This window comes from Variovorax flavidus (genome assembly GCF_030317145.1).
GTDB classification, from domain to species: Bacteria; Pseudomonadota; Gammaproteobacteria; order Burkholderiales; family Burkholderiaceae_C; genus Variovorax; species Variovorax flavidus.
This window is the reverse complement of sequence record NZ_JASZYE010000001.1, coordinates 1,450,753-1,504,980: the sequence shown is the minus strand read 5'-3', so window position 1 is coordinate 1,504,980 and position 54,228 is coordinate 1,450,753. Positions and strand designations below refer to the sequence as shown.

Annotated in this window: 60 protein-coding genes and 2 tRNA genes (2 of these 62 cut by a window edge); 36 read left to right on the top strand and 26 right to left on the bottom strand. The window is 64.2% G+C overall.

Features of this window, described 5'->3' with window-relative positions; all coding sequences use genetic code 11:
• The 4 genes in view from QTH90_RS07320 to QTH90_RS07305 are tightly spaced (at most 40 nt apart) and all read left to right on the top strand, a layout consistent with a single transcriptional unit that may run on beyond the window.
• Positions 1-26: the 3' end of an OsmC family protein gene (locus QTH90_RS07320; RefSeq protein ID WP_286663812.1), read on the top strand. Its footprint begins 457 nt before the window's first position; only the last 26 of its 483 coding nucleotides appear in the window; its start codon lies beyond the left edge, outside the window; it ends in the stop codon at positions 24-26.
• Positions 27-31: 5 nt separating this feature from the next.
• A complete protein-coding gene (gene uvrC / locus QTH90_RS07315) occupies positions 32-1,993 on the top strand; it encodes an excinuclease ABC subunit UvrC (RefSeq protein WP_286663811.1) in 1,962 nt (653 codons plus the stop codon).
• Positions 1,994-2,033: 40 nt separating this feature from the next.
• Entirely contained in the window at positions 2,034-2,600 is a 567-nt protein-coding gene (pgsA, locus tag QTH90_RS07310) for a CDP-diacylglycerol--glycerol-3-phosphate 3-phosphatidyltransferase (protein ID WP_286663810.1), read from the top strand.
• Complete coding sequence (locus QTH90_RS07305; RefSeq protein ID WP_286663809.1) at positions 2,597-3,478, top strand: DMT family transporter; 882 nt, start codon at positions 2,597-2,599, stop codon at positions 3,476-3,478. Before pgsA ends, QTH90_RS07305 begins: the two co-directional genes overlap by 4 nt.
• Positions 3,479-3,482: 4 nt before the next feature.
• Here the strand turns inward: QTH90_RS07305 and QTH90_RS07300 are convergent, their stop codons facing one another.
• Positions 3,483-4,427 carry a LysR substrate-binding domain-containing protein gene (locus QTH90_RS07300; RefSeq protein ID WP_286664489.1) on the bottom strand — a complete coding sequence of 315 codons (945 nt, stop codon included), beginning with the start codon at positions 4,425-4,427 and terminating at the stop codon, positions 3,483-3,485.
• A 75-nt stretch (positions 4,428-4,502) separates the two neighbouring features.
• Here QTH90_RS07300 and QTH90_RS07295 point away from each other — a divergent pair, with 75 nt between their 5' ends.
• From QTH90_RS07295 to QTH90_RS07265, 7 genes are all read left to right on the top strand, one after another.
• Positions 4,503-5,393 (top strand): alpha/beta fold hydrolase, encoded by an 891-nt coding sequence (locus tag QTH90_RS07295; RefSeq protein WP_286664488.1) that lies wholly within the window; start codon positions 4,503-4,505, stop codon positions 5,391-5,393.
• A 3-nt stretch (positions 5,394-5,396) separates the two neighbouring features.
• Positions 5,397-6,482 carry a tartrate dehydrogenase gene (locus QTH90_RS07290; protein ID WP_286663808.1) on the top strand — a complete coding sequence of 362 codons (1,086 nt, stop codon included), beginning with the start codon at positions 5,397-5,399 and terminating at the stop codon, positions 6,480-6,482.
• Positions 6,483-6,705: 223 nt separating this feature from the next.
• The gene (locus tag QTH90_RS07285; RefSeq protein ID WP_007830705.1) at positions 6,706-6,978 is read left to right on the top strand and encodes an HU family DNA-binding protein; all 273 of its coding nucleotides are present in this window, start codon (positions 6,706-6,708) and stop codon (positions 6,976-6,978) included.
• 17 nt (positions 6,979-6,995) lie between these two features.
• Positions 6,996-7,071, top strand: a tRNA-Val gene (locus tag QTH90_RS07280).
• Positions 7,072-7,145: 74 nt separating this feature from the next.
• Positions 7,146-9,059 carry a SurA N-terminal domain-containing protein gene (locus QTH90_RS07275; protein WP_286663807.1) on the top strand — a complete coding sequence of 638 codons (1,914 nt, stop codon included), beginning with the start codon at positions 7,146-7,148 and terminating at the stop codon, positions 9,057-9,059.
• Positions 9,060-9,087: 28 nt separating this feature from the next.
• A tRNA-His gene (locus tag QTH90_RS07270) sits at positions 9,088-9,163 on the top strand.
• 118 nt (positions 9,164-9,281) lie between these two features.
• Complete coding sequence (locus QTH90_RS07265) at positions 9,282-9,620, top strand: H-NS histone family protein (protein ID WP_286663806.1); 339 nt, start codon at positions 9,282-9,284, stop codon at positions 9,618-9,620.
• A gap of 64 nt (positions 9,621-9,684) precedes the next feature.
• Here the strand turns inward: QTH90_RS07265 and QTH90_RS07260 are convergent, their stop codons facing one another.
• Positions 9,685-10,671: an NADPH:quinone oxidoreductase family protein gene (locus tag QTH90_RS07260; protein ID WP_286664487.1), complete on the bottom strand. Its 987-nt coding sequence runs from the start codon at positions 10,669-10,671 to the stop codon at positions 9,685-9,687.
• 125 nt (positions 10,672-10,796) lie between these two features.
• On the opposite strand from QTH90_RS07260, the gene surE reads away from it, so the two are divergent.
• Genes surE through rlmD form a run of 5 tightly spaced genes read left to right on the top strand, consistent with a single transcriptional unit; the run spans position 10,797 to position 15,846 of the window.
• Entirely contained in the window at positions 10,797-11,561 is a 765-nt protein-coding gene (gene surE, locus QTH90_RS07255) for a 5'/3'-nucleotidase SurE (RefSeq protein WP_286663805.1), read from the top strand.
• 1 nt (position 11,562) lies between these two features.
• Positions 11,563-12,342 (top strand): protein-L-isoaspartate(D-aspartate) O-methyltransferase, encoded by a 780-nt coding sequence (locus QTH90_RS07250; RefSeq protein WP_286663804.1) that lies wholly within the window; start codon positions 11,563-11,565, stop codon positions 12,340-12,342.
• A gap of 11 nt (positions 12,343-12,353) precedes the next feature.
• The gene (locus QTH90_RS07245; protein ID WP_286663803.1) at positions 12,354-13,322 is read left to right on the top strand and encodes a peptidoglycan DD-metalloendopeptidase family protein; all 969 of its coding nucleotides are present in this window, start codon (positions 12,354-12,356) and stop codon (positions 13,320-13,322) included.
• A gap of 4 nt (positions 13,323-13,326) precedes the next feature.
• Entirely contained in the window at positions 13,327-14,367 is a 1,041-nt protein-coding gene (locus tag QTH90_RS07240; protein ID WP_286663802.1) for a sigma-70 family RNA polymerase sigma factor, read from the top strand.
• Between the two features lie 42 nt (positions 14,368-14,409).
• Entirely contained in the window at positions 14,410-15,846 is a 1,437-nt protein-coding gene (gene rlmD, locus QTH90_RS07235) for a 23S rRNA (uracil(1939)-C(5))-methyltransferase RlmD (RefSeq protein ID WP_286663801.1), read from the top strand.
• A 44-nt stretch (positions 15,847-15,890) separates the two neighbouring features.
• Here rlmD and QTH90_RS07230 read toward each other — a convergent pair whose 3' ends face one another.
• On the bottom strand, positions 15,891-16,592 hold the full coding sequence (locus QTH90_RS07230) for a Bax inhibitor-1/YccA family protein (RefSeq protein WP_286663800.1): 702 nt from the start codon (positions 16,590-16,592) through the stop codon (positions 15,891-15,893).
• A gap of 167 nt (positions 16,593-16,759) precedes the next feature.
• Here QTH90_RS07230 and QTH90_RS07225 point away from each other — a divergent pair, with 167 nt between their 5' ends.
• Positions 16,760-17,167: a GlcG/HbpS family heme-binding protein gene (locus tag QTH90_RS07225; RefSeq protein WP_286663799.1), complete on the top strand. Its 408-nt coding sequence runs from the start codon at positions 16,760-16,762 to the stop codon at positions 17,165-17,167.
• A gap of 177 nt (positions 17,168-17,344) precedes the next feature.
• Here the strand turns inward: QTH90_RS07225 and hemP are convergent, their stop codons facing one another.
• From hemP to bfr, 12 genes are all read right to left on the bottom strand, one after another.
• The gene (hemP, locus tag QTH90_RS07220) at positions 17,345-17,557 is read right to left on the bottom strand and encodes a hemin uptake protein HemP (RefSeq protein WP_286663798.1); all 213 of its coding nucleotides are present in this window, start codon (positions 17,555-17,557) and stop codon (positions 17,345-17,347) included.
• 94 nt (positions 17,558-17,651) lie between these two features.
• Positions 17,652-18,065: an ExbD/TolR family protein gene (locus QTH90_RS07215; RefSeq protein WP_286614340.1), complete on the bottom strand. Its 414-nt coding sequence runs from the start codon at positions 18,063-18,065 to the stop codon at positions 17,652-17,654.
• 5 nt (positions 18,066-18,070) lie between these two features.
• Positions 18,071-18,787: a MotA/TolQ/ExbB proton channel family protein gene (locus QTH90_RS07210; RefSeq protein WP_286663797.1), complete on the bottom strand. Its 717-nt coding sequence runs from the start codon at positions 18,785-18,787 to the stop codon at positions 18,071-18,073.
• Between the two features lie 20 nt (positions 18,788-18,807).
• Positions 18,808-19,503, bottom strand: coding sequence for an energy transducer TonB (locus QTH90_RS07205; RefSeq protein ID WP_444814710.1), 696 nt, complete (start codon positions 19,501-19,503; stop codon positions 18,808-18,810).
• 104 nt (positions 19,504-19,607) lie between these two features.
• Entirely contained in the window at positions 19,608-19,880 is a 273-nt protein-coding gene (locus QTH90_RS07200; protein ID WP_286663796.1) for a (2Fe-2S)-binding protein, read from the bottom strand.
• Between the two features lie 115 nt (positions 19,881-19,995).
• Entirely contained in the window at positions 19,996-20,676 is a 681-nt protein-coding gene (locus tag QTH90_RS07195; protein ID WP_286663795.1) for a Fe2+-dependent dioxygenase, read from the bottom strand.
• Positions 20,677-20,752: 76 nt separating this feature from the next.
• A complete protein-coding gene (locus tag QTH90_RS07190; protein WP_286663794.1) occupies positions 20,753-22,117 on the bottom strand; it encodes a sulfite reductase subunit alpha in 1,365 nt (454 codons plus the stop codon).
• Positions 22,114-23,028, bottom strand: a complete 915-nt coding sequence (locus QTH90_RS07185; RefSeq protein WP_286663793.1) for an FAD:protein FMN transferase — start codon at positions 23,026-23,028, stop codon at positions 22,114-22,116. Before QTH90_RS07185 ends, QTH90_RS07190 begins: the two co-directional genes overlap by 4 nt.
• Positions 23,029-23,153: 125 nt before the next feature.
• Complete coding sequence (locus QTH90_RS07180; RefSeq protein WP_286663792.1) at positions 23,154-23,957, bottom strand: DUF4198 domain-containing protein; 804 nt, start codon at positions 23,955-23,957, stop codon at positions 23,154-23,156.
• A 34-nt stretch (positions 23,958-23,991) separates the two neighbouring features.
• Positions 23,992-24,516, bottom strand: a complete 525-nt coding sequence (locus tag QTH90_RS07175) for a DUF2271 domain-containing protein (protein WP_286663791.1) — start codon at positions 24,514-24,516, stop codon at positions 23,992-23,994.
• 18 nt (positions 24,517-24,534) lie between these two features.
• Positions 24,535-25,179: a PepSY-associated TM helix domain-containing protein gene (locus QTH90_RS07170; protein WP_286663790.1), complete on the bottom strand. Its 645-nt coding sequence runs from the start codon at positions 25,177-25,179 to the stop codon at positions 24,535-24,537.
• Between the two features lie 198 nt (positions 25,180-25,377).
• Positions 25,378-25,854 (bottom strand): bacterioferritin, encoded by a 477-nt coding sequence (gene bfr / locus QTH90_RS07165; RefSeq protein ID WP_286568590.1) that lies wholly within the window; start codon positions 25,852-25,854, stop codon positions 25,378-25,380.
• A gap of 217 nt (positions 25,855-26,071) precedes the next feature.
• On the opposite strand from bfr, the gene ahpC reads away from it, so the two are divergent.
• Both ahpC and ahpF read left to right on the top strand, forming a co-directional pair.
• The gene (ahpC, locus tag QTH90_RS07160) at positions 26,072-26,644 is read left to right on the top strand and encodes an alkyl hydroperoxide reductase subunit C (RefSeq protein WP_286568589.1); all 573 of its coding nucleotides are present in this window, start codon (positions 26,072-26,074) and stop codon (positions 26,642-26,644) included.
• A gap of 82 nt (positions 26,645-26,726) precedes the next feature.
• The gene (gene ahpF, locus QTH90_RS07155) at positions 26,727-28,298 is read left to right on the top strand and encodes an alkyl hydroperoxide reductase subunit F (RefSeq protein ID WP_286663789.1); all 1,572 of its coding nucleotides are present in this window, start codon (positions 26,727-26,729) and stop codon (positions 28,296-28,298) included.
• Between the two features lie 232 nt (positions 28,299-28,530).
• Here the strand turns inward: ahpF and ppsR are convergent, their stop codons facing one another.
• A complete protein-coding gene (gene ppsR, locus QTH90_RS07150; RefSeq protein WP_286663788.1) occupies positions 28,531-29,352 on the bottom strand; it encodes a posphoenolpyruvate synthetase regulatory kinase/phosphorylase PpsR in 822 nt (273 codons plus the stop codon).
• A gap of 190 nt (positions 29,353-29,542) precedes the next feature.
• Here ppsR and ppsA point away from each other — a divergent pair, with 190 nt between their 5' ends.
• The 7 genes from ppsA to dnaB all read left to right on the top strand — a co-directional run bounded on the left by ppsA (position 29,543) and on the right by dnaB (position 35,801).
• Positions 29,543-31,936 (top strand): phosphoenolpyruvate synthase, encoded by a 2,394-nt coding sequence (ppsA, locus tag QTH90_RS07145; RefSeq protein WP_286663787.1) that lies wholly within the window; start codon positions 29,543-29,545, stop codon positions 31,934-31,936.
• Between the two features lie 208 nt (positions 31,937-32,144).
• The gene (locus QTH90_RS07140) at positions 32,145-32,657 is read left to right on the top strand and encodes a hypothetical protein (protein ID WP_286663786.1); all 513 of its coding nucleotides are present in this window, start codon (positions 32,145-32,147) and stop codon (positions 32,655-32,657) included.
• Between the two features lie 118 nt (positions 32,658-32,775).
• Positions 32,776-33,150 carry a 30S ribosomal protein S6 gene (rpsF, locus tag QTH90_RS07135; RefSeq protein ID WP_093109828.1) on the top strand — a complete coding sequence of 125 codons (375 nt, stop codon included), beginning with the start codon at positions 32,776-32,778 and terminating at the stop codon, positions 33,148-33,150.
• 4 nt (positions 33,151-33,154) lie between these two features.
• Entirely contained in the window at positions 33,155-33,457 is a 303-nt protein-coding gene (gene priB, locus QTH90_RS07130) for a primosomal replication protein N (RefSeq protein ID WP_286663785.1), read from the top strand.
• Between the two features lie 21 nt (positions 33,458-33,478).
• A complete protein-coding gene (gene rpsR / locus QTH90_RS07125) occupies positions 33,479-33,760 on the top strand; it encodes a 30S ribosomal protein S18 (protein ID WP_007830781.1) in 282 nt (93 codons plus the stop codon).
• Positions 33,761-33,773: 13 nt separating this feature from the next.
• Positions 33,774-34,226: a 50S ribosomal protein L9 gene (gene rplI, locus QTH90_RS07120; protein WP_286568584.1), complete on the top strand. Its 453-nt coding sequence runs from the start codon at positions 33,774-33,776 to the stop codon at positions 34,224-34,226.
• A 171-nt stretch (positions 34,227-34,397) separates the two neighbouring features.
• The gene (gene dnaB, locus QTH90_RS07115; protein WP_286663784.1) at positions 34,398-35,801 is read left to right on the top strand and encodes a replicative DNA helicase; all 1,404 of its coding nucleotides are present in this window, start codon (positions 34,398-34,400) and stop codon (positions 35,799-35,801) included.
• Between the two features lies 1 nt (position 35,802).
• Here dnaB and QTH90_RS07110 read toward each other — a convergent pair whose 3' ends face one another.
• From QTH90_RS07110 to QTH90_RS07080, 7 genes are all read right to left on the bottom strand, one after another.
• On the bottom strand, positions 35,803-36,513 hold the full coding sequence (locus QTH90_RS07110; protein WP_286663783.1) for a helix-turn-helix transcriptional regulator: 711 nt from the start codon (positions 36,511-36,513) through the stop codon (positions 35,803-35,805).
• A 9-nt stretch (positions 36,514-36,522) separates the two neighbouring features.
• Positions 36,523-37,008, bottom strand: a complete 486-nt coding sequence (locus QTH90_RS07105; RefSeq protein ID WP_286663782.1) for an MGMT family protein — start codon at positions 37,006-37,008, stop codon at positions 36,523-36,525.
• Position 37,009: 1 nt separating this feature from the next.
• Positions 37,010-37,477 (bottom strand): GyrI-like domain-containing protein, encoded by a 468-nt coding sequence (locus QTH90_RS07100; protein WP_286663781.1) that lies wholly within the window; start codon positions 37,475-37,477, stop codon positions 37,010-37,012.
• 47 nt (positions 37,478-37,524) lie between these two features.
• Positions 37,525-37,944: an EVE domain-containing protein gene (locus QTH90_RS07095; protein WP_286663780.1), complete on the bottom strand. Its 420-nt coding sequence runs from the start codon at positions 37,942-37,944 to the stop codon at positions 37,525-37,527.
• 186 nt (positions 37,945-38,130) lie between these two features.
• On the bottom strand, positions 38,131-39,873 hold the full coding sequence (locus QTH90_RS07090; protein ID WP_286663779.1) for a PhoH family protein: 1,743 nt from the start codon (positions 39,871-39,873) through the stop codon (positions 38,131-38,133).
• A 191-nt stretch (positions 39,874-40,064) separates the two neighbouring features.
• Positions 40,065-40,541, bottom strand: coding sequence for a peroxiredoxin (locus tag QTH90_RS07085; protein ID WP_021006537.1), 477 nt, complete (start codon positions 40,539-40,541; stop codon positions 40,065-40,067).
• A gap of 120 nt (positions 40,542-40,661) precedes the next feature.
• Positions 40,662-41,048: an Mth938-like domain-containing protein gene (locus tag QTH90_RS07080; RefSeq protein ID WP_286663778.1), complete on the bottom strand. Its 387-nt coding sequence runs from the start codon at positions 41,046-41,048 to the stop codon at positions 40,662-40,664.
• Between the two features lie 66 nt (positions 41,049-41,114).
• On the opposite strand from QTH90_RS07080, the gene QTH90_RS07075 reads away from it, so the two are divergent.
• From QTH90_RS07075 to QTH90_RS07050, 6 genes are read left to right on the top strand one after another with little or no spacing between them, the layout of a single operon-like run.
• Positions 41,115-42,338, top strand: a complete 1,224-nt coding sequence (locus tag QTH90_RS07075) for a pyridoxal phosphate-dependent aminotransferase (protein WP_286663777.1) — start codon at positions 41,115-41,117, stop codon at positions 42,336-42,338.
• 45 nt (positions 42,339-42,383) lie between these two features.
• A complete protein-coding gene (locus QTH90_RS07070) occupies positions 42,384-43,706 on the top strand; it encodes a homoserine dehydrogenase (RefSeq protein ID WP_286663776.1) in 1,323 nt (440 codons plus the stop codon).
• Positions 43,706-45,121: a threonine synthase gene (gene thrC, locus QTH90_RS07065; protein ID WP_286663775.1), complete on the top strand. Its 1,416-nt coding sequence runs from the start codon at positions 43,706-43,708 to the stop codon at positions 45,119-45,121. The genes QTH90_RS07070 and thrC overlap by 1 nt, the downstream gene beginning before the upstream one ends.
• Before the next feature lie 15 nt (positions 45,122-45,136).
• Positions 45,137-45,682, top strand: a complete 546-nt coding sequence (gene mobB / locus QTH90_RS07060) for a molybdopterin-guanine dinucleotide biosynthesis protein B (protein ID WP_286663774.1) — start codon at positions 45,137-45,139, stop codon at positions 45,680-45,682.
• Positions 45,675-46,922: a molybdopterin molybdotransferase MoeA gene (locus tag QTH90_RS07055; RefSeq protein WP_286663773.1), complete on the top strand. Its 1,248-nt coding sequence runs from the start codon at positions 45,675-45,677 to the stop codon at positions 46,920-46,922. Before mobB ends, QTH90_RS07055 begins: the two co-directional genes overlap by 8 nt.
• Positions 46,923-46,924: 2 nt before the next feature.
• On the top strand, positions 46,925-47,176 hold the full coding sequence (locus QTH90_RS07050; RefSeq protein ID WP_286663772.1) for a MoaD/ThiS family protein: 252 nt from the start codon (positions 46,925-46,927) through the stop codon (positions 47,174-47,176).
• On the opposite strand, the gene dapA is transcribed toward QTH90_RS07050, so the two are convergent.
• Entirely contained in the window at positions 47,163-48,059 is an 897-nt protein-coding gene (gene dapA / locus QTH90_RS07045) for a 4-hydroxy-tetrahydrodipicolinate synthase (RefSeq protein ID WP_444814709.1), read from the bottom strand. The two genes, QTH90_RS07050 and dapA, sit on opposite strands and share 14 nt — an antisense overlap.
• A gap of 243 nt (positions 48,060-48,302) precedes the next feature.
• Here dapA and QTH90_RS07040 point away from each other — a divergent pair, with 243 nt between their 5' ends.
• Entirely contained in the window at positions 48,303-48,779 is a 477-nt protein-coding gene (locus tag QTH90_RS07040; RefSeq protein ID WP_286663770.1) for a molybdenum cofactor biosynthesis protein MoaE, read from the top strand.
• Between the two features lie 7 nt (positions 48,780-48,786).
• On the opposite strand, the gene QTH90_RS07035 is transcribed toward QTH90_RS07040, so the two are convergent.
• Positions 48,787-49,779, bottom strand: a complete 993-nt coding sequence (locus tag QTH90_RS07035) for a Bug family tripartite tricarboxylate transporter substrate binding protein (protein ID WP_444814684.1) — start codon at positions 49,777-49,779, stop codon at positions 48,787-48,789.
• A 91-nt stretch (positions 49,780-49,870) separates the two neighbouring features.
• On the opposite strand from QTH90_RS07035, the gene clpB reads away from it, so the two are divergent.
• The 3 genes from clpB to arfB are packed head-to-tail and all read left to right on the top strand — an operon-like array spanning position 49,871 to position 53,293.
• Complete coding sequence (gene clpB / locus QTH90_RS07030) at positions 49,871-52,492, top strand: ATP-dependent chaperone ClpB (RefSeq protein ID WP_286663769.1); 2,622 nt, start codon at positions 49,871-49,873, stop codon at positions 52,490-52,492.
• Between the two features lie 5 nt (positions 52,493-52,497).
• On the top strand, positions 52,498-52,830 hold the full coding sequence (locus QTH90_RS07025; RefSeq protein ID WP_286663768.1) for a hypothetical protein: 333 nt from the start codon (positions 52,498-52,500) through the stop codon (positions 52,828-52,830).
• A gap of 49 nt (positions 52,831-52,879) precedes the next feature.
• Positions 52,880-53,293, top strand: coding sequence for an alternative ribosome rescue aminoacyl-tRNA hydrolase ArfB (arfB, locus tag QTH90_RS07020; protein WP_286663767.1), 414 nt, complete (start codon positions 52,880-52,882; stop codon positions 53,291-53,293).
• On the opposite strand, the gene QTH90_RS07015 is transcribed toward arfB, so the two are convergent.
• Positions 53,262-54,228 carry the 3' portion of a SulP family inorganic anion transporter gene (locus QTH90_RS07015; protein ID WP_286663766.1) on the bottom strand. It continues 755 nt past the right edge of the window, so only the last 967 of its 1,722 coding nucleotides appear in the window; its start codon lies off the right edge, out of view; the stop codon is at positions 53,262-53,264. The genes arfB and QTH90_RS07015 overlap by 32 nt on opposite strands.

Here is a 54,228-nt window from a genome sequence, read left to right as displayed (position 1 = left end):
TGCTGGAAGACGGGACCCCACAGTAAAGACGATGGCTGAAACGCATTCCGATCAATTGCTCAGCGAAGTGGCGGCATTGCCGCAGTTGCCTGGCGTCTATCGCTATTTCGACGCAGCGGGTGCCGTGCTGTACGTCGGCAAGGCGCGCAATCTCAAGAGGCGCGTGGCGAACTATTTCCAGAAGAACCATGGCGGCACCCGCATCGGCCACATGATCTCGAAGATCGCCCGCATGGAGACCACGGTGGTGCGCTCCGAGGCCGAGGCGCTGCTGCTCGAGAACAACCTGATCAAGACGCTCAAGCCGCGCTACAACATCCTGTTTCGCGACGACAAGAGCTATCCGTATCTCAAGATCGCCTCGCATACCTTCCCCCGGTTGGCGTACTACCGTGGATCGGTCGATCGCAAGCACCGCTATTTCGGGCCGTATCCGAGTGCCTGGGCGGTCAAGGAGTCGATCCAGCTGCTGCAGAAAGTGTTCAAGCTGCGCACTTGCGAGGACACGGTCTACAGCAATCGCACGCGGCCCTGCCTGCTCTACCAGATCAAGCGCTGCAGCGGCCCCTGCGTGGGCTACATCACGCCGGAGGAGTACGCACAGGACGTGGCCAACGCGGAGGCCTTCCTCATGGGCGAGACGCAGGCCGTCCTGACGCAACTCGAGGCGCGGATGATGTCCCACGCCGAGAAGCTGGAGTTCGAGCAGGCGGCCGAGTTGCGCAACCAGATGTCGGCGCTGTCGCGTGTGCTGCACCAGCAGTCGGTGGAGATCGCATCCGACAAGGACGTGGACATCCTCGCCGTCAAGGTGCAGGGCGGCAAGGCCTGCGTCAACCTGGCTATGGTGCGCGGCGGCCGGCACCTGGGCGACCGCGCCTACTTTCCCGTGCATGTGGAAGACGCCACGCAGATCCAGCATGGTGAACGGGATACCGACGGCGACGACGAGCCGCCGATGTCCGACGCGGTCGAGGTGCAGGTGCTGGAGGCCTTCATCGCACAGCACTACATCGACGTGCCCGTGCCGGCCACGCTGGTCCTGAGCGAACTGGTGAGCCGCGAACTGATCGAGGCCGTTTCCCAGCAAGCGGGGACGCGCGTGACCGCCGTGTTCCAGCCGCGGGAGCAGCGTCGGCACTGGCTGGAAATGGCGTGCAAGAACGCCGCGCTCCAGCTCGCGCGCCTGCTCGCGGAGGAGGGCTCCCAGCAGGCACGCACGCGCGCGCTAGTCGATGCCCTCGAACTCGCACCGGATGACCTCGACAATTTCCGCGTCGAGTGCTTCGACATCTCGCACACAGCGGGCGAAGCGACACAGGCTTCGTGCGTCGTGTTCGAGCATCACGCCATGCAGAACCGCGAATACCGGCGCTACAACATCGAGGGCATCACGCCGGGCGACGACTACGCTGCGATGCGGCAGGTGCTGCATCGCCGCTACGGCAAGCTGGCCGAGGCGATGGCGCAGGAGACCGATGCACCGCCCGCCGGCGATGCCGCGGGCGCGGGAACGGACGCAAGGCCCGGCACACGCGGTGCGCGCATGCCGGAGCTGGTGCTGGTCGACGGCGGCAAGGGCCAGGTGTCGATGGCGCGCGAAGTGTTCAGTGAGCTGGGTCTGCCGCTGTCGCTGATCGTGGGCGTTGAAAAAGGCGAAGGCCGCAAGGTCGGGCTCGAGGAACTCGTGTTCGCCGATGGCCGCGAGAAGGTCTATCTCGGCCGCGATTCGGCCGCGCTGATGCTGGTTGCGCAGATTCGCGACGAGGCGCACCGGTTCGCGATCACCGGCATGCGCGCCAAGCGGGCGAAGATCCGGGTGGGCGGCAGTCAGCTCGAAGACATTCCGGGCATCGGCCCCAAGCGCCGTGCGCGCCTGTTGCAGCGCTTCGGCGGAATCCGGGGTGTGGCGGCAGCCAGTGTCGAAGACATCGCCTCGGTCGAGGGAATCGCATTCGATCTTGCTGAAGAGATCTACAGGGCATTGCACTGAGCGCCTCGGCTCCCTTCGGACGGGCCATATACTCGTTCCAATGTTCTGGACCCTGCCAACGATCATGACCTGGACGCGCATCGTCGCGATCCCGTTGATCGTGGGTGTGTTCTACCTGCCGCTGTCGGAGCCGATGCGCAACCTGATCGCGACGGTGATGTTCATCGTATTCGCGGCCACCGACTGGCTCGATGGCTTTCTGGCGCGCCGGCTCAACCAGACCTCGGCGTTCGGCGCCTTCCTCGATCCGGTCGCCGACAAGTTCCTGGTGTGCGCCTCACTTCTCGTGCTGGTCCACCTGAATCGTGCGGACGTGTTCGTGGCGCTCATCATCATCGGCCGCGAGATCGCGATCTCCGCGCTGCGCGAATGGATGGCGCAGATCGGGGCGGGCAAGAGCGTCGCGGTCCACATGGTCGGCAAGGTGAAGACCGTGGTGCAGATGGTGGCGATTCCGTTCCTGCTCTTCGACGGCATGCTTTTCGGCGTGATCGACACCGGTGCCTGGGGGCAATGGCTGATCTGGATTTCCGCCGTGCTCACCGTCTGGTCGATGGTCTACTACCTCCAAAAGGCCATACCCGAAATCCGGGCCCGGGCGAAATGACGGGCGCGGCCCGCTCGGCGGGCTGGCTGCGCGTCATGCCGGCAGTCTTCGTACTGATCTGGAGCACCGGCTTCATCGTGGCGCGTTATGGCATGCCCTACGCGCCGCCGCTCAAGTTCCTCTCGGTGCGCTATGCGCTCTCGGTGGTCTGCTTCCTCGTCTGGGTGCGGCTGGCTCGCGTCGCGTGGCCACGGGACCGGGTGCAGTGGGGCCATCTCGCCGTGACCGGCGTGCTGATGCAAGCGGGCTACCTGGGCGGCGTCTGGGCCGCTGTCAGGGTGGGCATGGGCTCCGGGCTCATTGCGTTGCTGGTCGGAATTCAGCCGGTGCTGACCGCGGTGTGGATGTCGATGAACGGCGGCACGATCACGCGTCGTCAGTGGGCGGGGCTGTTCCTCGGGTTCCTGGGCCTGGTGCTGGTCGTTTCACGCAAGCTGGGGCAGGGCGGGGAAGTCAGCGTGCTGACCATGGGGTTGGCGTTGATGGCGCTGCTGTCGATCACAGCCGGCACGCTGTATCAGAAGCGCTTCGTCGCGCCCTGCGACGTGCGCAGCGCGAACGCGATCCAGCTTGCCGCGGCGTTGCTGGTCACCTTGCCCTTCGCTTTGCTGGAGGCCGACAGCATCCAATGGAACCTGGCTTCGGGTGGCGCGATGGCATGGTCCGTCCTGGCCCTGTCGCTGGGCGGCAGCTCGCTGCTCTACATCCTGATCCAGCGTGGCACCGCGACCGCCGTCACGAGCCTGCTCTACCTCGTGCCGCCGTGCACTGCCGTGATGGCGTGGCTTCTGTTTGCGGAGCCGATCACCGTGGTGACGCTGGCGGGCATCGCGACGACGGCCGTCGGCGTGAGCCTGGTGGTCCGCGGCGAGCGCTGAGAGCTCAGCGCGACGGCGGGCGGTCGACCTTCCACGGCTCGCCGCGAAAGCGCTCGACCAGGAAGTCGATGAGCACCCGCACGCGCCGGGGCGTCTTGGGTCGCCACGGCGCAACCCATTGAATGTCGGCGTCCGGCATCGCGAGCTGCGGGAGCACGCGCACGAGTTCGCCCGAGGCGAGATGGGGTGCGATATCCCAGAGACTGCGCAGCATGATCCCGCGCCCCGCCAGGCACCAGTCGCGCACCATCTCGCCCGAGTTGCTCGACAGCGGGCCTCGCACGTGGACCCGAACGGTGGTGCTGTCCTTGATGTGGCGGAGTGTCCACAGCGCGAATTCGCGTTCGCTGCCTTCGCTGTTCTCGCGCGCCACGAGGCAGTCGTGCAACGCGAGCGCGGCTGCGTCGGCTGGAACGCCACGGCGTTCAAGATAGGCCGGCGCAGCCGCCAGCACGCGCTGATTGCGCGCGATGCGGCGCGTGACCCAGTCGCCCGCGCGGCGATGTTGCGGCTGCCACAACCACACCGCGCCATCGTGCCCTTCGGCGCCGAGGTCGGGCAGCTTCTCCCCCAGGGTGAGCTGGATCTGCAGACCGGGATGCTGTTCGTTGAACACCCCGAGCGCCGGTCCGAGCCAGCGCCTGCCGAACCCGAAGGTGGCGACGAGCCGGATCGTGCCGCTCAGCTCGCTCTGCCGTTCGCCAAGTTCGTTCTCCAGCGCTGCGAAGCCATCGAGGAGGCCCTTGGCATGCAGGCACACCGCTTCGCCTTCCGCCGTGGCACTGAGCCTGCGCGTGGTGCGGTCGAACAATCGCTGGCCCAGTCGCGCCTCCAGCGCGCCGAGGCGCTTGGTCACCACCGAAGGAACGACGTTCAACGCGAGCGCGGCGCCGGCGAGGCTCCCGCGCCCGCGGATCGCCATCACGAGCTCCAGGTCACTGCGTTCCATTGCTGCCATTTGGGAAAGTATCAATTGGCTGATTGTTGCTTGATGAAGAGAGACGTGCAACGCACAATTCGTCGCATGCTCGCTTCGTTCTCCACCTTCGATGTCTTGCGCGACGGTGTCCGCCTCCACGGACGCGTTGGCGGCAGCGGTGCACCCTTGCTGCTGCTTCATGGGCACCCGCAGACGCACGTGATCTGGCATCGCGTGGCGCCTGTGCTGGCCGAGCATTTCACCCTGGTCCTCCTCGATCTGCGCGGCTACGGAGACTCTGGCCGACCGGTGGCCGATGCGGCCCACGCGCGTTACAGCAAGCGCGAGATGGCGCTCGATGCGCTGGCCGCCATGCGGCATCACGGTTTCGAGCGCTTCGGCGTGCTGGCACATGACCGGGGTGCCCGAGTCGCCCATCGGCTGGCGGCGGACCATCCGGAGGCGGTGGAGCGCCTCATGTTGCTCGATATCGCGCCGACTCTCGCGATGTACGAGGACACGTCCGAAGCCTTTGCGAAGGCCTATTGGCACTGGTTCTTCCTGATCCAGCCGCCGCCATTGCCCGAAGCGCTCATCGAATCGGATCCGGTGCGCTATGTGCGCAGCGTCATGGGCAGCCGCCATGCGGGGCTTGCACCCTTTGCGCCGGAGGCGCTCGCCGAGTACGAACGCTGTGCATGGATCGACGGCAGCGCGAAAGCCATCTGCGAGGACTATCGGGCCTCGGCCACCATCGACCTCGACCACGATCGCGCCGACATCGCCGCCAGCCGCAAGCTCGCGCAGCCGCTGCGCGTGCTGTGGGGCGAACATGGCGCGGTCGGACGCTGCTTCGACGTGCTGGCACTGTGGCGAGAGCGCGCCGACGACGTATCGGGCGAAACGCTGCCCTGCGGTCACTACATTCCCGAAGAAGCGCCGCTCGACCTGTTGGCACAGGCGCTTCCCTTTTTCAACGCGACCCACAAGGATTGAGACATGAGCACCCAACGAATCGCAGTCATCGCCGGCGATGGCATCGGCAAGGAAACCATGCCCGAAGGCTTGCGTGTGCTGGATGCTGCAGCGCGCAAGTTCGGCATCGACCTGAAATTCGACCACTTCGATTTCTCGAGCTGGGACTACTACGAGAAGCACGGCAAGATGTTGCCCGACAACTGGAAGGACCAGATCGGCGGGCACGACGCCATCTTCTTCGGCGCGGTCGGCTGGCCGGAGAAGATCGCGGACCATGTGTCGCTCTGGGGCTCGCTGCTGCTCTTTCGTCGGGAGTTCGACCAGTACATCAACCTGCGGCCCGCGCGGCTGATGCCGGGCATCGTGGCGCCGGTGGTCCGTCGCGACGGCACGCCCCGGCAACCGGGTGAGATCGACATGTACATCGTGCGCGAGAACACCGAGGGCGAGTACTCGAGCATCGGCGGCCGGATGTACGAAGGCACCCCGCGCGAGATCGTCGTGCAGGAAACCGTGATGTCGCGCGTCGGCGTGGACCGCGTGCTGAAGTTCGCGTTCGAGTTGGCGCAGTCGCGCCCGAAGAAGCATCTCACCAGCGCCACGAAGTCCAACGGCATCTCGATCACCATGCCCTACTGGGACGAGCGCGTGGCTGCGATGGCGCAGGGCTACCCGGGGGTGAAGCTCGACAAGTTCCACATCGATATCCTGACGGCCCACTTCGTGCAGCGCCCTGACTTCTTCGATGTGGTGGTGGCGAGCAATCTGTTCGGTGACATCCTGTCGGACCTGGGCCCCGCTTGCACCGGCACCATCGGCATCGCGCCCAGCGCCAACCTGAACCCGGAGCGCACCACGCCGTCGCTGTTCGAGCCGGTGCACGGTTCCGCGCCGGATATCGCGGGCAAGGGCATTGCCAACCCGATCGGTCAGATCTGGTGTGGCGCGATGATGCTGGAGTTCCTCGGCCACAAGGCTGCGCACGACGCGATCCTGTCGACGATCGAGAAGGTGCTGGCCCCCGGCAGCGGCGCCCCGCGCACGCCCGACATCGGCGGAACCGCGAGCACGAGCGACCTGGGCAAGGCGATCGCCGAGGCACTTTGAAAAAGACTTGTCAAAACGCCACTAAAATCGCGCTCCTCGCTGCGTTCTAGGGGGGAGTGTCGTATTGACACCCTGTAGACCAGTGGTTGTAATCCCTGTCGGCAGCGCGCTGCCGGCGCGTCAGAACTGCCACCCTTTTCTTCGAATTTCGCCCCCGTGACATCGTCACGGGGCTGGCATCGCTTCTGACGACTGATCAACAATTTTCCTGCAAGGGGCCCTTGTGAACAAAACCGAACTCATTGAGCACATCGCAAAGAACGCCGATATCTCCAAAGCAGCCGCCACGCGCGCACTCGAATCCACCATCGGCGCCATTCGTACAACGCTCAAGAAGGGCGGCTCCGTTTCGCTCGTCGGTTTCGGAACATTTGCAGTAGGAAAGCGTGCCGCCCGGACCGGCCGCAATCCGCGCACCGGCGACGCGATTAAAATCAAGGCCGCCAAGATCCCGAAGTTCCGTCCCGGCAAGGCGCTGAAAGACGCGCTGAACTGAGACACTGTTTTCCGGTGGGGTGCTTAGCTCAGCTGGTAGAGCGGCGCCCTTACAAGGCGTAGGTCGGGGGTTCGAGCCCCTCAGCACCCACCACCCGAAGCAAAGGCGAACAGAGTGTTCGCCTTTTTTGTTGCCGTCCCGCAATCCGTCACAGAGAGTGCCCCAGCATGTTTGATTCCTTCCGCAAGTACAACAAGATCATCATGGTGTTCTTGTTCTTGCTGATCATTCCTTCGTTCGTGCTTTTCGGCGTCGATCGCTACCAGGGAGATGGGCAAGGCGAAAAGGTCGCGCGCGTCGCGGGCCACGACATCACCCGTCCCGAATGGGATGCGCAGCACCGCAACGAGGTCGACCGGATCCGCCGGCAGGCGCCCAACATCGAGCCGGCCCTGCTCGACTCTGAAGCAGCGCGCTACGCCACCCTGGAACGCATGGTGCGGGACCGCGTGCTCGCGGCAGCGGCGTCCAAATCGAACATGACGGTGTCCGAGGAGCGGCTCGCACGCCTGTTCGCCGCGGACCCCGGCCTCGCTTCGTTCCGTACGGCCGATGGCAAGTTCGACCGGGAAAGCTTCATGCGCGCGACCGGCCGGACGCCCGAGCAGTACGAAGCGTCGGTTCGTGCCGACCTCGCAACGCAACAGGTGTCTCTGGGCGTTTCGGGCACCACCTTCGCGACCGCCGCTCAAGCAGCTGCGGCGCTCAACGCCTTCTACGATCGGCGCGAGATTCAGGTGGCGCTGTTCAAGCCCGCCGATTTCGCATCGAAGGTCAACGTCAGCGATGCCGATCTCCAGGCCTTCTACAAGGACCACACGGCGCAGTTCCAGGTGCCTGAACAGGCCAGCGTCGAATATCTGGTCCTGGACCTCGAGGCCGCCAAGAAGAACATCTCGGTCAGCGAGGCGGACCTGCGGAGCTACTACGACCAGAACAGCGCGCGCTTCGGTACCAAGGAAGAACGTCGTGCGAGCCACGTCCTGATCGCTGCGCCCGCGAGCGCACCGGCCGCCGAGCGCGAGAAGGCGCGAGCCAAGGCCGAGCAGTTGCTGGCCGATCTCAGGAAGGCACCCAACACCTTTGCCGAGGTGGCACGCAAGAATTCGCAGGATCCGGGCTCGGCGGAGAAGGGTGGCGACCTCGATTTCGTCACGCGCGGCGCGATGGTCAAGCCGTTCGAGGATGCGATGTTCGCGCTCAAGAAGGGCGAGATCAGCAACGTCGTCGAGACCGAATTCGGTTTCCACATCATCCAGCTCAACGACATCAAGCCGGCCGTGGTCCCGCCTTTCGACAAGATGCGCACCACCATCGAGAACGAGGTGCGCAGCCAGCAGGCCACGCAGGAGTTCGCCAAGGCCGCCGAGATCTTCACCGACATCGTCTATCAGCAGCCGGACAGCCTGAAGCCGGCTGCCGAGAAGCTCAAGCTCACGATCCAGTCGGCCAGCAATGTCGGACGTACGCCCGCGCCGGGTGCTGCTGGCGCGCTGGCCAGCCGCAATTTCCTGAATGCGCTCTTCGCTCCCGATACGCTCGAGCGCAAGCACAACACCGAAGCCATCGAAATCGGGCCCAACCAGCTCGCATCGGGTCGCGTTACGCAATACAGCCCGGCGCGAGCGCTCCCCTTCGAAGAGGTCAAGGACAAGGTTCGCACGCAGCTCATTGCCGAGCGCGCGGCGGCCCTTGCAAAGGCAGAGGGCGAGGCCAAGCTGGCTGCCTGGCAGGCAAATCCCGCGGGCGCGACTTTCGGTGCACCGGTAACGGTTTCGCGGCTGGAAACGCAGTCGCAGCCGCCCGCTGTCATCGAAGGCGCATTGCGTGCCGATACCAGCAAGCTGCCGGTTCTCGTTGGAACGGATCTTGGATCACAGGGCTTTGCCGTCGTGCGCGTCATCAAGGCCGTGCCTCGCACGCCGCCCGCGCCGGAGTTGGCGAAGCAGGAGAACGAGCAGTTCGCGCAGGCCGTGGGCTCGGCGGAGAACGCCGCCTACTACGACCTGCTGAAGAACCGCTTCAAGGCCGAAATTTTGGTTCCGAGGCCCTCGGATTCGACGACGGGCGCCGAACGCTAGTTTTTTCACGCTACAATTGCAGGCTGCGGTGGCTGTAGCTCAGCTGGTAGAGTCCCAGATTGTGATTCTGGTCGTCGTGGGTTCGAGTCCCATCAGCCACCCCAAACTTCATTGACGAAAAGCGCCGACCGAATGGTCGGCGCTTTTTTTTGTGCCTGTCGTACTTGCGGCAATTGACTTTTGAATTAGAATTTTCGCTTTCTAATTCGAGGATTAGCACCGATGGCCTCATCCCTTGCCGACATCAATTCCCAGATCAAGAAGCACGACGAGCAGATTGCGCAATTGCGCAAGCAAGCTGAAGAGCTGAGAAATCAAGAGCGCTCTGGAGTGATCGAGGAGCTGCGCAAGAAGATCGCTGAATACGGTTTGACTGCAGCTGATCTCAAACTCACGGCGCGCGTCGGCAAGCGCAGCGCAGGGGTTGTTGCCACCAAGACCGCTGCAAAGTACCGCAGCCCCACCGGTGAGACCTGGTCCGGTGGCCGTGGGCGCAAGCCGCGCTGGATCACGGAGGCACTGGCTGCTGGCAAATCGCTGTCGGACTTCGAGATCAAGTAAAGCCTTCGACTCGGCAAAGTAAAAAGCCCGCTCATGCGGGCTTTTTTTATGGCCTTGGTGTGCCTCAGTTGACCAGCACCAGCTTGCCCTTGACGCCGCGTGAACCCATGTGGGCGTAGGCCGCCTTGAGGTCCGCCATCGGTACGGCGCTGTCGATGACGGGCTTGATCTTGCCCTGGCCGTACCACTTGGCCAATTCGGCCATCATCTGTGCGTTGGCCTTGGGCTCGCGCTTGGCGAAATCGCCCCAGAACACGCCGACCAGCGATGCACCTTTGAGCAGCATCAAATTTAAAGGCAGCGAAGGAATGGGGCCTGCGGCGAAACCGACGACCAGATAGCGTCCGCGCCAGCCGATCGAACGAAACGCCGGTTCGGCAAATTCGCCGCCGACCGGGTCGTAAATGACGTCAGGTCCTTTGCCATCGGTTGCCGCTTTGACCGCATCACGAAAACCGTTCGGAAGCGCGTGCGTGGTGTAGTTGATCGTGATGTCCGCACCGATGGATTTGCAGAGTTCGCATTTTTCATCGGTCGACGCGGCCGCGATGACTTTGGCACCCGCGGCTTTTGCGATCTGGATGGCTGCAGTTCCGACGCCGCCGGCTGCACCGAGCACGAGCACCGTTTCACCAGCCTTCAATTGCGCGCGGTCGATCAATGCGTGCCAGGAGGTCGCGTAAATCATGATGAAAGCGGCGGCATCGACATAGCCGAAGCCTTCGGGAAGCGGCATGCAAAGTGCAGCCGGGGCGAGCGTATGCGTTCCGAAACCGCCGGTGCCGGACAGGCATGCAACGTTCTGCCCAACCTTGAGATGCGTGACGCCTTCGCCCACGGCGGTGATCACGCCGGCGTATTCGGACCCCGGCACGAAAGGCAGCGGCGGCTTGATCTGGTATTTGTTCTGCACGATCAGCAGATCGGGAAAGTTCAGGCTTGCCGCCTTGATTTCGACCAGCACCTGTCCGGGTCCAGGCGTCGGGGTTGGCAGTTCCTTCCACGTGAGGGCGTCGACGCCGGTGGGGTTTTCGCAGAGCCATGCGTGCATGCTCGTGTCTCCTATCAATGAGTCTGGGGGCAATGGATGCGGACCATGATAGGCGGGGCGTCCCAACGGTGTTGTCCCAGCCGTGACGCACCCGCCGCCTACAATCGCGCCCACTGATAGACGCCATGAAGATACTTATTTCGAACGACGACGGTTTCCAGGCTCCGGGCATCGTCGCATTGCACGACGCACTGAAGGAAATAGCCGACGTCGAAGTGGTCGCGCCCGAGCACAACAACAGCGCCAAGTCGAATGCGCTCACGCTGGCTGCACCGCTTTACGTGCACACCGCTCACAACGGATTCCGCTACGTGACCGGAACGCCGGCCGATTGCGTGCACATCGCGTTGAAGGGCTTGCTCGACTATCGGCCCGATCTGGTCGTGTCCGGCATCAACAACGGCGCCAACATGGGCGACGACACGATCTATTCGGGCACTGTCGGAGCCGCGATGGAAGCCTATCTGTTCGGTATTCCGGCGATCGCCTTCTCCCAGATCGAAAAGGGCTGGGCTCACATTGACGCCGCGGCCCGCGCAGCGCGGCGACTGGTCGAGCAGATCGAACGGGAGCAGATGCTGGGTGGCAACGCATTCCTGCTCAACGTCAATGTGCCGAATCTTCCTTTCGACGAACTGAAATCAGTCCAGGTGTGCCGATTGGGTCGCCGCCATGCCGCGGAGAAAGTCATCACGCAGGACAGCCCTCGCGGCGAGACGATGTACTGGATTGCCGGCGCGGGCGGAGCAAAGGACAGCGGCGAGGGCACCGACTTCCATGCGACGGCGGCCGGCCACATCGCGCTGACCCCATTGCAGATCGATCTGACCGATCACGCCAATCTGGGACAGTGGCGCGACACGGTGGCCCGCCTCGGCGAGCGCTCCTGACATGGCAGCAGGCCAACGCCCGGGGTTTCCCGTGCGGCTGACGCCCACGGCTTCTGCGGCGACGCGCGGGCGTCTTCCCGCGGTGCCTGCCAAACCGACGGTCCACAGCACGACACCCTCGATGGCGTCGGATGCGGTCCGTGCGCGGATGGTCCAGCGTCTGGCCGCACAAGGAATTGCCGACGCGCGCGTGCTGCGCGCGATGGGCACGGTGGAGCGGCACCTGTTCGTGGATAGTGCACTGGTCAATCAGGCGTACGAAGACACGAGCCTCCCGATCGGGCTGGGCCAGACCATCTCGAAGCCCAATGTAGTTGCACGCATGATCGAATTGCTGCTCGGTGCGCCTGCATTGGCGGGCAAGCCCGGCGATCGACTCGGACGAGTGCTCGAGATCGGTACCGGCTGCGGCTACCAGGCCGCAGTGCTCAGCCACGTCGCCTCGGAGGTCTACAGCATCGAGCGCTTGCGAGGGTTGCACGAGCGAGCGCGCGCGAACCTTCGTCCCTTCAGATTGGCAACGGTTCATCTGTTGCTTGGCGACGGGATGATCGGGTACGCCAAGGGCGCGCCCTATGCCGGAATCATCGCTGCGGCGGGCGGCGAGGCCGTGCCGGAGGCATGGATCGCGCAGTTGGCGGTGGGCGGAAGAATCGTCGCTCCGACGCAATCCGCAACGGGCGGCCAGGCCCTGGTTGTCATTGATAAAACCGCACGCGGCGCCGAGCGTCGCATTCTTGAGGCGGTTCACTTTGTCCCCCTAAAATCGGGAATTGCTTGAAGGAAGAACACATGCAGGGTATTGGCAATCGGGGCTGGCTTGCCGGCATGACGCTGGTGGTTTCGCTCGTGATTGCGGGTTGTGGTGCACCGCGTGGTCCGGTGCCAGTCGAAGACCGCGGCACCATGACTCGTACGCCGGTTGCAGCCACCAACGGAGCAACTCTTCCTGGTGTGCCGCCGATCACCACGGATGCCAACGGCAAGCCGCTGGCGGGCATCGAGAACTACGGAAAGCCCGGCTATTACGCGGTGCGTCCGGGTGACACCATCCGTCGCATCGGCACGGAAACCGGTCAGACCTGGCAGAACATCGCGCGTTGGAACAATCTCGACAATCCTGACCTGATCGAAGTGGGCCAGGTGCTCCGCGTGATTCCGCCCGTTGGCGGCACGGCTACGGCAGCGACGGCGCCCGCAACGACCGATGCGTCCGGCGTCGTCACGCGCCCGGTGACGCAACCGATCGTCGCACCTGCGACTGCGGCCACCGCGGCTGCGGCTGCAGCTGGGGCTGCGGCAACTCCTGGCGCCACCACGAGCGCGGCGACCAAGCCGACTCCGCCGGTCACTGCTTCGCCAACGCCGCCAGCTGCCTCGGCCTCCGGGGATGAGGACGTAGGCTGGATCTGGCCTGCCCAGGGTTCATTGATCGCGGGTTTCGACGAGGCCAAGAACAAGGGGCTCGATATCAGCGGCAAGGCGGGCGATTCGGTCCTCGCGGCAGCCGATGGTCGCGTCGTCTACGCGGGCGCGGGACTGCGCGGCTACGGCAATCTCATCATCCTGAAGCACAACAACACCTACCTGACCGCCTACGCGCACAACCGTACGCTGCTGGTCAAGGAAGATCAGTCGGTGCAGAAGGGGCAGAAGATTGCCGAGATGGGCAACAGCGACGCAGACCGCGTCAAGCTGCACTTCGAAATCCGCCGTCAGGGCAAGCCGGTCGATCCGGCGCGGTACCTGCCAGCGCGCTAGCGTCATGACCGCCTCCCGCCTTCATCGCACCCCGGTCGTGCGGCGAGTGGCGGGCAACGGCGGCACCTCGGGCTTCGAATCATCGAACGCTTCGGAGTCTTCGATCCCCATGCGGGGCACAGTGGACCGCACCGCCGGCGAGGGCCTCAACGAGAATCCCCGCGAAGCGATACCAGCCGATCTCGGCGGTGACGGCGGCGACTCATTGACGATCTATCTGCGCGAGATCCGGCGCACGCAGCTGTTCACGCCCGATGAAGAATATCGAACGGCCTGCGCCGCGCGCAGCGGCGATTTCGCAGCGCGGCAATCGATGATCGAGCACAACCTGCGGCTCGTCGTCAACATCGCCAAGTCCTACCTTGGGCGGGGCGTGCCGATGGCGGATCTGATCGAGGAGGGCAACCTCGGTCTGATGCATGCGATCAACAAATTCGAACCGGAGCGCGGCTTTCGCTTCTCGACCTATGCAACCTGGTGGATTCGGCAATCGATTGAGCGCGCGGCGATGATGCAGGCGCGTGCCATCCGCTTGCCGGTGCACGTGGTGCGCGAGTTGCAGCAGGTGATGCGTGCGCGTCGTGCGTTGGAAGGCGACCCCGAATTCATCGCCCGTCGGCCTGACGGCGTGCGCGTCGAGGACGTCGCCGCGCTGCTCGGCCGCGAGGTGCAGGATGTGGCGGACCTGATGGCGCTCGCCGAAGCGCCACGCTCGCTCGACGCCGGCGGCGAGCGCGGCGACGACAGCTTCACGCTGGCGGACACCGTGGCGTCGGATGACGAAGGCGGCGATCCCACCGGCGTGACGCAGACCCACGAGGTCGAGAAGCTGCTCGATCAATGGATCCTGGTGTTGACCGAGCGTGAACGCGAAGTGCTCGAAGGCCGCTACGGCCTGCATGATCGCGATCCGGAGACGCTGGAAGTGCTGAGCGTTCGTCTTGGATTGACCCGCGAACGTGTCCGGCAGATTCAGAACGAGGCGCTGGCCAAGATGCGCCGGCAACTGGCGCGCGCAGGCGTGCAGCGGGACGCGCTCCTCTAGGCTGCGAGGACCGAGCTCCCTGCAGCCTGAGACAATCCAGGCATGACGGAATCGATAGAAAAGAAAGAAGCGCAGCGCCCCCGCGATGAGTGGCTGCAAGTCGAGTCGCTCGACCTGGATGCGCAGGGCGTGGCGCACAAGGCCGACGGCATGGTGGTGTTCATCGAAGGCGCCTTGCCCTTCGAAGAAGTGCAGTTCAACGTGCACCGCAAGAAGAACAACTGGGAGCAAGGTACCGTGACGGCGATCGCCCGCGAATCATCGCAGCGCGTGCGGCCAGGGTGCCCGCACTTCGGCTTGCATGCAGGTGCCTGCGGGGGCTGCAAGATGCAGCACCTCGATGCGGCTGCGCAAGTCGCGGTGAAGCAGCGTTCGCTCGAGGACAACCTCTGGCACCTCGGCAAGGTGCGGCCCGAGAACGTGTTGCGGCCGCTTGAAGGGCCCGCCTGGCACTATCGCTATCGCGCGCGCCTTTCCGTGCGTCACGTGGTGAAGAAGGGCACGGTTCTCATCGGCTTCCACGAGCGCAAGAGCCGCTATCTGGCGGACATGAAGGTGTGTCCCGTCTTGCCGGCGCAGGTCAGCGACATGCTCCTGCCCTTGCGCGAATTGATCGGCTCGATGGACGCGCGCGAGACCTGCCCGCAGATTGAACTGGCCTGCGGCGACTCGCCGGATGGCACGGGCCGCCTGGGTGTGATCGCCCTGGTGCTGAGGCACCTGGAGCCGCTGTCCGATGCCGACGTGGCGCGACTCAAGGCGTTTGCGTCCAAGAACGAAGGCGTCCAGTGGTGGCTGCAATCCAAGGGACCCGAGACCGTTAAGCTACTGGAGGAGGGCGGAGAAGCGCTGGCGTACGGGCTCCCCGAATTCGGCGTCACGATGCCTTTCAAGCCGACCGACTTCACGCAGGTCAATCCCCACATCAATCGTGTGCTGGTCGGCCGCGCCTTGCGGCTGCTCGATGTGCAGCCCGACGAACGTGTGATCGACTGGTTTTGCGGTCTGGGCAACTTCACCTTGCCGTTGGCGAGCCGGGCGCGGGAGGTGCTGGGCATCGAAGGCAGCGACACGCTGGTGGCGCGTGCCACGGACAACTACGAGCGCAATCGCCCCGCGGTGCCCGGGCGGCGCGCACTTGCGCCGACGAGCTTCGTTGCGCGCAATCTCTTCGAGATGACGCCGGCGATGCTCGTGGCAGACGGCGCCGCGGAAAAGTGGCTTGTCGACCCGCCGCGCGAAGGCGCGTTCGCTCTGGCCAAGGCGCTCGCGGATCTGCACCAGCAGGTCGAATTGCATCGGGGCGGCTGGGCTCCGCCCAAACGGATCGTCTATGTGAGCTGCAACCCCTCGACGCTGGCGCGTGACGCGGGCCTGCTGGTTCACCAGGCGGGGTATCGATGCACCTTCGCGGGGGTGGTCAACATGTTCCCTCACACCTCGCACGTAGAGTCGATCGCCGTATTCGATCTGGCATGAAAAAAGGGCCCCTCGGGGCCCTTTTCGACAAGAAGAGAACGCTCTCAGTCGCGCTCGCCGCCAAAGATGCCGAGCAGGGCCAGGAGGCTCTGGAACACGTTGAACAGATCGAGGTAGAGCGCCAGCGTCGCGCTGATGTAGTTGGTTTCGCCGCCGTCCATGATCTGCTTCAGGTCGTACAGCATGAAGGCCGAGAAGATGCCGATCGCCGCGACCGAGATTGCCATCATGCCGGCGCTCGAACCCACGAAGACGTTGATGATGGCGCCGACCATCAGGACCATTGCACCGACAAAGAGCCACTTGCCCATGCCGGAGAGGTCGCGCTTGATCACCGTGGCCAGCGAAGCCATCAGGAAGAATACGCCGGCGGTGCCGCCGAAGGCGGTCATGATCAGTTCCGAGCCATTCTTGAAGCCGAGCACCATCGCGATCAGCCGCGACAGCATCAGGCCCATGAAGAAGGTGAAGGCCAGCAGCACCGGCACGCCGGCCGCCGAGTTCTTGGTCTTCTCGATCGCGAACATGAAGCCGAAGGCGCCGCCCATGAACACGATGAGGCCGAGCCCGCCGCCGAGCGATCGGGTGATGCCGGTGGCCACGCCGAGCCATGCGCCGAGCACGGTGGGCAGCAGGCTCAGGGCGAGCAACCAGTAGGTATTGCGCAGGACGCGCTGGCGGTCTGCCTGCGGCAGCGTCTGGCCGTAGCCGACGGAGGTGTCGAGGGTGTTGACGCGGTCGTTCATTGCTGAAACTCCAGGTGTTGCTGCAAAACTGCAGTTGGGGCGCATTCTAGGACGCTGCAAGGGCCACGTATCAGAAAGACCTGTGTTCGGATATTCCTACCGCCGACAAGGGTTCTTGATGGGCCAAACGCTATGCTTCAAGGTTACGCAACTTTTCCCTAAAGATCATGAAGACCAAGTCATTCCTCGAGCTCGCTGATGTCAAGGCGATCGCCGCCGGCGCCGAAGCCGAGGCCCTGAAGAACAACTGGGCCGTGACCATCGCCATCGCCGACGACGCAGGCAATCTGCTGTGGCTGCAGCGGCTGGATGGCGCGGCAGCCTTGTCGTCCCACATTGCACCTGCCAAGGCCCATACCGCAGCAATGGGGCGCCGCGAAAGCAAGACCTACGAAGACATGATCAATGGCGGACGCACTTCGTTCCTGACGGCGCCCGGCGTCATGGGCCTGCTCGAAGGCGGCGTGCCGATCGTCAAGGATGGCCATGTGATCGGCGCCGTCGGCGTGAGTGGCGTCAAGTCGAACGAGGACGCCCAGATCGCCAAGGCGGGCATCGCCGCGATCGGACTCTGAGCGCAATCTGCAAAAAGCAAAACGCCGACCGCGAGGTCGGCGTTTTTCGTTGGCGGTCCAAGGTGGAAAAAAAGCTTGGCTAGTCGGCGAACCGTTGGCTAGCAAAAAACGACCCTTTGGAGATGAATCTCCTCGAGTCGCCCCACGATGAAACTTGCGAGAGGGGCGGGCTGAACCTTACTTGGTCAGGATCAGCTTGCCGAGTTTGGTGGCTTGCAGTCGATAGAGGGAACCGTTGTGCAGGATGCCGACGGTCTTGCTTCCCTTGAGGAGTTCAGCGCTTTCAAGCAATGGCGCCGGGCGGGCAGCCTCACCGGAAACGCGGCCACCACCTGAATGATCAAGCGAGGGATGGCTCAAGACGGTGAAGGCGTTGGGCGTGGCTTGCATTGGAAATCCCTTTATCGAAGCGATGAGCAAATGATAATGATTCTCAATAAAAAGTCAATCGTCGCGATCGAATTTTTTGGCTTGCGAACCCGGGCTACTTCGGATCGGGTTCGGTGATGAACCCGATCTTGCGCACGCCGGCTTCGCGCGCTGCCGACATGGCTTGTGCGACACGCTCGTAGCGGACCGCCTTGTCGCCGCGAATATGCAGTTCGGGCTGCGGGTCCTTGGCGGCTTCCGCGGCAAGACGCGTCTTCAGGTCGGCGTCTTCGATCTTCTGTTCGTTCCAGTAATAGCTGCCGTCGGCCGCCACCGTGAACAAGATGTTCTGTGGCTTGGTCTGTTCCGGCTCGCTGCTGGCGCGGGGAAGATCGATGTTCACCGCGTGCTTCATCACGGGAACGGTGATGATGAAGATGATGAGCAGCACCAGCATGACGTCGACCAGCGGCGTCATGTTGATCTCGTTCATGACCTCATCGGGTTCGTCCTGGGTACCGAAGGCCATGATGCTCAGCCTTTCTTGAGCGGAACGACGGTGGCTTCGACGCCGCCGCTTTGAACCCGCGCACCTGTCACGAAGTAGGCGTGCAGATCATGCGCAAAGCTGTTGAGCTTGGTCAGCACGAACTTGTTGCCACGCACGAGGGCGTTGTAGCCCAGCACGGCGGGGATGGCGACCGCGAGACCCAGCGCCGTCATGATCAGTGCTTCGCCGATCGGGCCGGCAACCTTGTCGATGGTGGCCTGGCCGGCGGTGCCGATGCTCATCAGTGCGTGATAGATGCCCCACACCGTGCCGAAAAGCCCGATGAACGGAGCGGTCGACCCGACGGAAGCCAGGATGGCGAGACCGGTCTGCAGGCGCGCCGTGAACTCGTCGATGCCGTTGCGCAATGCACGCGTGATCCAGTCGCTGACGTCGAGCGCATCGTGCAGATGGGCCTTGGTGTTGCGATGGTGGGCCGCCGCTTCGCGACCTTCGAGGGCGAGTGCGCGGAAAGGGTTGCTGTCGTCCTTGCCGAGCTTGTTGAGGGCCGTAGCGAAGTCTTCGCTGTGCCAGAAATCTTGCGAATGCTTCGCCAGGCGCTTGTACTTGATGACGTCGATCGCCTTGATCAGGATCACGATCCATGAAGCGAGCGACATGCCGATCAACAGCAGCGCAACCGCCTTGGTGACGAAATCGCCCTGATGCCAAACGTTCATCAGGCCAAATTGGGAATCCATACGAAGCTACTCCAGAAAAATTAATTGAGAACCCAGTTGATCGGCACGTTGAACTCCATCGGTTCAACGACCCCATTGCGTTTGCCTGGCACGAAGCGCCAGCTCATCACGGCGGCACGCGCAGCTTCGTCCAGCCGTTCGTAGCCGCTGGACGTGCGAATGCTTGCTTGTTTGGGAAGCCCGTCGACGCCGATCAATACACGCACGATCGTCTTGCCTTGCTCGCCGAGGCGCTTGCTCATGGCAGGGTAGACCGGCTTCGGGTTCTGCAAGTAGTCGGCGTTGCTGGACGGCAGCTGGATCGAAGGTGGTGCCGGCGGGGCAGGCGGAGGCGCCGGCGGCTCGGGCGGTGCCGGCGGGGCAATGGGCGCCGGCGGAGGTGGCGGTTCGACGCTGCCGGTTGGCGCATTCGGCGCGGGCGTCGGCTTGGGCTCGCGAATCGCCTGCGGCCGCGGCGGAGGCGGAGTCTTGGTGATCTGCCGCTTGGGCTCGGGCGGAGGCGGGGGAGGGGGCGGCGGCTCGACCGGCTTGGGCGGCTCGATGAATTCGCTCAGGATCTCGACCGGAATGACCACTTCGGCCGCGCGGCGCAACAGGCCGCTTTGCAGCGCCCAGAGGGCGGCGACGTGAAAGAGCACCACGCTGCCCGCGATGATGGCATTGCGCGAGAGGCCAAGGGCCGTTGGGGGGGGCGGAGAAAAGCGGCTAGACACAATCAACCATTCGAGTGCGGGCACCGTCAAAGGTGCCCTGATGCAGCAGAACCGCTACGCCAATTACTACTTGCGAAAAATCCACCAGACCGAGCTGGCGACGAAGATCAGGCTGCCGCCGAGGGCCGCGAAGAGTTCCATGCGTTGCTTTCCTTGATGGAATTGGCAAGCTGGATCGCTACCGGCCCCGTTTCGCGATGAAGCGCGGCGACCGGGTGCGAGATGCTGCACTGCGCGACCACGTCGCGCGCGCAACCTTCGCACTGGCCGCACTGGGTGGCCACCCCGAGTTCAAGCTGCACTTCGTCGAAAGTCATGCCGGCCCGCACGTGGCGTGCGATTTCTCGGTCGGAGACTCGGCGACATACGCAAACGATCATGGCGGTGAAAGCGGCTGTTGGCTGGCTGTTTGAAGAGGACTTGATTATAAATACGAATTCTTCGCATTTGCAATAACTATCGTGCCTTCAGGGTCGGCTCCCTATCGATGGACCTTCAGATCTCGGACCACATGCGCAGGAGGTTGTGATACTGGCCGGTGAGTGCGATCGATTCCTCGCATTCGCCGAGGCGGCCGCGCAGTCGCTGGATCACCTGGTCCAGTTCGAACAACAAGGCTCGCTGTCGGTCGTCCCGCACCATGCTTTGGAGCCAGAAGAAGGAACAGACGCGCGCACCGGCCGTCACCGGGTGGACGCGGTGCAGGCTGCTGGACGGATACAGGATCAGGTCGCCCGCCGGCAGCTTGACCTCGTGCGTGCCATAGGTGTCGACCACTTCGAGTTCGCCACCCTCGTAGTCGCCCGGGTCGCACAGGAACAGCGTGCAGGACAGATCGGTGCGCAACTGCTCGCCGGTGCCCGGCACCGAGCGGACCGAGCCGTCGACATGCAGACCATAGTGCTCGCCACCCTCGTAACGATTGAACAGTGGCGGCACGAAGCGCAGGGGCAGGGCGGCCGAGAAGAACAGCGGATTGCGCGCCAGGGCGCCGAGAATCGTCTTGCCAAGTTCGCGGCCAACAGGGGATTGCTCGGGCAACTGCCGGTTGCGCTTGACCTGGGCTCCCTGGTCGCCAACGGTCTCGCGGCCATCCACCCAGTCGGTGGCATCCAGGCTCGCGCGAATCTCACGCACCTGTTCTGCGCTGAGAACTTCGGGCACATGCAGCATCATCTTGCGGATTCCTCAAAGAAAAGGTTCCGGCCATGGGGCCGGGTTCGAGTGTCGCACCGCGGGGATGCGACACGGCTCAGTAGACGTCGCGGCAATACCTGCCGCTGGCCAATAGCTCGCCCATGACGGCTTCCCCGACGATCTGGCGCAGTGCCGCATCAACGCCGCCGGCCATGCCCTGCAAGCTGCCGCACACGTAGATCGCCGCATCGCGCGCAACCCAGGCGCGCACCTCCTCGTGGAGTTGCAGGAGCCGGTGCTGCACGTAGAGTCGTTCGGGCTGATCACGCGAGAACACCATGTCGACTCGCTGCAGAACGCCGCTGTGCTGCCAGGCTTCGATTTCGTCACGGCAGAGATAGTCGTGCTGTGCATTGCGCTCGCCAAAGACCAGCCAGTTGTCGTGTCGATCCATGGCTGCACGGGCGCGCAGGTGGCTGCGGAGGCCGGCCAGGCCCGTGCCGTTGCCGATCAGGAGCAGGGGCCGCCGCGCGTTCTCGCCAAGGCGAAAGCTGCGGTGCGGCCGCAGGCGCAGCCGGATCGTGTCGCCCAGGTTCAGCGTCGAGGTCAGCAGCCCGGAGGCGGCGCCGAGGGTGCCGTCCTGATGTTGCTCTTGTCGCACCAGGAGTTGCAGCTCGCCGTCTGCGGCGATGGATGCGATCGAGTAGTCGCGTGGCCGCCCGGGGTCGCTCGCAAGCGCCAGTTGGGCGATGTCTCCGGACTCCCAGCCGGGTGCCGGTGCGGCGGACGGCGCAAAGCCCAGCAAATGGACCGGCGCACCCGTGCTGCCGCCGTTCAGCAGGCGGCGAGAGACGAGGCGCCAGGACGCGTCGCTTGCCTCCGATGTCCCCGTCGCGGAGGCATCGGGACTGCCACCGCATTGCGCTTGCCATTCCGCCAGCGTGGCCGGGTCCGCGTTGTCGACCTCGATGCGCTCGAAGGCGCGCTTCGCGCCGGCTGCGTGAAGCCATTCGTCGAGTTGGCGCCCGAAGCGGCAGAAATTGGCGTACTGCCGGTCGCCAAGCGCCAGGACTGCGTAACGCAGGGATGACAGTTCCGCCCTGACGCCCATCACGCGCTCGGCGAACACGCTGGCGCCGTCAGGCGCGTCGCCTTCGCCATACGTGCTTGCGATGAACAGCGCCCGTGGCGCGCTGCGAAGCATGGCGGTGTCCACGTCGTTAAGTGACAGCACCCGGGCGGGTGTGCCGGCCGCGTGCAGCCAGCGACCGGTCTGCCAGGCAAGGGCCTCGGCCTGCCCGGTCTGGCTGGCAAACAGCACCAGCGTGGCAGCGCCGGGCTGGCTGCCGGCCAGCGCCGCGGCTTGGCGGGCCGTGAGGTTGCGCAGTTGTCGCCTGCGCCAGTAGATGGCGGCGCACAACGCGACATAGGCAAGCACTGTCAGGCTCGCGGCCAGCACTCGCAGGACGGGCTCGGTCATGAGGCGGAGGAGGCGAGGACGGGCCAGCGGTTGCTGGCGATCAGCTGCGGTCCGTCGTGGCCGCGGCACACGAACAGCGCGGCGATTTCGCGCCGCTGGGCGAAGTCCAGGCCCTCCTGCGGACCGAGCACCGTCAGCACCGTCGCCAGCGCGTCGGCCTGCATGCAGGCCTGATGCAGCACGGTCACCGAGGCCAGTGAATGACTGGTTGGTTCGCCCGTACGGGGATCGAGCGTGTGCGACCAGCGCCGACCCTGATGCTCCCGCACATGCCAGCGGTCGCCGGAGGTCGCAATCGCCATATCTTGGAGTGGCATCCGCAACGCGGTCGCCGAGGACGTTTCGACCATCACCCGCCAGGGTTGTCCGTCCGGTCGCCGTCCGGCGGCGCGCAGTTCGCCGCCGACTTCCAGCAGGAAGTCGGTCAAGCCGAGGGACTGCAGTCCGGCAGTGGCCAGGTCGACCGCAAAGCCCTTGGCGATGCCCGACAGGTCGAGCGAGGCGCCGCCGGGCTGCACGAGGCTGCGGGTCGCAATGTCGAACTTCAGGCGCTGCCACCCGACCTGTTGGTGCTCGTGCGCGAGTGCGGCCGGGGAGGGGGGGACGATGGCTGATGCACCGGCGTGTGCGCCGAATCCCCACAGCGCGACCAACGGTCCGATGCTCGGGTCGATCGCGCCGCCGCTGGCTGTAGCCCATTCGAGAGCGCAGGCGAGCACGTCGGCAAATTCAGCATCGAGCACGTGCCGACTGCCAGCAGCAGAGCAGTTGAAGCGGCTGATGGCCGAATCGGGCTCCCAGGTGCTCATCTGCGCGACCACGCGGTCGAGCGCGCCCTGCACGCTGGAAGCCACCTCGTCGAGCGCCATCATGCGCGGGTTGTCGAAGCGAAGCGACCAGGTCGTGCCCATGCTGCGGCCCGCCAGAGACTGCAGCGTCGACGGGTCGGCGCTGCGTGGCTGCGGTGTGTTGGCGTAGCCGCCTGCGCGCCAGGTCGCGAAAGAGATGCGCGGCGCGGAAGGATCCAGGCTGGAACTCAGGGCATCACTTCCAGTGTGGCGGCGTAGCTCAGGCGTCGTTCCTTGGCCTTCGGCACCGAGGTCTTCTGGTCCGTCGTGTTGACGTCGAGCCAGTACATGCCGGCTTCCGGCCACGTCACGCTGAACTGGCCCTTGGCATCGGTCTTGACCTTGAGTTCATCCAGCTTGTCGCGGTAGCGCGTGTTGCCCAGCGTGACGGTGACCTCGAGATCCTTGGCCGGCTGACCGTCGAGCTGCAGCGTGAAGCTCGACTTCTCGCCCTTGACCAGGTCGGTAGGGTTGGCCGAGATCAGTTCGAGGCCCTTGCCCGTCGGACGCAAGGCGCTGGGCTTGCCTACGGTGATGAACGTCTCGTTGCGACCGGCCGACTGCGTGATCTCGACCTCTTGCGCGTCGGCCGGGATCTGGCCCGCGATGCTCTCTGCGGTGCCGCGTGCACGCTTGGCCTGGCCAGTTGTCTTGTCCTTCCAGCGCGCGAAGACGCCGTCGTTGACGAGCGCCACCCGGTACGTGCCGGGCTGCGTGAGGTTCAGGTCGAACACGCTGCGCAGCTTGCCCTTGAACATGTTCTCCGGCTTGACCGTGCTGCCGTCGGGCGCGGTGACCGCCAGGCTGTCCAGGTTCAGCGGGTTGTGGTTGAAGAAGAACAGGTCGTTCGACACCGCGGCGTCGACCGTGACCCAGTCGGCCTTCGACAGCACGGTGCTCGAAGGCATCAGCCAGGCGTTGTGGGCCTGGACGGCGGCGGCGCCAGCGCAGAGGGCGAAGCCAAGGGCAAGAGTGCGAAGAGAGAGCTTCATGATGGAATTCCGGTGAGGGGAAAGGAAGAAGAACTCAGGGCTTGAGCTCGAGCGTCACTGCGCCGAGCTCGCTATTGCCTGCGGCCTGCGACTGCTCGGCCTTCGCAGGCGGCCACTGAAATGGGATGCTCACGATCTCGCGGCCGCCGACCTCGCGCGCGGCCTCGACGTACAGCTTGTAGGCGCCGGGGGCCAGCTTCGGCAGCGCCACCGAACCCTCGGAAAGTGCGATCTGATGCTTGCCGGCGGGGCGGGTGGCGCCGCTCACGCCGTCGACGGGCATTTCCAGTTCGCGGCCGGTGCGCCGCCACCACTGGCGCATGTCCTTGAGCCACTTGGTACCTTCGCCTTCGGCATTGCCGCCCTTGTTCTTGACGTCGTACCAGACCGCCAGCGAGCTGGCCACCGACTGGTCGGGCCGCTCGATCCAGGCGGCCACGTAGGGGCGGTGGTACTCGGACACGTTGAGCCGCGGCACTTCGATGTTGACCGTGAGCCCCGCAGCGAAGGCCGGCGCGCCGAACAGTGCGGCGAGCGCGAGGGAATAGCGAACTTGCACGAAAACCTCTTTCCTGGATCAGTGGATGAACAGCAGCGCGAGCAGCACCGGAATCACGAAACCCATCCCGACCATCGGCCAAGTGAAAGGCCGGTTGCCGGCGTGCATCTTGAGAATGAAAAGACCGGTGATCGAGAACACCAGCGTGGCGGCGGCGAAGATGTCGATGAACCAGCTCCAGGCCGCGCCGCTGTTGCGGCCCTTGTGCAAGTCATTGAAGTACGACAGCCAGCCGCGGTCGGTGCGTTCGTATTCGGCCTCGCCGTCGATCAGGCTGAGCCGGAGCCAGGCATCGCCGCCGGGGCGGGGAAGGGAAAGATAGATCTCGTCGTCCGACCACTCGGCCTCGCGGCCCGCTGTGTCGATCGACCATTGCTTCTGGATCCACTGCTGCAGGTCGGCCGGTAGTTCGGCTTTGCCCTTGCGTGCCTTGGCCTCCGGCAACTGTTTCATCAGCGCTGCGCGCAGGACATCGTCGACCGTCGCGGTCCGGCTCGTCACCTTCGGCTTGGCTTCAATGGTGGCCGCGTGGTTGAGCGTAAAGCCCGTAATGCCGAACAAGAGGAGACCGATCAGGCAGAGCGCCGAACTCACCCAATGCCATTCGTGCAGGGTCTTGAGCCAGTAGGCGCGTCGGCGGTTGTCGGTGGAGGCGGCGTTCATCGAAGGCGACGATTCTAGCCTCACAGATGAGAATGAATGTTATTTGCGAAATCGTGGGATGACAAGCCAAGGGGAGGTTCGGGTGCGTGAATGCGGCGCCGCGGCTGTGTCGAATGCTCCGAAATCGATAGCAGTGAAGTTTCGTAAAGGCGAAAAAAAGCGGGGCCGGGCCCCGCTTGCATCGTGCGCGTCGCGCGCTTATTCGATCTCGCCCATCTGCGACTGCAGGTAGTTCTGCAGGCCGACCCTGCCGATCAGATCGATCTGCGTCTCGAGGAAATCGATGTGCTCTTCCGTGTCGTCGAGGATGCCCTGGAGCAGATCACGCGAGACATAGTCGCGTACCGATTCGCAATGAGCGATGCCGGCCTTGATGGTGGCTTGCGCGCCGGTCTCCGCCTTGAGGTCGCACTCGAGAATCTCCGGCACGTCCTCTCCGACGTTGAGCTTGGCCAGATCCTGCAGGTTGGGCAGGCCGTCCAGCATGAAGATGCGGTCCATGAGCTTGTCGGCATGCTTCATCTCGCCGATCGACTCGTCGTATTCCTTCTTCGCGAGCTTGTCCAAACCCCAGTGCTTGAGCATCCGGTAGTGGAGGAAATATTGGTTGATCGCAGTCAGCTCGTTCTTGAGTTGTGCCTGCAGATGATCGATGACTTGTGGGTCGCCCTTCATGGTTTTTCCTTGTTCTTAAATGGTCGATTGTGAGAGCCACTCGCGCGGCGTTGCAAGTAAACCCATGCTCTCGCGCTCTGCATGCGTGTGAGGGTGATAGGCGTTCGCATTCATAGGGGTGTGCAATGCTTTTGATAGCTCGTGGCTATGAAAAAGCGTGAATTGGTAGTTATACTAATGACTCGCTTTTTTCATCAGCCACCAAGGAACCCAACACATGTCCCTGATCAATACCGAAATCATCCCGTTCAAGGCCACCGCATATCACAACGGCAAGTTTGTGCCGGTCAGCAACGAGAGTTTCAAGGGCAAATGGTCTGTCGTCGTGTTCTACCCGGCTGACTTCACGTTCGTGTGCCCGACCGAACTCGGCGACTTGGCCGATCACTACGCTGAGTTCCAGAAGCTGGGCGTCGAGGTGTATGGCGTGTCGACCGACACCCACTTCACGCACAAGGCTTGGCACGACACCTCCGACACCATCGGCAAGGTGAAGTACCCGCTGATCGGTGACCCGAGCCAACAACTGGCCCGCGCATTCCAGGTCCTGATCGAAGAAGGTGAAGACGCAGGTCTCGCTTACCGCGGCACCTTCGTGATCGACCCCGAAGGCAAGATCAAGACCATCGAAGTGCACGACAACGGCATCGGCCGTGACGCTGCCGAACTGCTGCGCCGCGTGAAGGCTGCCCAGTACGTGGCTGCCCACCCGGGCGAAGTCTGCCCCGCCAAGTGGACCGAAGGCGCTGAAACGCTGAAGCCTTCGTTCGACCTGGTCGGCAAGATCTAAGCCGCCTCGTTCGCGCCACAGCCCGGGCGCCGTGAGCTCCCGGGCTTTTTTGTTTCCATCGCATTCAAGAAGAGAGTCCACCATGCTCGACGCCGGCACCAAATCGCAACTCAAGAGCTATCTCGACCGCATCACGCAGCCAGTCGAGATCGTCGCTTCGCTCGACGACAGCAAGGCGTCGGGCGAACTGCAGTCGCTGCTGAAGGACGTGGCCGAATCGTCGACGCTGGTGAAAGTTACCGAGAGTCGCGACGACAACCATCGAAAGCCTTCGTTCTCGATCAACCGGCCGAGCGAAAACCACGGCCCGCGTTTCGCGGGCCTGCCGATGGGTCACGAGTTCACATCGCTGGTGCTCGCGCTGTTGCAGGTCGGGGGCTATCCGCCCAAGGTTGACGACGCCGTGCTGCAGCAGATCCGCTCGCTCGACGGCGATTTCGAGTTCGAAATCTACATTTCGCTGACCTGCCACAACTGTCCCGATGTCGTGCAGGCGCTCAACCTGATGGCGGTGCAGAACCCGCGCATCAAGACGACCATGATCGACGGTTCGCTGTTCCAGGACGAAGTCAAGGAACGCCAGATCATGGCCGTGCCCACCGTCTTCCTGAATGGAACCGAGTTCGGCCAGGGCCGCATGAGCCTGGAGGAAATCCTCGCGAAGATCGATACCAGCGGTGTCGAGCGCGAGGCCAGGAAGATCGCCGGCAAGGATCCGTTCGACGTCCTCATCGTGGGCGGCGGTCCGGCGGGTGCAGCGGCCGCGGTGTACGCGGCGCGCAAGGGCATTCGCACCGGCGTCGCATCCGAGCGCTTCGGCGGCCAGGTGCTCGACACCATGGGCATCGAGAATTTCATCTCGATCAAGGAAACCGAAGGACCCAAGTTCGCGCTCGCCCTCGAAGAGCATGTGCGCGACTACGAGGTCGACATCATGAATCTGCAGCGCGCAGCGGCGCTTGTCCCCGGCGAGGATTTCATCGAGATCAAGCTGGAAAGCGGCGCGTCGCTCAAGAGTCGCTCGGTGGTGATTTCCACCGGCGCGCGCTGGCGCAACATCAACGTGCCCGGCGAGCACGAATACAAGAACAAGGGCGTGGCCTATTGCCCGCACTGCGACGGTCCGCTGTTCAAGGGCAAGCGAGTGGCGGTGATCGGCGGCGGCAACTCGGGCGTCGAGGCGGCGATCGACCTGGCCGGCATCGTGGGCCACGTGACCCTGATCGAGTACGACACGCAATTGCGCGCAGACGCAGTGCTGCAGCGCAAGCTGCACAGCATGGCGAACGTCAAGGTCATCACCAATGCGCAAACGACCGAGATCACCGGCGACAAGCAGAAGGTCAACGGCCTGGTCTACAAGGACCGCGCAAGCGGCGAGAGCCACACGGTGCCGCTCGAAGGCGTTTTCATCCAGATCGGCCTGGTGCCCAATACCGACTGGCTCAAGGGCACGATCGAGCTATCGAAGCACGGCGAGATCGTGGTCGACGCCAAGGGCCAGACTTCGGTCCCGGGCGTCTTTGCGGCTGGTGATGCGACCACGGTGCCGTTCAAGCAGATCATCATCGCGGCCGGCGACGGCGCGAAGGCGGCGCTGAGCGCGTTCGATCACCTGATCCGTACCTCGGCACCGGCAGAAGCCACTGTCTGACGGTGATCGCCCCCAGCCTTCGCGCACTTCGTGTCGCCCTTTCGCAAAACACCGCGGAACCGGCTTCGCCGCGCCACCGGTGTTGCCCCCGGCAGGAGGAAGGCGCCTACACGAAGTGAGCAAGCCTGGGCGCGAGTTCAGAAACACCGCGGAACCGGCTTCGCCGGGCCGCCGGTGTTGCCCCCGGTGGGGGGAAGGCGGCCACACGAAGTGGGCAAGCCTGGGGGCGAGCTCAATACGTCAGTCGCTCAGGCCGAAGCTCCTGCAGGATCGTCGTCGCGATCTCCTCGATCGACTTGGTCGTCGTCGACAGCCAGCGGATGCCGGCCCGACGCATCATCGCCTCGGCCTCGCTGACCTCGTGGCGGCAATTCTCGAGGCTTGCGTAGCGCGAATTGGGCCGCCGCTCGTTGCGGATCTCGCTCAGGCGTTCCGGCTGGATCGTGAGTCCGAAGATCTTCTTGCGATGCGGCATCAGGGCCGGCGGCAGCTGGCGTCGGTCGAAGTCCTCCGGAATCAGCGGATAGTTCGCCGCCTTCAGGCCATGCTGCATGGCGAGATACAGCGAGGTGGGCGTCTTCCCGCTCCGGCTCACGCCGACGAGGATGACGTCCGCGCCGTCGAGATCGCGATTGCTCTGGCCATCGTCGTGCGCCAGGCTGAAGTCGATGGCCTGGATGCGGGCGTCGTATTCCTTGCTCTTGCTGACATCGCTGAAGCGGCCGATGCGATGGTTGGATTTCATCGCCAGCTCGATTTCCAGAGGGCGGACGAAGGTGCCGAACATGTCCAGCAACATGCCCTTGCAGCCGGTTTCGATCACCTCGAGGACCTCCATATTGGCCAGGGTCGTGAAGACGATCGGACGAAGCCCCTCGATTTCCGCCGTGTGATTGATCCTCCGGACCGCCTGGTGGGCTTTGTCGACCGTATCGGTGAAAGGCAGCCGGACGTGGCGGGGCTTCATCTCGAATTGGGCGAGAACAGCGTTACCGAAGGTTTCGGCGGTGATGCCGGTTCCGTCGGAGACGAAGAAAACAGTGCGGGTATGCATGATGTGGCGGCCTTGTCCTGCGGCACGCCGAACCGGGGCGCGCCTACAATTCGGCCCATTATCGGGAATGCCATCCGCGATTTTCCCGCCTCAATCTTTCCATGCACCTCCCGCCAACGCCCAGACCAAGAAGAATGATCGCGTTGCGCCGCTTGCATGAAGCATCGGTTTTAACTTCTGGAGCTCTCCCATGTCTGCACTCTTCGAAGCGACCGCCTTGGTCGTACCGTTTGAAAACCTGAGGATGACCGACGTCGAGTCGGTCGGCGGCAAGAACGCCAGCCTCGGCGAGATGATTTCCCAGTTGCCGCAGGGGGTGCGCGTTCCCACGGGATTCGCGACCACGGCCCACGCGTTCCGGCAGTTCCTTGCCCACGATGGACTGGCCGACAAGATCAGCGCCAAGCTCGCGAAGCTCGACGCGGAGGACGTCCGGGCCCTCGCAGCCGCTGGCGCCGAGATCCGCGCGATGGTGGAGGCGCAGCCTTTCCCGGCCGATCTCCAGAAAGCGATCCAGGGCGCGTTTGCGACGCTGTCGGCTGGCAACCCCCAGGCCAGCTTTGCGGTCCGTTCTTCGGCCACGGCCGAAGATTTGCCGGACGCCTCCTTCGCGGGACAGCAGGAAACCTTCCTGAACGTGGTCGGCATCGACGACGTGCTCCACAAGATGAAAGAGGTGTTTGCCTCGCTCTACAACGATCGCGCGATCAGCTATCGCGTCCACAAGGGCTTCGCGCATGACGTGGTCGCTCTGTCCGCGGGCGTCCAGCGCATGGTGCGCAGCGACCTGGGCGCTGCTGGCGTGATGTTCACCATCGACACCGAATCAGGTTTCGAGGACGTGGTTTTCATCACGTCAAGCTACGGTCTGGGCGAAACGGTGGTGCAGGGCGCGGTGAATCCCGATGAGTTCTATGTGCACAAGCCGACGCTCAAGGCCGGCAAGCGCGCAGTGATCCGCCGCAACCTCGGCTCCAAGCTGATCCAGATGGAGTTCGCGACGGCCGAGGAAAAGGCTGCCAGCGGCAAGCTCGTCAAGACCACCGATGTTCCGACCGAACACCGCAACCGCTATTCGCTGAGCGATGCCGACGTCGAGCAACTCGCCAGGTACGCGCTCGTGATCGAGGAGCACTACGGTCGTCCCATGGACATCGAATGGGGCAAGGACGGCACCGACGGTCAGCTCTACATCCTGCAAGCCCGCCCCGAAACGGTGAAGAGCCAGCAGCAGGGCAAGGCCGAACAGCGCTACAAGCTGCTCGGCAAGGGCGCCGTGCTGGCCGAGGGCCGCGCGATCGGGCAAAAGATCGGGACCGGGCCCGTGCGACTCGTCCACAGCATCAGCGAAATGGACAAGGTGCAGGCCGGCGACGTGCTCGTGACCGACATGACCGACCCGAACTGGGAGCCGGTGATGAAGCGCGCTGCGGCCATCGTCACCAACCGCGGCGGGCGCACCTGTCACGCGGCCATCATCGCGCGCGAGTTGGGCATCCCGGCCGTCGTGGGCTGTGGCGATGCCACGGATCTTCTCAAGGACGGCACGCTGGTGACGGTCAGCTGTGCGGAAGGCGACACCGGCTTCATCTACGACGGCCTGCTCGAGACCGAGGTGACCGAAGTCCAGCGCGGCGAGATGCCCGAGATCGACCTCAAGGTCATGATGAACGTGGGCAATCCCCAGCTCGCCTTCGACTTTGCCCAGTTGCCGAACCACGGCGTGGGTCTCGCGCGCCTCGAATTCATCATCAACAACAACATCGGCGTCCATCCGAAGGCGATCCTCGACTACCCCAACGTCGACGCGGATCTCAAGAAGGCCGTGGAGTCGGTCGCACGCGGTCACGCATCCCCCAGGGCCTTCTACGTCGACAAGGTGGCCGAAGGCATTGCGACGATCGGTGCTGCCTTCTGGCCCAAGCCGGTGATCGTGCGCCTGTCCGACTTCAAGTCGAACGAGTACCGCAAGCTGATCGGCGGCAGCCGCTACGAGCCCGAGGAAGAAAACCCGATGCTCGGCTTCCGCGGTGCGGCGCGCTACCTCAGCAAGGACTTCGGCGAGGCGTTTGCCATGGAGTGCGAAGCGCTCAAGCGCGTGCGCAACGAGATGGGTCTGACCAATGTGCAGATCATGGTGCCCTTCGTGCGCACCCTGGGCCAGGCGGAGCGCGTGACGGGCCTGCTCGGCGAACATGGCCTGAAGCGCGGCGAGAACGAGCTGAAGCTGATCATGATGTGCGAGGTGCCGAGCAACGCGATCCTTCCGGAGGAATTCTTGAAGTACTTCGACGGCTTCTCCATCGGCTCCAACGACTTGACCCAGCTCACGCTCGGCCTGGACCGGGACTCCGGTCTTGAACTGCTTGCCGCGGACTTCGACGAGCGCGACCCGGCCGTCAAGGCGCTTCTCGAGCGCGTCATCAAGGCGTGCAAGACGCAGGGCAAGTACGTCGGGATTTGCGGCCAGGGGCCCAGCGATCATCCGGACTTCGCGCTCTGGCTGGCCGAGCAAGGCATCGAATCGATCTCGCTCAATCCCGATAGCGTGATCGACACCTGGCAGCAGCTCGCGAAGCGCTGATGCCGGGAGCGCGGCGGTGCCTGTCACCCCCGCGCAACGACTTTGTTCACATCCGAGGTCGTAATCCTTGTGTCAGCTTGGTGTATTTGCAACCAGTTGAATCTTTGGTGTCAAACTAGCCGCTCACAGGGGGACGCAGCCCCGAGAGCGCGCACATCGGTCGCACGCTGGCCTCGAAGGCGCTCCGGACTTCCGCGTCGAGGTACACATGATTCTTGTCAAGACAGAGGCCGGGCACCAGGTGCTCAGGGACCGATCCCTGCGGTTGACGCCGCGACAACGCTCCGCATTCATCCTGTTCGACGGCAAGCGCTCGGTGAACGACGTGCTTGAAGCCGGCATGGGCATTGCGCGCGAGGATATCGACCAGATGGTCGAGCTCGGGCTGCTGGGGCAAGTGGGCGGAGCGACAGATGCGGCCAATGCGGGAGCGGTCGCGATGCCGGCTGCACCGGAGGTTCCGGTGCGCGCGCCGGCGCCGGTGGCAGCCCAGGCCGTTTCCCCGCCGTCGAACTCGGATCGCTCGAGCCAGCAGCGCTACAAGGATGCCTATCCCATCGCGACGCAACTCACGGGAGGTCTCGGGCTGCGTGGTTTCAGGCTCAATCTGTCTGTCGAGGGGACGTCGACGTACGAGGAATTGGTCGAGCTTCTCCCGAAGATCCGGGCTGCAGTCGGTGCTGAAAAGGCGGCTGTTTTGGAGCTTGCGCTTCTCGGGTAGTGGCAAGCGGAGCCGCGGGCAGCCATAGCCTGCTATAATTTACGGCTTTGCCTTGCCACACTGCGACCGACGCTGCGGGTGGCTTTATCCCTTCTACGGAAGATCCACAAGGAGTGCCATGCGTCACTACGAAATCATTTTGCTGATCCACCCGGATCAGAGCGAGCAAGTTCCGGCCATGCTGGAGCGCTACAAGGGCCTGATCACGGCCGGCGGCGGCAAGGTCCACCGCGTCGAAGACTGGGGTCGCCGTCAACTGGCTTACCAGATCAACAAGCTCAACAAGGCGCACTACCTGTGCGTGAACATCGAGGCTGAACAAGCCGTGATGGCCGAGCTCGAGCATGCCTTCAAGTTCAACGACGCCGTTCTGCGCCACCTCACCGTGGTCAAGAAGAAGGCTGAAACCGGTCCTTCGTCGATGATGAAGACGGTCGAGCGCGAAGAGGCCCGCAAGGCCCAGCAGGCCGAATACGCCGCCAACAACAACTGATGGTGTGAGTGCTGCCGCAGCCAATCAGCTTGTGCTGACTGCCTGCGTCGCCGAACTCGGAGCCCTGCGTTACACACCTGCCGGATTGCCCGCCGTCGACCTGAGACTCGAACACGAGTCGACAGTCTCCGATGCGGGGCAGTCCAGACAGATCAAGGCGGCCCTCAAGGCCGTTGCGTTCGGCGCAGTGGCCGAGCGACTCGCAAGGCAGGCGTTGGGAAGTCTCTGGCGTTTTCAGGGATTCCTCGCCACCCCGGGCAACGGCAAGCATCCGGTTCTGCACATCCAGGATTTTCAGCAAGATTAATTTTCGACAAGAGGTCCCCCAATGGCCACGTTCAAGAAATTCAACAAAGACAAGCGCCCGAAGCGCAATACCCAGTCGCTGCTGTTCAAGCGCAAGCGCTTCTGCCGCTTCACCGTCGCTGGCGTCGAAGAAATCGACTACAAGGACATCGACACTCTGCGCGATTTCATCAGCGAAAACGGCAAGATCATCCCCGCACGCCTGACCGGCACGCGCGCGATCTACCAGCGCCAGCTCAACACCGCGATCAAGCGTGCACGCTTCCTCGCGATGGTGCCGTACAGCGACCAACACCGCGTCTAAGGAGCAAGACACCATGCAAGTCATTCTTCTGGACAAAGTCGTCAACCTCGGCGTGCTCGGCGAGATCGTCAAGGTCAAAGACGGCTACGCACGCAATTTCCTGATTCCGTCGGGTCGCGCACGCCGCGCCACCGAAGCCAACAAGGCAGAATTCGAAGCCAAGCGCGTCGAACTCGAAAAGGCTGCGGCCGCCAAGCTGGCTGAATCGCAAGCCCAGGGCGAAAAGCTCGGCGGCACGACCGTCAAGCTGACGCAGAAGGCCGGCGTTGACGGCCGTCTGTTCGGCTCGGTCACCAACCATGACATCGCCGAAGAGCTGAACAAGCAAGGCTACAAGGTTGCCAAGTCGCAAGTGCGCATGCCCAACGGCCCGATCAAGGTCGTCGGCGACAGCACCGTCAGCGTTGCTTTGCACACCGACGTGGTGGTCGAGATCACCGTGACGGTGTACGGCGAAAGCGCCTGATCACCGAGCGCGCTTCGTGCGCGTCGAAAAAGCCGCCTTCGGGCGGCTTTTGTTTTTTCGGCCAACCGGGTTGTCCCGCGTGGTGCACCGGAAGATCACCGTTTATTCACAGCCTTGTCCACGTGACGCCGCGCGTCGCGCGGCTTAGCATGCAAGGTTGCAAGGAGCTTCATGTCCGCCGTCTTTTCCTACGCCGACAACGACCCGTCGGCCGACCGCCAGATCGCGCAACTGCGCATTCCCCCGCATTCGATCGAAGCCGAATCGAGCGTGCTCGGCGGTCTTCTGCTCGACAACGGTGCCTGGGATCGCATGGGCGACGTTGTGACGGACGGCGACTTCTATCGCCATGAGCACAAGCTGATCTACGCGGCCATCGGCACGCTGGTCAACGCCAGCAAGCCAGCGGACGTGATCACCGTGTACGAGCAGTTGCAGAACCTTGGCAAAGCCGAGGAAATCGGCGGGCTGGCGTACCTCAACTCGCTCGCGCAGTACGTGCCGAGCGCGAGCAACATCCGGCGCTACGCGGAAATCGTGCGAGAGCGCTCGATCCTGCGCAAGCTGGTGAGTGCGAGCGACGAGATCGCGACCAATGCCTTCAATACGCAGGGCAAGGCGGTCGACAAGATCCTGGACGAGGCCGAGCAGAAGATCTTCAACATCGGCGAGGAAGGCACCCGCATGAAGCAGGGCTTCCAGGGCATGGATTCCCTGGTGGTCGAACTGCTGGACCGGGTGACGGAGATGTCCGAGAACCCGAACGACATCACCGGGGTGCGCACGGGGTTCTACGAATTCGACAAGATGACTTCGGGCCTGCAGCCGGGCGACATGATCGTCCTGGCGGCACGTCCGTCCATGGGCAAGACCTCGCTGGCGATCAATATCGCCGAGCACGTCGCGCTCAACGAGGGTTTGCCGGTCGCCGTGTTCTCGATGGAAATGGGTGCTTCGCAACTTGCGGTGCGTATCGTCGGCTCGATCGGCCGCATCGACCAGGGGCATCTGCGGACCGGCAAGCTGACCGACGAGGAATGGCCGCGCCTGACCGAGGCGATCGAGAAGTTGCGCAACGTGTCGCTGCACATCGACGAGACGCCCGGCCTCACCACGAGCGAGTTGCGTGCGAATTCCCGACGCTTGGCCCGGCAGTACGGGAAGCTCGGGCTGATCGTGGTCGACTATCTCCAGCTGATGAGCACGTCGTCCAGCATGAACGACGAGAACCGCGCCACGGCCGTGGGCGAAATCTCTCGCGGCTTGAAGATGCTCGCCAAGGAACTCAAGTGCCCGGTGATTGCGCTGTCGCAGCTCAGCCGCGGCGTGGAAAGCCGCACCGACAAGCGCCCCATGATGAGCGACCTGCGCGAATCCGGCGCCATCGAGCAGGATGCCGACATCATCATGTTCATCTACCGCGACGACTACTACGACAAGAACAGCAAGGAGCCGGGCGTGGCCGAAGTGATCATCAGCAAGCACCGCAATGGCCCGACGGGAACGGTGAAGCTGGCATTCCTCAAGCCGCTCACGAAATTTGAGAACCTCGCGGGCGGCGGCGCCGATTTCTGATCTACGACTTCTGCGGTGAATCGTATTGCCGCGATTCGTCCTGCAGGCGCCGAAGCAACTCGGCCAGCGTCTTGCCGGGCTCGTCGCGAAAGCGCTCGGGCAGGACTTCGATCCGGTCGATGCGGTCGATCCTGAAGCCGCGGAAGTCCTGGCGCAGCTCGCACCAGGCGGAAAAGGTCCAGACCTTCCCCCAATAGAAGCAGCCGAGTGGCCGGACGACGCGCTGGCTCGGCGCGCCGGAGACGTCGCGATAGTCCATGCGCAGCTTCTGGCGGGATTGCACGGCTTCGCGCAAGGTCTGCAGGCGGGCGCGCGTCCCGTCGTCAAGCGCATAGGCCGGGGCGTAGAGCGCCAGGCTTTCGGCCGAGACCCGCGCCGCAGGTGACAGCACCGACAGGATCTTGCACAGCGCAGTCTCGATGTCACGCGCCATTGCGGGATCGACCCAGCTTTGCGCAAGGCGCGCCGACGCCACCAGTGCCGCCGCTTCATCCTGCGTGAACATCAGTGGCGGTACGTCGAAGCCCGCGCCGATGCGGTAGCCCACGCCGGCCTCGCCCTCGATCGGCACGCCCTGGCGCTGAAGGTCCGCCACATCGCGATACACCGTGCGATCCGACACCTCGAGGCGCTGCGCCAGGAACGTGGCGGTCGTGAGTCGTCTCCCGCGAATAAGCTGGACGATCTGGAACAGGCGGTCTGCACGGCGCATGGGCTGAGATTAGCTCCCAATGAGTTTCTTCTCGAAGTCCTCGACGAAATAACGCCGTCCGCGCTGGACGACCGTGTGACCTTCGGATTCGAGCCGTTGCATGAGTTCATCGAGGCCGCCCGGGTACTTGAGATTCAGCTCGCCGTTGACCTTCAAGGTGCGCCAATAGGGTGTGACATTCGAAAAGCCGGCTCGCCTGTCCTCTTCAGCGGCCTGGGCCGCCATGCTCGCGAAAATGGCCGTTGTCACCGTGCAGCCGATCGTGGTGCCGTGCTGGCGGGCCAGTTGCTGCCCAATGCCGAAGACCGTGACCAGGCGGCCCTCCGGTACGCGCTTCATCGCTTCGTCGACCTCGCGGGGGGAGGGCGTCACGATGGTCCCTGGTCCGTGACGCTGCTGCATGCGCTCCGGTATCGGCTTGACCTCGGGTAGCCGCGGATAGCCCGCGAGCTTTTCTCGCCAGCTCTTGCCGTTCCTCGCGTTGGCCGAACGCATGTCAGTCCAATTCGACTCCGATGTGGATGGCGACCTGCTCCGGGCCGCTGTAGGCCTCGAAATCGCTCCGATAGCGGCGCCTGATTTCAGGATGATCCTCGAAATACTGCCAGATCGCCTTCCACACGGCGAGCACCATCTGGGGCATTTCGCCTTGCCCCGTGAACACCAGGTAGTCGCCGCCCTCGATCCGGACCGCCGAGGGTCCGTCCGATACGGCGACGCCGGTCGTGATGTCGAATGCGCCTTGAGCATCCGCTTCGTAGGCGGAGTAAACGCCGAAGAGCCGCATGTCATTGATCCGGTGTGGCGTTTTCTCGTAGACACGCTCCTCGAAGAAGCGATCCCACAGCGCGCCGATCTGCGCAGCATCCGGATCACTCTCGTGGCGGTTGGTGGTTCGCGCGGTGACGCCGGCAACATTGAAGGCGTCGAGGCGTCGAAGATGGGGTTGTGATTGGGTTTGCATGTTTCACTCCATGTGAAATCAGAGGGCGAGTGCCCGGGAGTCCGCATTCATCGCATCGGCGATAGGCGGATGTCGTGCTCGTTGATTTCGAACAAACCGAACCGGAACTTGTAGCCCCAGCGCCTCGGGTCTTCGACGAAGTCGAATTGTTCGATCAGGGGAAGGATCGGTGTCTCGGCCGCGACCGCATAGCGCACGTCGCGGCGCCACGGAACGAAGCCGTTGCCCATGTCCGCTTCGTAAGGCTCGTCGCCGTGCACGACGCCGATCGAGACGAAGCTCTGAAGCTTGTCGGTGCCGCCCAGCGCGGTAGCCGGCGCGTAGTAAGCCACACGGTCGCCAGCGGCAATGCGTCTCAATGGCGCGAGCTTGCCGTGGCCGACCTGCATGAAGCCGCCCTCCGGGTTGTCACGTCCACGACGGGCATGTTCGGCGCTGGCGACTGCGATCCAATTTCTGTGGTTCATGCCCGCCATGCTGCGCGAGCCCTACTGACAACGTCCTGTCAGCAGCCTTCATCGGCACCCCGGAATCGCGCGCCGGTGCGCAGCACGCGCCCGCCCTCAAGCCGCCGGCAACGCGGCGTTGCCGGCTTGCTGGCGGCGCCCCCTGCAAAGGGTGGGCGGCTATACGAAGTGAGCCAACCTGGGGAGCTAAAGCACTTCGCTGGCGAAGTCCGCCAGGCGCGAGCGTTCGCCGCGCGCCAGCGTGATGTGCCCGCTGTGCGGCCAACCCTTGAACTTGTCGACCGCGAAGGTCAGGCCGGACGAGCCCTCTGTGAGGTAGGGCGTATCGATCTGCGCCAGGTTGCCCATGCAGATGATCTTGGTGCCCGGACCTGCGCGCGTGACCAGCGTCTTCATCTGCTTGGGCGTCAGGTTCTGCGCCTCGTCGATGATCACGTACTTGTTCAGGAAAGTGCGCCCGCGCATGAAGTTCATGCTCTTGATCTTGATCTTGCTGCGGATCAGCTCGTTGGTCGCCGCACGCCCCCATTCGCCTGCTCCGCCGCTGTCGCCCTTGGCAAGGAACTCGAGGTTGTCGTCGAGCGCGCCCATCCACGGGCCCATCTTTTCCTCTTCCGTTCCGGGCAGGAAGCCGATGTCCTCGCCCACACTCACGGTGGCGCGGGTCATGATGATCTCGGTGTAGCGACGGTCGTCGAGCACCTGCGTCAGTCCGGAGGCGAGCGCCATCAGCGTCTTGCCGGTGCCGGCGGTGCCGGTCAGCGTGACGAAGTCGACATCGGGGTCCATGAGCAGGTTCATCGCGAAGTTCTGCTCGCGGTTGCGGGTGTTCACGCCCCACACGGCATTCTTGACCGAGCCGTAGTCCTTCAACGTCTTGAGCACGGCCGTCTTGTCGCGGATTTCGGTCACGCGCGCGTACATGCTCGGCTCGCCGGGGGCTTCGAAGTAGACGAACTGGTTGATGTAGAGGTTGGGCACGATCGGACCGCTGATCCGGTAGAAAGTGCTGCTGCCGCTCTGCCAGCTTTCGACCGTCTTGCTCTGGCGCGTCCAGAAATCGGCGGGAAGGGCGAGCGAACCGGCGTAGAGGAGGTCGCCGTCCTCGAGCGTCTTGTCGTTCTGGTAGTCGTCGGCGGCGAGGCCCAGTGCGCGGGCCTTGACGCGCATGTTGATGTCTTTCGACACCAGCACCACCTCCTGCTTCGGGCGGCCGGGCGCGTCCTTGGCGTAGAGGTCGCGCAGCGCCTGGACGACGCCCAGGATCTGGTTGTCGGCCTTGCCCTGCGGCAGGCTGGTGGGCAGCGTGTAGTCAAGCGGCGCCGTCTGGAAGAACAGCTTGCCTCCGGCCTCGCGGTGGCCGGTGGTGTCAAGTTTCAGGCCCTTGCCGATGTCGGCGCCCTGGGCCGCCGCGAGCGCATCGAGGGTCCGGCTGGTCTGGCGGCCGTTCCGCGCGACTTCCGTCGTGCCCTTTTTATGGCCGTCGAGCTCCTCCAGCACGATCATCGGCAGGAAGATGTCATGTTCCTCGAAGCGGAACAGGCACATCGGGTCGTGCAGCAGGACGTTCGTGTCGAGGACGAAGAGCTTGGCCGGACCGTTGGATTTGTTGCGTTTGGCGCGCGGCTGGCTCTGCGGCGCCGCCACTGGAGCGCTCACACGAGTCTCGCGGCGGCTGGGCGGCGCTTCCGGCACCGCTGGCACCGGTGCTTTTGCCTTGGGTGCAACCGGTGCTTCGACGGCGCCGCCGGCTTCCGCGGCGTGGCGGTCGAACAATTCGAGTGGTCGGGTCCCGTTCGACCCGGCGTCTTCGGTTCTGCGATCAGACGAGCGTCGGCCGCTTCTTCCGTGCGAAGAACGGGCGGGCGCGTCGTGCGCGTCCGGCGAAAGCAATGCGGCGCGTTTCGTGGGGGCGGGAGGCAGGGGCATGGATCGGTTCGCTCGCAAAAAAGAAGGGGCCAGAAAGCGAAAAAGCCGCCTGAAGACCAGGGCGGCTTTGTTCGGTGGATGCGGTCGTGGAGCTCAACGGCATTGGGCCATTATGCACATCAGGTGTGTCGCATCCGGTGTTCGTTGCGCATCACCAACGCGATTGCGCAAAACCTCACACACTTCACAGTTCAAGCAGCTTTCTTGAGCGCCTTGACTGCCTTCAGGACGTCGTCCACATGGCCGGGAACCTTGAGGCCGCGCCATTCAGCCTTCAGCACGCCATCAGCGCCGATCAGGAAGGTGCTGCGCTCGATGCCCTTGACCTTCTTGCCGTACATGATCTTGTTCTTGACCACGCCGAACATGTGGCACATCTTTTCTTCGGTGTCGGCGATCAATTCGAAAGGGAGCTCGAGCTTGGCCTTGAATTCGTCGTGCGACTTCATGTTGTCGCGAGAAACGCCGAACACGGTCGCGCCGGCCTTTTCGAAGTCCTTGTAGCGGTCTCGAAACTGCATCGCTTCCGTGGTGCAACCTGGCGTGTTGTCCTTGGGGTAGAAGTACATGACCAGCACGTGGCCGAGATGCGAGGTGTTCGAAACCTTGAGACCGCCGGTAGCATTGGCGTCGAATTCGGGAATGGGTTTGTTGACAACGATCGCCATGAAACTTGTTTTCTCCGTTTGATTCCATGCCCGATCCGGTCGGGTTCATGGAGGATTGGTCGTTGCTAACTGAGGGCGGGCCGCCGGTTTGCAACCCGCGATTTTACCCCGAAATGCCTCCTACTGCCCAGCGTCCGGGCTCTCGACGAGCAGCGCGGCCACCACGTGGCGGCCTTCGCTCGCGAGGATGTTGTAGGTGCGGCAGGCCGCGGGCGTATCCATCGTCTCGACGCCGGTGCGCTGCGCCATCAGGGGCTGGAGCCAGGAAGCGTGCGGAAAACGGATGCGCGCACCGCTGCCGAAGATGATCAGTTCGGCGCCGATCGATGCGAGTTGAGCGAAGTGTTCCGCGCCGATCTCGTCGAAGCGGGAGCAATTCCACTCGAAGCGCTCGCCGCGCGAGCCGACCACCACACTGGATTCGACCCGTTCGTTGTTGATGGCGACCCAGCCTGGGCCATGTGCCGTGAGCGTCTGGACGTCGGATTTGTCGGGCTGGAGCTTCATCTGGAGGGGGTGGGATCTGTGGTCAAATTATAGGTTTTCCCCTGCGCAGACCCCCTTGGAGGGACTTTGAAACCGCTCAAGAAATCGGCCAAGCTGGCCAACGTGCTCTACGACATCCGCGGCCCGATCATGGACGCCGCGAAGCAGATGGAGGAAGAGGGCCAGAAGATCATCAAGCTCAACATCGGCAATCTCGCCCTGTTCGGCTTCGATGCACCCGAAGAGGTCCAGCAGGACATGATCCGCAACCTGCCGGCGTCGGCGGGATATTCGGATAGCAAGGGCATTTTTGCGGCGCGCAAGGCGGTGATGCACGAAACCCAGAAGCAGGGCGTCGCAGGCGTCACGCTCGACGACATCTACCTGGGCAATGGCGCCAGCGAACTGATCGCCATGGCCACCAACGCGCTGCTCAATGACGGCGACGAACTGCTGCTGCCAGCGCCCGACTACCCGCTGTGGACGGCGGTGGCGAGCCTGTCGGGCGGCAAGCCGGTGCATTACCTTTGCGACGAGGACAACGGCTGGATGCCGAACCTCGACGACATCCGCGCCAAGATCTCGCCCCGTACCAAGGGCATCGTCGTCATCAACCCCAACAATCCGACAGGCGCGCTGTATTCGGACGATCTGCTCAAGGGCATCGTTGCCATCGCGCGCGAGCACGGGCTGGTGATCTTCGCGGACGAGGTCTACGACAAGGTGCTGTACGACGGCGTCAAGCACACCGCCATCGCCAGCCTCTCGAAGGACGTCTTGACGCTCACCTTCAACTCGCTGTCGAAGAGCTATCGCTCGTGCGGCTATCGAGCCGGCTGGCTCGTCGTGTCCGGCGACAAGAAAATGGCCCGCGACTACATCGAGGGCCTGAACATGCTCTCGAACATGCGCCTGTGCGCCAACGTGCCGGGCCAGTGGGCGATCCAGACCGCGCTCGGCGGATACCAGAGCATCAACGACCTGGTGGGCCCCGGCGGTCGCTTGCGCAGGCAGCGCGACCTCGCCTACGAACTCATCACCGCGATTCCGGGCGTGACCTGCGTCAAGCCCAGTGCGGCCCTCTACATGTTCCCGAAGCTCGATCCCAAGGTCTACCCGATCGATGACGACCGGCAGTTCTTCCTTGAGTTGCTCAAGGAGACCAAGGTGATGCTGGTGCAGGGCACGGGCTTCAACTGGTCGACGCCGGACCACTTCCGCATCGTGTTCCTGCCCCATGAAGAGGACTTGCGCGAGGCGGTTTCGCGCATCGCCAGCTTCCTCGAACGCTACCGAAACCGGGTCGCCTGAAGCCCGCGCGGCGTTCAGGTCCCATTGCTCTAGAAGACGAATCGAATGAAACCCATCCAAGTTGGCCTGCTCGGCATCGGCACGGTCGGTAGTGGCACCTTCAAGGTGCTGCAGCGCAACCAGGAAGAAATCAAGCGTCGCGCTGGCCGCGGCATCGAGATCACGATGGTCGCCGACCTCGACACGGCACGCGCCAGGGAAGTCGTGGGCGACAGCGTCCAGGTCGTCAACGACGCTCGCGCCGTCATCGCCAATCCCGACATCGACATCGTGGTCGAATTGATCGGTGGCTACGGCATCGCCAAGCAACTGGTGCTCGAGGCCATCGCGGCCGGCAAGCACGTAGTCACTGCCAACAAGGCGCTGCTCGCGGTGCATGGCACCGAGATCTTTGCAGCCGCCCACGCCAAGGGCGTCATGGTGGCCTTCGAAGCCGCGGTCGCAGGCGGCATCCCGATCATCAAGGCGCTGCGAGAAGGTCTCACGGCCAACAGCATCCAGTGGATCGCGGGCATCATCAACGGCACCACCAACTTCATCTTGTCGGAGATGCGGGACAAGGGCCTGGATTTCGACACGGTGCTGAAGGAGGCGCAACGCCTGGGCTACGCCGAAGCCGACCCGACCTTCGACATCGAAGGTGTGGATGCCGCGCACAAGGTCACGCTGATGAGCGCCATTGCATTCGGTATTCCGGTGCAGTTCGACAAGGCGCACGTCGAGGGCATCACCAAGCTCGCGGCGCAGGACATCAAGTACGCCGAGCAACTGGGCTACCGCATCAAGCTCCTGGGCGTGACCAAGCGCAAGGCGCAAGGCATCGAGCTGCGCGTGCACCCTTCGCTGGTGCCTTCCAAGCGGCTGCTCGCGAACGTCGAGGGTGCCATGAACGCGGTGGTCGTCAACGGCGACGCCGTCGGCACCACGCTCTACTACGGCAAGGGTGCCGGCAGCGAGCCGACTGCCAGCGCGGTGATCGCCGACCTGGTCGACATCGCGCGCCTGCACACGGCCGACGCGGCGCACCGTGTTCCGCATCTGGCCTTCCATCCCGACGCGATGAGCGACCTGAAGATCCTGCCGATGGCCGAGGTGGTGACCAGCTACTACCTGCGCCTGCGCGTGGCCGATGAGGCCGGCGTGCTCGCCAAGGTGACGGGACTGCTCGCCAGCGCCGGCATCAGCATCGATGCCGTGCTGCAGCGCGAAGCCGACGAAGTGGGCGGCGAAGGCTCGACGCAGACCGACCTGATCATCCTCACGCACGACACGCGCGAAGGCACCCTGGACGACGCACTCGCCCAATTGCAGGCGTTGCCCACGGTGCTGGCGCCGATCGTGCGTCTTCGCAAGGAAGAGCTGTCCTGATGCGCTACCTTTCCACGCGCGGGCATCCTGACCGCCGCCGCTTCTGCGAGATCCTGCTGGAAGGCCTCGCGCCCGACGGCGGCCTCTATCTGCCCGAGCAATATCCCCAGATCGACGCTGGCACGCTGGCGAAGTGGCGCGGGCTTTCCTACGCCGAACTGGCGTTTGAGATCCTCTCGCTCTACATCGACGACATTCCGCCCGCCGATCTGAAGGCGATCTGCGCGAAGACCTACACCGCCGAGGTGTTCGGGACGACCGAGATCGTTCCGCTGCGCGAGCTGGAAGACGGTGTCTACCTCGAAGCCTTGTCCAACGGCCCGACACTGGCGTTCAAGGACATGGCGATGCAGTTGCTCGGCAACCTGTTCGAGTACGAGTTGGCCCGCCGCGGCGAGGAGCTGAACATCCTCGGCGCGACCAGCGGCGACACCGGCAGCGCCGCCGAGTACGCGATGCGCGGCAAGAAGGGCGTCCGCGTCTTCATGACCTCGCCGGACGGCCGCATGAGCCCGTTCCAGCAGGCGCAGATGTTCAGCCTCCAGGACGCGAACATCCACAACATCGCGATCGCCGGCGTGTTCGACGATTGCCAGGACATCGTGAAGGCCGTGTCGAATGATCTGGGCTTCAAGCGCAAGTACAAGATCGGCACGGTCAATTCGATCAACTGGGCACGCTTGCTGGCGCAGGTCGTCTATTACTTCGCGGGTTACTTCCAAGCCACCGGCAGCAACGACAAGCAGGTGAGCTTCACTGTGCCTTCCGGCAATTTCGGCAACGTCTGCGCCGGGCACGTGGCGCGCATGATGGGCCTGCCGATCCGCACGCTCGTGGTCGCCACCAACGAGAACGACGTTCTGGACGAGTTCTTCCGCACAGGCGTCTACCGGGTTCGCTCGGCCGCCGACACGCACGAGACGTCGAGCCCGTCGATGGATATTTCCAAGGCCAGCAATTTCGAGCGCTTCGTGTTCGACCTGGTTGGTCGTGACGCCGCGAAATCGCGCGGGCTGTTCGAGGGCGAGCTTGGCCGCGAAGGCCGCTTCGACCTGAGCAAGGACCCGGTCTTCGCTCAGGCCGCGACGCGCTTCGGCTTCGCCAGCAGCCGTAGCACGCATGCCGACCGGCTCGCCACCATCCGCGATACCGACAAGCGCTTCGCGACGCTGATCGACACCCACACCGCCGATGGCCTGAAGGCCGCGCGCGAGCACCTCGTGCCCGACGTGCCCATGATCGTTCTGGAAACCGCGCTGCCCATCAAGTTCGCCGAAACGATCGTCGAAGCGCTGGGCCACGAGCCGGAGCGCCCCGCGCGCTTCGAGGGCATCGAAGCACTCCCCAAGCGCGTCGTCAAGCTGCCGGCCGATGCCGAGGCGGTCAAGGCCTACATTGCGCAGCACTGCGACTGATGCGGTAGGCGACGCATGAAAGTCATCGGCTTCGCCGGTTACTCAGGCGCGGGAAAAACGACGCTGGTCGAGCGTCTGATTCCTGCGCTCAAGCTCCATGGACTGCGTGTCTCGGTGGTCAAGCATGCGCACCACAAGTTCGACATCGACCATCCCGGCAAGGACACCTACCGCCATCGCGAGGCAGGTGCCTTCGAGGTGGTGGTCGCATCGGACAAGCGCCTCGCGCTGATTCGCGAGTTCGAGCAGCCGACGCACCTCGATGTGCACCAGCTCGTTGCCGAACTCGATGCCGGCGTCGACTGGGTGCTGGTCGAGGGCTTCAAGCACAGCGATCTGCGCAAGATCGAGATCTGGCGATCGACGGAGGAAGGCGAGGCGCCCCGGCCCGCGCGCTATGTCGACGACGAGTTCATCGACGCCATCGCGACGGACGATCCGCAGAGCCTGCCGTTGCCGACCGACCGGCCGATCTTTGACCTCGACGACATTGATGGCATCGTCGCCTGGCTGCTGTTGAATGCCGAACGATTCGACTACAAGGTGAAGCACCATGGCTAGCACTTCCCCGCGTCCCCCGCTGATGGCCCTCGACGAGGCCCTGTCCCGATTGCTCGCCGCCGCGACGCCGAATGTCGGGATCGAAAGCGTGTCGACCTTCGAGGCCGACGGGCGGGTGCTGGCCCAGGATGTGGTCTCGGCGCTGACCGTACCGCCCCGCGACAACAGTTCGATGGACGGCTATGCCGTGCGGGTGGCCGACTGCACGGCGCCCGGCGCCGTGCTCCGGGTGGCGCAGCGCATTCCGGCCGGCACGGTGGGCACGCCGCTCGCGGCCGGCACGGCGGCCCGCATCTTTACCGGCGCGCAAATCCCCGAGGGCGCCGACGCGGTCGTGATGCAGGAAGATACAAGCGCACTGCCCGAGGAAGCCAGCCTGGGCAGCGTTCGCATCGAAATCGCGCCCGCCGCGGGTCAGTGGATTCGCCGGGCCGGCGAAGACGTTGCCGCCGATGACGTCGTGCTGTCGAAAGGCGAGCGTCTTACGCCAGCCGGCCTGGGCCTGGCCGCGAGCGTCGGCCTCGCTCAGCTCCAGGTCTCGAAGCGACCTCGCGTTGCACTGCTTTCGACCGGCGACGAACTCGTGATGCCGGGCGAGGTGTCGCCGGAGGCCATGAAGCCGGGCTCGATCTACAACTCCAACCGCTTCTTCATGCGCGCGTTGCTCCAGCGGCTCGGATGCGAGGTCAACGACCTCGGCATCGTGCCGGACCGGCGCGACGCCACGATCGAGGCGCTGCGTACCGCCTCGCTGAGCAATGACCTGATCATCACCACCGGTGGTGTTTCGGTCGGCGAGGAAGACCACATCAAGGCTGCGGTCGAGCACCTGGGACAACTCGACCTGTGGTCGCTGTCGATGAAGCCCGGCAAGCCTTTCGCCTATGGCCGAATTGGCAATGCGCATCTCACCGGCTTGCCCGGGAATCCGGTGTCGAGCTTCCTCACTTTCCTGCTGCTCGTGCGGCCATTCCTGCTGACCTTGCAAGGTGCGTTGCGCGTGGTGCCTCAGGCGATCCCCATGCGCGCCGATTTCGACTGGCCGCGTGCCGATCGCCGTCGCGAGTTTCTGCGTGCGCGGCGCAATGCGGCGGGCGGACTCGATGTGTTCGCCAACCAAAGCTCCGGCGTGTTGACTTCGACGGTCTGGGGCGACGGAGTGATCGACACGCCCGCTGGCCAGCCGTTCAAGGCTGGCGATACCGTTCAGTTCATTCCGTTTGCGTTGTTGCTGGCCTGAGCATGAAGATCAACGTCCGCTATTTCGCGTCGGTGCGCGAAGCGCTTGGAACCGGCAGCGAAGCGGTGGAAACCGCTGCCGCCGATCTCGGTGCGCTGCGCGACGAATTGATCGCACGTGGCGAACCGCACGCCAGCGTGTTGGCGCGCGGGCGGGCGGTGCGCATGGCGCTCGACCAGGTGATGAGCGGCGAGGGCGCCGTGCTGCGTGATGGCAGCGAGGTCGCCTTCTTCCCACCCGTCACGGGCGGTTGAGCCCAACCTGGATTCGCAGCAAGCGCTCGCGCAGATCGTCCGAAGCGCGCGTCATCGGCGCGCGCAATTCCTCCCGCATCAAGCCCTCGCTGGCCAGAACGGCCTTCAGCGGCCCTGGATTGGCGTCCTCGAAGAGCGCTTCGATCAGCGGCAGCAAGGGTTGCCACTGCGCGCGGGCATCAGCAAGCCTGCCTTCGCGAAGCAGCCGCAGCACGCTGACGAAGCGTTCGGTCTGCAAGTGCGCACTGGCAGCGATGGCGCCGGCGCCGCCTTCGGCCAGCGTGCTGAACATCTGTGCGTCTTCGCCAGCCAGCACCTGGAGGCGCCCGTCTGCGATCAGTGCGCGGGTCTTGGTCATGTCGCCGCCGCAGTCCTTGATGCCGCGGATGCGCGGATGGCCGGCGAGCGCGAGCAGCGTCTCGCGTGCCATGGAACTGCCGGTGCGGTAGGGGATGTCGTAGATCAGCAGCGGCACCGCGCTGGCCTCGGCGAGCGCGCTGAACCAGTCGACGAGTCCCGCCTGCGACGGGCGGATGTAGCTTGGTGCAGGCACGAGCAGCCCGGTCAGTTCGAGTTCGCCCAGCCGGCGCACCCACTCCAGCGTCTTGCCGAGGTGATAGCCCGAGATGCCCATGATGCGCGGCACCGACGGCGCAGCCCTCGCGACGGTCGCGAGCACCGCCAGTTGCTCGTCCCCGTCGAGCGCGGCTGCTTCTCCCGTTGAACCGCAGACGACGAAGCCTGTGATGCCGGCAGGCGAGAGCCGCTCGACCAGCCGAGCGACTGCGGGGTGGTCAACCGCCCCGTCTCGAAACGGCGTCACGAGCGGAATCCAGAGGCCCGAGAAATCGGGGGAAGGGGAGTGTGTATCTTGCACGCGTATTTCCTTTCAGGAATCGACCGATGGAACAACCACCGTCGGATGCGCGCGCACAACCACTTTCGACCTGGGCCTTGCAGTTCCGTCGCTCATCCGACGACGGAACCGAAGCTCCGGTCAGACGAGCTTGGGTTTTTTGGCTTTGCCTTGCAGGCGCATGTAGGCCGGTACTTCGCAAGACGAAGGGAGGCGTTGCAGGGTGCTGGAAGGCATCGGCGCAGTCTATCGCAGTGCCACAATCCCGGGATGACTGGTGCACGCGTTTCGATCCAAACCGAAGACTTCGACCTGCAGAAGGAGGTCGCCGCGTTGCGCGCTGGCGACGCGCGCGTGGGTGCGGTCTGCAGCTTCATCGGCACGGTGCGTGACCGCAATGACGGAAGCGCGATCGCTTCGATGGAATTGGAGCATTACCCCGGCATGACCGAGAAGGCGATCGAGGCCATGATCGACGAGGCGCATCGCCGCTTCGACATTCTCGGTGCCCGCGTCGTCCACCGTGTGGGGCTGTTGCAGCCACTGGATCAGATCATGATGGTGGCCGTCATCTCGGCCCATCGCGGCCAGAGTTTCCAGGCCTGCGAATTCCTGATGGACTATCTCAAGACCCAGGCGCCGTTCTGGAAGAAGGAACAGACGCCCGAGGGTGCGCGCTGGGTCGACGCCAGGGTCGACGACGACGCAGCGCTGGCGCGCTGGGGCATCACCGCCAGCAACGCCTGAAGCGCTCTTATTGGGGCTGGAAGCCGCTGGCCTTGATGATCTGTTCCCAGGTCTGGGTGTAGCTGCGGACGCGACCGGCAAACTGGCCCTGCGGCATGAAGCCGACTGACAAGCCCATCGCCACCAGGCGCTCGCGCACGTCGGGCATGGCGAGCACCTTCGACAGCGCTTCGCCGAAGCGATCGATGACCGGCTGCGGGGTGCCCACCGGCGCGAAGATGCCGTAGTAGGGCAGGTCCTCCAGTCCCGACAGGCCCAACTCGGCGAAGGTCGGCACCTGCGGAAGCACGGCCTGGCGCTTGCCGCCGATGACGGCGATCACGCGAATCTTGCCGGCCTTCTGGTTCTCGATGAAGTCGGGAACGGAACCGATGCCCGCGCTGATCTGGTTGCCCAGCATGTCGGCCATCATCGGTGCGCTGCCGCGGTAGGGCGCAGCCTGCAGGTCGAGCTTGTACTTTGTGCCGATCAGCTTCACCAGGAACTCGGGGATCGAGGCCGGCGCGGGTACGCCGATGGTGTCCTTGCCGCCGCGCTGGTTCCTGACCCATGCCACGTACTCGTTGACCGACTTGGCCGGTGTTCCACCGGACACGGCCAGTGCATTGGCAAAAGTCGCGAAGCCCGCGACAGGCACGAAGTCGCGAGCGGGATCGAAGCCCGGGTTCTTCACCACCAGCGGCAGGATCGAGATCGAGTGGTCATGCGTCAGGAACAGCGTATGGCCATCGGCCGGCGAGGCCTTGAGCGCCTGGGCTGCGATCTGGCCGCCCGCGCCTGCGCGGTTCTCGACCACGACGGGGGTGCCCAACTGATCCTTGAGCTTCTCGGCCAGCGTACGGGCAATGACGTCGGTGCCCCCGCCAGCCGGGAATCCGACCAATAGCCGGATCGGCGCACCGGCGGGCTGCGCGAGCGCCATTCCCCCGGCGGCCAGCAGGCCTGCCGCGAAAACACCGCGCATCAGGCGCGAAACGCCACCCCTTGTTGACTTGAACATCTATCGACTCCAATGATTGCTTGTGGAAAAAAGTCCGGGCGGTCTTGATATCGCCTCGGAACGGCCCTATTTTGAATGCAGGAATCAAGCCATGCGTCAAGACAAACTCACCACCAAATTCCAGGAAGCCCTCGCCGACGCCCAGTCGCTCGCCTTGGGCAATGACAACGCTTACATCGAACCCGTCCACCTCCTGGTCGCCATGCTGCGCCAGGACGACGGTCCGCGGGCGCTGCTGGAGCGTGCCGGTGCCAATGTGCCCGGCCTGCTGCAAGCTGCCGAAGCGGCCATCAAGAAGCTGCCGCAGGTGCACGGCCATGACCAGGTGCAGGTCGGCCCCGAACTCGGCAAGCTGCTGCAGGCAACCGAGAAGGAATCCATCAAGCGCAACGACCAGTTCATTGCCAGCGAACTGTTCCTGCTCGCGTTGGCCGACAGCAAGGCCGACATCGGCAATCTGGCGCGCAGCAATGGCGTCACGCGCAAGTCGCTCGAAGCCGCGATCGACGCGGTTCGCGGCGGCCAGGGCGTGAACAGCGCCGATGCCGAAGGCCAGCGCGAAGCCCTCAAGAAATACTGCCTCGACCTCACCGAACGTGCGCGCCTGGGCAAGCTCGACCCCGTGATCGGCCGCGACGAGGAAATCCGCCGCGCCATCCAGGTGCTGCAGCGTCGTACCAAGAACAACCCCGTGCTCATCGGCGAACCTGGCGTCGGCAAGACAGCAATCGTCGAAGGCCTCGCACAGCGCATCGTTGCGGGTGAAGTGCCCGAATCGCTCAAGGGCAAGCGTGTGTTGTCGCTCGACATGGCGGCCCTGCTCGCCGGTGCCAAGTACCGCGGCGAGTTCGAGGAGCGCCTGAAGACCGTGCTCAACGAACTCGCGAAGGACGAAGGCCAGACCATCGTCTTCATCGACGAGCTGCACACCATGGTCGGTGCCGGCAAGGCCGAGGGCGCGATGGACGCGGGCAACATGCTCAAGCCGGCGCTGGCGCGCGGCGAACTGCATTGCGTCGGCGCGACCACGCTCGACGAATACCGCAAGTACATCGAGAAGGACGCCGCGCTGGAGCGCCGCTTCCAGAAGATCCTCGTCGGCGAGCCGAGTGTGGAGGCGACCATCGCCATCCTCCGCGGACTGCAGGAGAAGTACGAAGTCCACCATGGCGTGGACATCACCGACCCGGCGATCGTCGCCGCGGCCGAGCTGTCCGACCGCTACATCACCGACCGGTTCCTGCCCGACAAGGCGATCGACCTGATCGACGAGGCCGCGGCCAAGATCAAGATCGAGATGGACTCGAAGCCCGAGGTCATGGACCGCCTGGACCGTCGCCTGATCCAGCTGCAGATCGAGCGCGAAGCCGTGCGCCGCGAAAAGGACGAATCCTCGCAAAAGCGCTTTGCGCTCATCGAGGAAGAGATCGCCAGGCTGCAGAAGGAAATCGCCGACCTCGACGAGATCTGGCAAGCCGAAAAGGCGCAGGCCCAGGGCAGCGCGCAGATCCGCGAAGAGATCGACAAGATCAAGTTCCAGATCGCCGAGTTCACCAGCAAGGGCGACTTCAACAAGGTGGCCGAGCTGCAGTACGGCAAGCTGCCGGGGCTCGAGAAGCGCCTGAAGGAAGCGCAGGAGACCGAAGCCAACAAGGGCAAGTCGAGCGCACCCACGCTGCTGCGCACGCAAGTCGGCGCCGAAGAGATCGCCGAGGTCGTGGCGCGTGCCACCGGCATTCCGGTTTCGAAGCTCATGCAGGGCGAGCGCGACAAGCTGCTCATGATGGAAGAGAAGCTGCACGAGCGTGTGGTCGGTCAGGACGAAGCCATTGGTGCGGTCGCGAACGCGATCCGCCGCTCGCGCTCGGGCCTGTCGGACCCGAATCGCCCGACCGGCTCGTTCCTGTTCCTCGGCCCCACGGGCGTCGGCAAGACCGAGCTGTGCAAGGCACTCGCGGGCTTCCTGTTCGACAGCGAGGATCACCTGATCCGCGTCGACATGAGCGAGTTCATGGAAAAGCATTCGGTCGCGCGCCTGATCGGTGCGCCGCCCGGCTATGTGGGCTACGAGGAGGGCGGCTACCTCACGGAAGCCGTTCGCCGCAAGCCCTACAGCGTGCTGCTGCTCGACGAGGTCGAGAAGGCGCATCCGGACGTCTTCAACGTGCTGCTGCAAGTGCTTGACGACGGCCGCCTGACCGATGGCCAGGGCCGCACCGTGAACTTCAAGAACACGGTGATCGTCATGACCAGCAACATCGGCTCGCCGATCATCCAGTCGATGGTCGGCAGGCCGAGCGAAGAGATCAAGGAAGCGGTCTGGGACGAGCTGAAGAACTACTTCAGGCCCGAGTTCCTGAACCGCATCGACGAGACCGTCGTGTTCCACGCGCTCGACGCGAAGAACATCGAGGCCATCGCGGAGATCCAGCTCAAGGTGCTGCAGGAGCGTCTGGCGAAGATGGATCTGGGACTCGATGTGTCGCCGGGGGCGCTGGCGGAGATCGCCAAGGTCGGCTTCGATCCGGTGTTCGGTGCGCGGCCGCTCAAGCGCGCGATCCAGCAGCGCATCGAGAACCCGTTGTCCAAGCTGCTGCTCGACGGAAGCTTCGGGCCGAAGGACACGATCATCGTGACCACCGACCCGATCCAGGCGCCCGGGCAGTTCACCTTCCGCAAGGCCGGGGAACAAAGCGCCGAGGCCGTGGCCTAAAGCCGATGCTGAACTTCTTTCTGCGCCTGGTCCTGTTCTTCCTCGGCCTCGTCTTCGCGGCCAGCTTGACCGTTGCCGTGCTTTTGCTGGCAATGGTCTGGGGGCTGCGCTACGGATGGGCTCGCCTCACGGGCCAGCCCGTCAAGCCTTGGGTGATGCGTTTCGACCCGCGCGGCGGCTTCGATCGCTTCCGGGCGGCGGGCCGTCCCGCCGAGCCCACGGCAGCCGATGTCGTGGCCGCGCGCGCGCGCGGTCAGGAAGCCGACAGCCCGGTGCGCTTGCGCGACCCGGGCCAGGTGACTGACGTGCAAGCGCGGCCTGTATCGCGCGAGGAGTGAGCCGTGCCGGGCCCCCCGATGCGGGCCTCGGCGCAAGCCAGAATAGCGGATGACTTCACCGCGCCTACCTGTCCTCATCGATCCACTGGAGGTCGAATTCAGTGCGATCCGAGCGCAGGGCGCGGGCGGGCAGAACGTCAACAAGGTCTCCAGCGCGGTGCATCTGCGCTACGACATTCCGGCGAGTTCACTACCCGACGACGTCAAGGAGCGTCTCCTTGCCTTGCGCGACAGTCGCCTTACACAGGAAGGCGTGCTCGTGCTGAAGGCGCAAAAGCACCGCAGCCAGGACATGAATCGCGCCGATGCGCTCGCACGCCTGCAGGAACTGGTCGACAGCGTCGCGACGCCACCGCGTGTGCGGCGCGCCACCAAGCCGACCTATGGTGCGCGGCAGCGGCGGCTCGAGGGAAAGAGCCAGCGCTCGGCCATCAAGAGCCTGCGTGGGCCGGTGAAGGATTGAGGTCTTCGCGCGGGCTCGCCGTCCCGCACGCACTGGCGAGCGCCGCCAGCGCCTCGGCGTCGGTCCGGTAGCTGAAGAGCATCGGGCCCGGCGACAGCAGCCCGGCGCGCTCCAGCACCTGCTGCGCAGGCAGCTTGAGTCCCGAGATGTGGAGCCGCGTGCCTTGCGATTCGAGCAGGCGGCGAATGCTGCCGAAGACTTCGGCGCCCGTGATGTCGATGCGGTTGATCGGCTGCGCAAAGAGGCACACGTCGGTCAGGCCGGGCCGCTGCGCCAGCGCGACGGTGACGGCGCGCTCCAGCGTGCTGGCGGATGCGAAGTCGAGTTCCGCGTCCATGCGCAGCGCGTACAGGTTGGGCGCGAGCGGCGGCAGATGCCACAAGTGGCGATCACGCAGGCTGCCATCGGGGTGCAAGCCGACTTCGATGATCCGCGGATGCAGATGGCGGTACATGTAGTGCGCCAGCGCCGCGAGAAGCCCTCCCAGCACGCCCCAGTAGATCGACGGCGCCGTGGCGATCGTCAGCGCGAAGGTGCCGAACGCGATGGCTGCCTCGATGCGGGAGATGCGCCACAGCGCGACGAAAGCCGATGGCCGCAGAAGGCCGATGGTCGCGGTCGCCACGATCGATGCCAGCACGGCCTGCGGCACGTGATAGAGCAGCGGCATGGCCCAGAGCAACGCAGCGGCGACCACCGCGACGCTGAAGAGGGTGGCCCACTGGGTCTTGGCGCCCGCATACAGCGTGATGGCCGAACGCGAGAACGATGAGCTGGTCGGGAATGAGCCCGTGAGGCCCGAAGCGATCTTGCCCAGCCCCTGGCCGATCAGGTCCTGGTTTTCGTTCCACAGCTTGCCGGCACGCGCGTTGTCCACCTTGGCGCTCGATGCCGTTTCGAGAAAGCTCACGAGCGTGATCAGGAAGGCGGGCAGG

Excerpts from the sequence above, each read along its gene's own strand:
- uvrC (WP_286663811.1), top strand. The coding sequence starts at position 32 with ATGGCTGAAACGCATTCCGATCAATTGCTCAGCGAAGTGGCGGCATTG.
- pgsA (WP_286663810.1), top strand. The coding sequence starts at position 2,034 with ATGTTCTGGACCCTGCCAACGATCATGACCTGGACGCGCATCGTCGCG.
- QTH90_RS07305 (WP_286663809.1), top strand. The coding sequence starts at position 2,597 with ATGACGGGCGCGGCCCGCTCGGCGGGCTGGCTGCGCGTCATGCCGGCA.
- QTH90_RS07300 (WP_286664489.1), bottom strand. The coding sequence starts at position 4,427 with ATGGAACGCAGTGACCTGGAGCTCGTGATGGCGATCCGCGGGCGCGGG.
- QTH90_RS07295 (WP_286664488.1), top strand. The coding sequence starts at position 4,503 with ATGCTCGCTTCGTTCTCCACCTTCGATGTCTTGCGCGACGGTGTCCGC.
- QTH90_RS07290 (WP_286663808.1), top strand. The coding sequence starts at position 5,397 with ATGAGCACCCAACGAATCGCAGTCATCGCCGGCGATGGCATCGGCAAG.
- QTH90_RS07275 (WP_286663807.1), top strand. The coding sequence starts at position 7,146 with ATGTTTGATTCCTTCCGCAAGTACAACAAGATCATCATGGTGTTCTTG.
- QTH90_RS07265 (WP_286663806.1), top strand. The coding sequence starts at position 9,282 with ATGGCCTCATCCCTTGCCGACATCAATTCCCAGATCAAGAAGCACGAC.
- QTH90_RS07260 (WP_286664487.1), bottom strand. The coding sequence starts at position 10,671 with ATGCACGCATGGCTCTGCGAAAACCCCACCGGCGTCGACGCCCTCACG.
- surE (WP_286663805.1), top strand. The coding sequence starts at position 10,797 with ATGAAGATACTTATTTCGAACGACGACGGTTTCCAGGCTCCGGGCATC.
- QTH90_RS07250 (WP_286663804.1), top strand. The coding sequence starts at position 11,563 with ATGGCAGCAGGCCAACGCCCGGGGTTTCCCGTGCGGCTGACGCCCACG.
- QTH90_RS07245 (WP_286663803.1), top strand. The coding sequence starts at position 12,354 with ATGCAGGGTATTGGCAATCGGGGCTGGCTTGCCGGCATGACGCTGGTG.
- QTH90_RS07240 (WP_286663802.1), top strand. The coding sequence starts at position 13,327 with ATGACCGCCTCCCGCCTTCATCGCACCCCGGTCGTGCGGCGAGTGGCG.
- rlmD (WP_286663801.1), top strand. The coding sequence starts at position 14,410 with ATGACGGAATCGATAGAAAAGAAAGAAGCGCAGCGCCCCCGCGATGAG.
- QTH90_RS07230 (WP_286663800.1), bottom strand. The coding sequence starts at position 16,592 with ATGAACGACCGCGTCAACACCCTCGACACCTCCGTCGGCTACGGCCAG.
- QTH90_RS07225 (WP_286663799.1), top strand. The coding sequence starts at position 16,760 with ATGAAGACCAAGTCATTCCTCGAGCTCGCTGATGTCAAGGCGATCGCC.
- hemP (WP_286663798.1), bottom strand. The coding sequence starts at position 17,557 with ATGCAAGCCACGCCCAACGCCTTCACCGTCTTGAGCCATCCCTCGCTT.
- QTH90_RS07215 (WP_286614340.1), bottom strand. The coding sequence starts at position 18,065 with ATGGCCTTCGGTACCCAGGACGAACCCGATGAGGTCATGAACGAGATC.
- QTH90_RS07210 (WP_286663797.1), bottom strand. The coding sequence starts at position 18,787 with ATGGATTCCCAATTTGGCCTGATGAACGTTTGGCATCAGGGCGATTTC.
- QTH90_RS07200 (WP_286663796.1), bottom strand. The coding sequence starts at position 19,880 with ATGATCGTTTGCGTATGTCGCCGAGTCTCCGACCGAGAAATCGCACGC.
- QTH90_RS07195 (WP_286663795.1), bottom strand. The coding sequence starts at position 20,676 with ATGATGCTGCATGTGCCCGAAGTTCTCAGCGCAGAACAGGTGCGTGAG.
- QTH90_RS07190 (WP_286663794.1), bottom strand. The coding sequence starts at position 22,117 with ATGACCGAGCCCGTCCTGCGAGTGCTGGCCGCGAGCCTGACAGTGCTT.
- QTH90_RS07185 (WP_286663793.1), bottom strand. The coding sequence starts at position 23,028 with ATGGGCACGACCTGGTCGCTTCGCTTCGACAACCCGCGCATGATGGCG.
- QTH90_RS07180 (WP_286663792.1), bottom strand. The coding sequence starts at position 23,957 with ATGAAGCTCTCTCTTCGCACTCTTGCCCTTGGCTTCGCCCTCTGCGCT.
- QTH90_RS07170 (WP_286663790.1), bottom strand. The coding sequence starts at position 25,179 with ATGAACGCCGCCTCCACCGACAACCGCCGACGCGCCTACTGGCTCAAG.
- bfr (WP_286568590.1), bottom strand. The coding sequence starts at position 25,854 with ATGAAGGGCGACCCACAAGTCATCGATCATCTGCAGGCACAACTCAAG.
- ahpC (WP_286568589.1), top strand. The coding sequence starts at position 26,072 with ATGTCCCTGATCAATACCGAAATCATCCCGTTCAAGGCCACCGCATAT.
- ahpF (WP_286663789.1), top strand. The coding sequence starts at position 26,727 with ATGCTCGACGCCGGCACCAAATCGCAACTCAAGAGCTATCTCGACCGC.
- ppsR (WP_286663788.1), bottom strand. The coding sequence starts at position 29,352 with ATGCATACCCGCACTGTTTTCTTCGTCTCCGACGGAACCGGCATCACC.
- ppsA (WP_286663787.1), top strand. The coding sequence starts at position 29,543 with ATGTCTGCACTCTTCGAAGCGACCGCCTTGGTCGTACCGTTTGAAAAC.
- QTH90_RS07140 (WP_286663786.1), top strand. The coding sequence starts at position 32,145 with ATGATTCTTGTCAAGACAGAGGCCGGGCACCAGGTGCTCAGGGACCGA.
- rpsF (WP_093109828.1), top strand. The coding sequence starts at position 32,776 with ATGCGTCACTACGAAATCATTTTGCTGATCCACCCGGATCAGAGCGAG.
- rpsR (WP_007830781.1), top strand. The coding sequence starts at position 33,479 with ATGGCCACGTTCAAGAAATTCAACAAAGACAAGCGCCCGAAGCGCAAT.
- rplI (WP_286568584.1), top strand. The coding sequence starts at position 33,774 with ATGCAAGTCATTCTTCTGGACAAAGTCGTCAACCTCGGCGTGCTCGGC.
- dnaB (WP_286663784.1), top strand. The coding sequence starts at position 34,398 with ATGTCCGCCGTCTTTTCCTACGCCGACAACGACCCGTCGGCCGACCGC.
- QTH90_RS07110 (WP_286663783.1), bottom strand. The coding sequence starts at position 36,513 with ATGCGCCGTGCAGACCGCCTGTTCCAGATCGTCCAGCTTATTCGCGGG.
- QTH90_RS07105 (WP_286663782.1), bottom strand. The coding sequence starts at position 37,008 with ATGCGTTCGGCCAACGCGAGGAACGGCAAGAGCTGGCGAGAAAAGCTC.
- QTH90_RS07100 (WP_286663781.1), bottom strand. The coding sequence starts at position 37,477 with ATGCAAACCCAATCACAACCCCATCTTCGACGCCTCGACGCCTTCAAT.
- QTH90_RS07095 (WP_286663780.1), bottom strand. The coding sequence starts at position 37,944 with ATGAACCACAGAAATTGGATCGCAGTCGCCAGCGCCGAACATGCCCGT.
- QTH90_RS07090 (WP_286663779.1), bottom strand. The coding sequence starts at position 39,873 with ATGCCCCTGCCTCCCGCCCCCACGAAACGCGCCGCATTGCTTTCGCCG.
- QTH90_RS07085 (WP_021006537.1), bottom strand. The coding sequence starts at position 40,541 with ATGGCGATCGTTGTCAACAAACCCATTCCCGAATTCGACGCCAATGCT.
- QTH90_RS07080 (WP_286663778.1), bottom strand. The coding sequence starts at position 41,048 with ATGAAGCTCCAGCCCGACAAATCCGACGTCCAGACGCTCACGGCACAT.
- QTH90_RS07070 (WP_286663776.1), top strand. The coding sequence starts at position 42,384 with ATGAAACCCATCCAAGTTGGCCTGCTCGGCATCGGCACGGTCGGTAGT.
- thrC (WP_286663775.1), top strand. The coding sequence starts at position 43,706 with ATGCGCTACCTTTCCACGCGCGGGCATCCTGACCGCCGCCGCTTCTGC.
- mobB (WP_286663774.1), top strand. The coding sequence starts at position 45,137 with ATGAAAGTCATCGGCTTCGCCGGTTACTCAGGCGCGGGAAAAACGACG.
- QTH90_RS07055 (WP_286663773.1), top strand. The coding sequence starts at position 45,675 with ATGGCTAGCACTTCCCCGCGTCCCCCGCTGATGGCCCTCGACGAGGCC.
- QTH90_RS07050 (WP_286663772.1), top strand. The coding sequence starts at position 46,925 with ATGAAGATCAACGTCCGCTATTTCGCGTCGGTGCGCGAAGCGCTTGGA.
- QTH90_RS07040 (WP_286663770.1), top strand. The coding sequence starts at position 48,303 with ATGACTGGTGCACGCGTTTCGATCCAAACCGAAGACTTCGACCTGCAG.
- QTH90_RS07035 (WP_444814684.1), bottom strand. The coding sequence starts at position 49,779 with ATGTTCAAGTCAACAAGGGGTGGCGTTTCGCGCCTGATGCGCGGTGTT.
- clpB (WP_286663769.1), top strand. The coding sequence starts at position 49,871 with ATGCGTCAAGACAAACTCACCACCAAATTCCAGGAAGCCCTCGCCGAC.
- QTH90_RS07025 (WP_286663768.1), top strand. The coding sequence starts at position 52,498 with ATGCTGAACTTCTTTCTGCGCCTGGTCCTGTTCTTCCTCGGCCTCGTC.
- arfB (WP_286663767.1), top strand. The coding sequence starts at position 52,880 with ATGACTTCACCGCGCCTACCTGTCCTCATCGATCCACTGGAGGTCGAA.